Here is a 56,958-nt window from a genome sequence, read left to right on the forward strand (position 1 = left end):
GAAGTACCTCGGAAACATGGCCAATACCAGGAACGTCAGAGTGGTCAGCATCAAATACTTGTCTCCAAACAGCCCGTTTACGAGATTGATAAAGAAAGAAACGTCATCCCCGGAAGGAATGGCGGAGTCCAGGAATTCAGCAACTTTAAATGAAACAATCACCAGCAAAAAAGCTGTTCCGACGGATAACGCGATATCCTTTAAGGAGATGTCCTTTCGCTTCCAAAAGCTTTCCGCAAGTGTCTTCCCCTCTACTCCTATACTGCCGCTTTCCACCTGGTCTACATGCGGCGTTTTAAACCGGCGCCGGAAAAAGCCAATGGCCGGTACCATCATCAGAACGACGAAGTAAATGGCCATCATTAAATTATCGGCGACAACTGCGGCTGATACCATTTCTCCAGGCGTCTTGAACTTTGCCGCCATGGCCGCGAAGTTTACCCCGCCGCCAATATAGGACGCGCTGAGCATGGCTCCTAGTTTATCAAGGACAGGTATATGATCTTTCAGCAAGAAGAAGCTGATGATCACCCCTGCCACTGTCCCGATGGAGCTGATCAGAAAGATAATCAGCAGACGGCCGCTTTCCTGCCAGATTCTTTTAATCTTCACATGAAAAAGAAGCAATGGGATCGCAAGCGGAATGATAAAAGTCCAGACTGCATCGTATACAGGTGATGCTGTCGGAATAATGCCGGTATTGGATAGAATGATGGCGCCAATCAGGGCAACAATCGCCCCTGAAATTTTTGCTGCCCAGCTGTAACGCTGCTCCAGATAGATGCTTGCCGAGGCCCATACCACAATAATTCCCCATAGTGTTACATAATCATCAGCTTTAATAAGTGTCTGCTCCAATAACATTTCCTCCTTTTTTACAGTGTCACTACTACTCATAGTAGCTCTATCTCTTTTAAAATTCAAAATATTCAAACCGGACGGAATTGATTCAACAAAATTCGGGTGGTGCCTGTCACCAAAAATTATTTTATATTTTTTTGAAGCCGAAAGTGCCCTTTCGTACGTCTAGATTGCAGACACTTTTTTAGAAGGAAGGTTATTGCGTGATAGAAGTTAGAGAATTAAGCCATGCGTTTGAGATTGGCAAAAAAGAAAAGAAGACGGTAATTCCGGTATTGGAGGATGTTTCTTTTTCAGTGGAAAAAGGCGAGATTGTCACGATTGTGGGCAGGAGCGGATCCGGGAAGTCGACGCTCTTGAATATCATCAGCGGTTTTATTAAGCCAAAGCATGGGGAGGTCTGGATACAGGGTGAAAAGGTCAGTGACTATAACGAAGGCAAATTCGCTGATTTCCGCCTGGCGAATCTCGGATTCATTTTCCAGAGCTTTCAGCTGATTCCGAGCATGACGGCTTACCAAAATGTCGAGCTCCCTCTCATTCTCAAAGGGATGACTGAAAAGGAAAGACAGCAGAAGACGGAAGAGACGTTAAAGCGGGTAGGCCTTATCGAATATAAAGATCATTATCCAAGTGAGCTTTCCGGCGGACAGCAGCAGCGCGTCAGCATCGCCCGGGCGCTTGTGGTAAATCCTCCCCTCATTCTGGCTGATGAACCGACAGGCAGCCTGGACAGTGAAACAGAAAACGAGCTGCTGCAGTTCATTCAAGAGCTGAACCGGGATCTGGGCATCACGTTTCTGATTATTACGCACGACGAAAAAGTGGCAGCCATCGGCCATAAGACAATTGAAATCACAGATGGAAGGGTTATGGAGGGTGTATTGGCATGAATTTAAAAGATCAATTCAGATTTGTAAGGCAAAATATGAAAAAGAATAAAACAAGGCTGTTTATGACGATTTTAGCCACAGCGATTGGATGTACCTTTCTGATTGTGCTGGCATCGGTCGGATTCGGGCTTCATAAATCGATCATCCAGGATGTAATGGAAGACAGCCTTGTTACGGAAGTCCAGGTTCACGGCAAGGAAGCGGGCGAAGGAAATTTCCAGGGCATCAAAGATGAAGATATCAAACATTTTCAAGAAATCACCGGGGTAAAAGCAGTTACCCGCAGGCAATCTCTGCAGCAAAGCCCGATCTTTAAAACAGGGGATTATACCTCTCAATCAGAAGCTGTTTCGGCCTATTTCCCGGAAGAAGTGAAAGCAGGATTCGAGCTTTCTGAAGGAAGACTCCCGGAAAAAGGGAATGAAGTGGTGGTTGGCTCCTCCTTTGCGGATGGTCTGTCTCTGGAGCCGAAAGAAGGAGAGAATGCCTTTAATGAGGATGGAACGATAAAAGAAGAATACGCCTACAAGGGTGAGTTAGTCGGAAAGACGATTGAAATGGAAGTTATCAAAATGGAGGATGGCAAGGAAATCAAAAAGTCCATTCCCCTAACCATAACCGGGGTCACGAAAAAGCCTTCTAAAGAATGGATGCAGATCCGCACGGTCTTCATTTCCGAAGATATTTTTAAGGAAGTGGAAGCATTCACCGGTACACCTGCCGGCAGTCCGGAGCAAGTGGAGGGAGCTTCCGAGGATACTGGCCGAATATACGATACTGTCAGCCTTTACGCTAAAGATGTCGAGGCTGTCACAGGCATCAATGACCAATTGAAAGACGGCAATTATATGGTTTATTCCATCGTGAACGAGATGAAGCAGATTAATATGGTTTTTACGATTTTAAAAATCGGTCTTCTCTTCATCGGTACCATTGCTTTGATCATTGCCTCCATCGGCATTTATAATACGATGACGATGGCCGTTACGGAGCGCGCCCCCGATATCGGGATCATGAAAGCGATCGGCGCCCATCCGAAAACGATTAAGCGGATCTTTGTCCTTGAAAGCAGCTATATCGGCCTGCTTGGCGCCCTGTTTGGGACGATTGTTGCTTATGGAATCAGCTATGCGGTCAACCTGGCCCTTCCGCTCGTGCTGGAAAGAGTATTTGAGGAAGCCCCGCCTGAGGGCCTCATGCTTTCCTACATTCCGTGGTCCCTGACATTGATCAGTGTGGCGATTTGTCTGACAGTTACCATCTTCTCAGGCTGGCGTCCGGCCAAGCGCGCGACACAAGTGGATGTGCTGAAGGCAATGAGACGGGAAGTTTAATAGATAAAACATCGCTGGTATGAGCCGGCGGTGTTTTTTATTATAACTTGAATGCTTCTTCGCGAACCTTCTGCAAAAATTCTTCAACCACTTTCAGGTTGTTTTTATCGCCGCCAAGCTTCAGCATGGCCCTTCCTACGAAGTTAACCCCTTTATTTTCCCCTTCATAAATAAACCTGGTATGGGAGTCATCGATTTTGACCAGCGTAAATGAGAGGGTGATTTCAAAGGCCTTTCCCAATACAAAATGGATCTGCTTATGCTTTTTATCCTCTGCATTCTCATATGCCAGCGTTTCGACAATATAAGTTTCCTGGCGCTTGCCTTCTCTGTAGGTTTGCCTGTGCTTTGCCCCTGTTTCATGTTCCCTTTTTTCGATCAGGGTGTGCTCTTCGACCTTGGGCATGATTTTCTTTATGTGCTGGTCGGAAAACAACCTCCACACCTTTTCAATATTCCTTTCAATCATGATTTCTTCTTTCCATTGAATCACGATTCTTCCTCCTTCCCCGATTCCAAAAAGGCATCGATTTCATCTATTTGGCCTTGAAGCTCTTCCATTTGTTTCTCGATCAGTTTTCTTTTTTGCAGCAGCAATGCTTCCAGATTGGCGAATGATTCATCCTCCATCACGGAAATCATTTCCTGAATGGTGAAACCTAGTCTTCTTAGTTTTATTAACAGAATAGCCAAAAAATAGCTGCCGTCATCGTAATACCGGTAATTGTTTTTTGAGTCAATAAAAGCAGGCTCCAGCAGCTTCACTTCTGCGTAATATCGCAATGTTTCCTTCGTTAACCCGGTCATTTCCGAAAACTCGCTGATCTTGTACATCGCTTCCTCCCATTTATCTTAAACTGTGGGGTGCACCACACGGTCAATGCTTTTTTAAATAATATTTTGTATTATGTATATCACAATGCACATCCGATAGAAAGAGATAGAAGAAGCCTCAGGCGGCATGAACCGCTGAGGCTTTATTCCGTTATAGATTTCAACCAGGGAGCGAATCGCTTCCTCTTCCTATTCTTATTTTGCATACTCGCCAATATAGGATTAATCGATTGGAATGCCGCTATTATTTTCCTTTAGTTAATTCATTCACTATAAATTCCAGCTGATTTTCAAGGGAAATGGCATCGTTAAACCAAAATGATTCGGAATCAAATTCTATCACCTTGTTGTTTTGTACAGCAGGTATTTCCTGCCATACGCTTGTATCCATAAAGGATCCCTTCCCTGTTTCATCTCCTGTTCCAACAAACATAATGTCACCGGCGTATTCTGGGATTAACTCAGTCGATATGGATTTATAGCCGGGTCCAAACACATCCTTTTCTACCTTATCAGGTGCCTGAATTCCAAGGGCCTGATAAATGATTTCCGTTCCCCGTCCCCAATTCTTTCCGTAAATATATGTTTCTTTTCCCATTGTTTCGAGTACTGTTACAGTTACATCCTCACCAATGGCAGCTCTTACCTTTTCCTTTTCTTCTTTAGCTTTTTCAGTCCATTCTTCTACCCATTTTTCTGCTTCATTTTCTTTCCCTACAATTTTCCCAATTTCAATATGCTGCTGTAAATAATCGTACTCTGTATTTGTCAGGGCAACAGTTGGAGCAATTTCCGAGTATTTCTTTAGATTCTTATCAGACGAAAAAGCAATAATTAAATCTGGCTCCAATTCTATTAACTTTTCGATGGACCCTTCCGCAACAACTTCTGTATTTTCTAGTTTATCCCCGAAAAATTTGTTTCCTTTTACCCATTCATTCACGGCAACAGGGGTAATTCCAAGCTTCAATACATTCCCCACATAGATATGTGCCAATACCGCCACCCTTTTAGGCTTGGCAGGAACCTGGACATCTCCATCTTCTCCATGGTATGTCCTTGTGCCAGAGTCAGCGCTTGCCCCTGATGTTTTGCCTGAGCTTTCTCCGCAGGCAGATAAAGTACACGCTAACAACAGTGTGATGACAATTAATATAAACTTCGTTTTTTTCACTGGTTTTCATCTCCATCATATTTTTCTATCAACATCAAGTGTAAATGATTATCATTATCAATAAGAATAAAACAGTTCAGCTCGTTTTTCAATTCATTTTTATCATATATTTTATTTTTGATAGAATTTGAACCGCATCTATTCTCCATTTAAATATAAAAAACCTCAAAAGCAACAACCGTTAAGGTACTTGTACTTTTATGGTTTTAACACAAATCTCAAAGACCTGCTTAAAGCGGCAGGCACTACAGAGATATGGTTTTTTTCCCCCTCGGCGATATCCAGCATAATATCAAGCCGTGAATCCTTCAAGAGGGTTAAGCGCTCTGCCAATTCCTTTACATCCTCCACCATGAATCGTTTTTCCTGAGCTCCGGCTGAAAAATAGATTTTAAGATTGCCATCTCTCAATCGGTCTATGAATTCGGTTCCAGCTCCAAAATACATTGCTGATTCCACCAAATGGTTGGGCTGCTAATCATATAGCTATGAAAAGCTTCCGGCTTTGTAAAAAGCGCATACAGACCAAACAGTCACCCTAAGGAATGGCCAAAGAAGATGTGCCTCGCAGGATCAGCCTCAAACATTTCATTCACCTTCGGCTTCAGTTCCTGTTCAATAAATTGCAGGAATTTCCCGCTCCCCCGCTCCTTGGCCATGGCTTCCGGAGAATCTTCTGTGATTTCAAAAGTGAACTCCGGCGGGGAATCCAATATCCCTTATTCTCCTTAAACCGGAAGCGGTCCTTTTCGATCGTTAAATCTCCCGCTCCGTTCACAACGGCGAGCAATATATGCTGATTGGTAAACTGATCCTCCAGCTGCCACTGCATTTCTTCTTTTATATTTCTATTTTTCTCAGCCTGAATATGAGGTCTTCTAACGCAAAGCAATCAGTATTTATTTCTAACACTCCTGTTCTTTCTATCAATAATGATCATCAATATCACTTTATAAAACAAGAGCACAAAAAAACATCGCCCTCTAGTTGCGATGTTTTCTTGGCTTACCCATTTAAAAATAAGGTAGCTGTTACATATTTCTTTGTCAGCGACTTGTAGTAGGCCGATAAAACTGTCAGTGAAGCCGTTACAAGAATATTGGAAACGATGTCTTTCTGGTTTTCAGTAAAATCCTGGAAACTCTCCATTGTTTTCAATGCTTCTTTTTTGATGCACTGTTCTGTCTGATCGTATATGCTTTTTTCGGCACCATTGTGCTGATGGACTTTTTCAAAAATGGCCGCGTAAGCAGAATAAAAAGGGATCGGCCCAATCAGGTCGTCTGTGCGGTCATCCAGATCATTAAAAAGGAGGGCAAGAATTTTTCGGATCGAATCGAAATCAAGCGTCGCTTTCAGATCCTCCACGATAAAAAGCATGGCAGCCTGGTCGGCCGAATATTTCTTGCCGAGCTGCGGACTGCCTATCAGGTCCTTAACATCCCGCTTCACCCAGTTTTGCACAGCAGTCGAAGATAGATGGGTAAATTCAATCTGGTTTCCCAGTGCGACAATTTCATTGATGGAAAAGCCGATTTTCTGCAAATCTGCCCGCAGCAACTTTTCAAATATAGCCGGCATTTTGGTATCCAGAAAAGCTTCCGTTGATATTCCTTTCTTTTCATGAGCGGCCCCCCATGCCTGCTGGAGAATTTGTTTGGGTGAATGCCCCCCTTCCCCCTTCAGCGACAGAAGGAAATCAGCCATGCTTTTCCTCGATAGCTGGAATAATTCCAAGATAATCAGCCCCTGCGTTCTCTTTTCGATGCTTTCATCCTAATGGTTTACATGATAACAGTCAACGTCTATTTCCTTACCGCCTAGTTTTTACTTGTCATTTTAATCGAAAAATTGTATTATATAGTCAGATGACAAGTTCATATGAACTCAAAATAGATTAAAGGGTGAGGAAATGGGTAAACGTATTTTTTACTTTTTATTGACGAACGTGCTGGTTCTATTGACCATCAGTATTATTTTCTCGCTGATTGGCGGAGGTAATTACATCAATGCCCAGGGCGGCATTGATTTCGGCGCATTGCTTGTGGTCAGTGCCGTAATTGGTTTCACTGGCTCCTTCATTTCCCTGTGGATGTCCCGCTGGATGGCCAAGAGAATGATGAATGTTCAGGTGCTGGATCCGAATAGTTCCCTTTCAGCAGCTGAACGCGACATCGTGGAAAAAGTTCATCGCCTATCAAGAGCAGCAGGCTTAACACATATGCCTGAAGTGGGAATCTACCATTCCCCTGAAGTGAACGCTTTTGCAACAGGTCCTACGAAAAAACGCTCTCTTGTGGCGGTTTCAACTGGATTGCTCCAGGAAATGGATGACGATGCCATTGAAGGTGTCATCGCCCATGAGGTCGCACACATCGCGAACGGAGACATGGTCACCATGACCCTTCTCCAGGGGGTTGTCAACACATTCGTTGTCTTCCTTGCTCGAATCGCAGCCTGGGTGGCATCCCGTTTTGTCAGAGAAGAAATGGCGCCGATTGTACACTTTATAGCTGTAATCGTGTTCCAAATCGCCTTTTCAATCCTTGGAAGCCTTGTGGTCTTCGCCTACTCCCGCCACCGTGAGTTCCATGCGGACCGCGGGGGTGCTGACCTTGCCGGCAAAGACAAAATGACACATGCCCTGCAGATGCTGAAGGCCTACTCCAGCCGCATCAAGGGTGAAGAGCAGACAGCGATCTCCACTTTGAAAATTAATAACAGAAGCAAAGCTTCACTGTTCTCGACGCATCCGGATTTGGATGAGCGTATCAGACGTTTGAGTGCGAAGTAAGCAGAAAAGCGCACGCGCCTTGTCCACCCCGACACTCGAGGGGGAGGCTGCTTGTGTTAGACATATGAAAAGGGTGCCCTGGATGGGGCACCCTTTTCATATTCTTTCATCTCTAACTCTCTGAAAATTGTTTGTCCCCTCAATATCCGGGTAATCTCCTAATAGACAGCAGGAAAAGCATCGGGACTAAAGCTGTGACGGTTTGTCCCGATGCAGCACCCTGGAAAATTTTTTTTACACGAGGAGGCTATGAACATGAACGGTTTCCAGCGCATTGCACTTGTACTGACGATTATTGGAGCCATCAATTGGGGGCTGATTGGGTTTTTCCAATTTGATTTAGTTGCCAGCTTATTCGGAGGACAGGATGCAGTTTTATCAAGAATAATCTATGGTTTAGTGGGAATTGCCGGATTGATCAATCTGGGACTCCTCTTTAAACCGAGCCGTGAATATGAAAGAGAACCGGAATCAAGGCCTGTTCGATAAAAGAAATTCCCCCTCCAATATGGCTGGGGGGTTCAATCAAACGTTTGATTAAACCGATAGACCAAAAAACGCTCATTTTCATCGCCCTCGAGGACCACCTCTTTTATCAGCTCAAACGGGGTGCTGTTTTCCAGATAAAAAATATAATCTTCTGAAGGGTAGTATAAGATGATGTCCATTTTGCGCGGGTTCTCTTCGGCTGAGAGCAGGATGCTGTTGACGACTTTCATAAAGATCTTCACCGAAAACGGATTGAAAAAGTAAAAGTGGCTGTCCTGCGGTGTTATTTCATACTCCTGAGCCAGGATGCACTGAAAGCTGATTCTGGCTTTTTCTCCTTTGTAAGTCCGCAGGTTTTCCAGTGCCTCACGGTAAAAGTCCTCACTCATCTCCACGCCGGCAGCAGATGCCCGAAATGTATGGTGAATATAAAAAGGCAGCCTGCCTTTGCCGCAGCCGAAATCCACCAGGCGGTCGCTGCTTCTTAACCCGTATTCACTGAACAGTTTTTCCAGGCCTTGATATGGAGTTGGCTCGTAGCGGTGGTAGTGGAAAGATTTATGGAATCCTATTTGGTCACCGCTTGTATGGATGTTGATTATTTCATCAAAATTTTTCATGCTGGATTCCTCCGCTAAAAAATGCCTGCCGCCATCCCAATTGGACAGCACCAGGCATTGTGATATGTTGTATTTATTTCGATTCATTCCCTAGATATTCTTTTAAAGTCTGCTGCAATGTTCCCTTTGTTTCCGCCTGATTTTCGAATGAAACGCCGGCATGGATCATTTTTCGGACAAGTTCAGCACGAAGGCCTGTAAGAACCGCCTCGCATCCCATCATTTTGATGCCGCTGAGGATCTTTTTGAAGTGTACAATGACATCAATTTCCATATCGGCAATTCCGGAGAGATCCATGATTAAGGTCTGGATTTTAATGGATGAGATATCCATCAGAACTTTCTCTTCAATCGTCTGAATCCGGTAGGAATCAATCATGCCAATCAGCGGCAGAACAGCAACAGAAGTGCTGACTGGGATAATCGGCACTGACAAATGCTCAACCAGTTTGCGCTGTGATTTAAGCATCTCATCTTTATAATCAGAGTAGCTGATGAAGAAGTTATTTAAAAATTGGTCAACATGGTCATTTACATTCTTTTCCAGATTATAAAAGTCCTCTCCTACTCTATTCCTCCCTTTAATTTTGTCGTATTGGAATAAGAAGTGCCACAAAGTACGCCGGATCGCCTGTACCCATTCCAGCTTAAATGAAAGTGTCAGGGAATGCTCGGCCCAGGCAACACCTTCCTGCCTGGCAAAGGCAATCAGCTCTTCTTCTTCATTTTCGACAACATATAAAGCCAGCCTCTCGGCATTTTTTAAAAGATCGATATTGCCTCTTTGCAGAATTTCATTGATTTTAGAGGCAACATTTACAGCCTCGGACAGTAATTTCGCTTGAAAATTCTCACGATTCACAACAATAAATTCTGCTATATCCTTAGTTTCTTTGTAAGTTGCTTCCATTTTAAGCATACGCCCCTTTGTTTTATATACTATACACTTTCGTTTTAATCATGGAAAATCCTTCTTGAACTTAATATGGAAGATAATAGCACCCTTTTATCAGACCCCAAAATTTTAATACCCTTTCTAATTTGCCCATAAACCTTTAATTTGATTTTTTTTTAAAATTACTGAAAAAAAGCGCCAGGACTTGGCGCTTCTTTTTAAAAAATTCCGGATGTGCTGATAAACACAACAACAATAGTAGCAGGGACCAATACTTTCATAAGGATGTTCCACGCTGTGTACATGGCTGGAGAAATATCGCTGCCGAGCAGAAATTCCTCTTTTACTAGCTGTTTGTCCATTCTTAAAGAAATAAAGAGGGCAATCAGCAGGCAGCCGAGAGGAAGAAGGATGTTGCTGACAAGGTAGTCGGTTGCATCAAATATATTTTTCCCGAAAATGGTGAAGTCCCCAAGCAGGCTGAACGACAGCGCAGCAGGAATCCCGGCGGCGAACATGACAATGCCGGAGATCCAGGAGATTTTTTTCCGGGAATGCTTTCCGTTCTCGATGAATGCAGAGACGATGATTTCCAGCATGCTGAACGATGATGTCAAAGTGGCAAATAAGAAAAGCAGCAGAAAGATTGCCAGAAACATTTCCCCTAATGGGATCTGTGAAAAGACGGCCGGCAGGACCATGAAAAGAAGCCCCGGGCCTTCCGCCGGTTCAAAACCGAATGCAAACACAACCGGGAAAATCGCCAATCCTGCCAAAACAGAGATAATAATGTTCATGATGACAACAGAGCCCGCTGAATTTGGGATGCTTACTTTTTTATCCAGATACGAACTGTAAGTGACCATGCATGAGAAGCCGACTGCCAGTGCAAAGAACGACTGTCCCAATGCATAAAGAGCCGATTCCCCAGTGATTTTGCTGAAGTCCGGGTTCAGGAAGAACTTGACTCCTTCCATCGCACCATCCAGTGTCAGTGCGCGTACCACAAGCACGATAAAAAAGATGAATAATAGCGGCATCATATATTTGCTTGCAGCTTCAATCCCATTTTGGATTCCGAATGTGATGACCACAATGTTAATAAGCAGAAAAGCTGCCAGCCCCATTAGAGTCCAGCTTGGCGTGGATGTAATCATGCCAAACAGTTCCGGATAGGCTGCGCCCGGCGTAATGATTTGGCCGCCAATCGACAGGACTGTATAAATCAGCACCCAGCCCCCAACAACCGAATAAAAACTCAGCAGCAGGAAGCAGCCGACAACGCCAAGCTTGCCGGTAATGGTCCACGGACTGTTTGGAGCCAATTTATAATAGGCAGACACTGCTTCTTTCTGTGCCCCGCGTCCGATAATAAACTCTGAAATGAGCATCGGAAGACCAATCAAAATCGTAAACGCGATAAACATCAGCAAAAAGGCGCCTCCTCCGCTCGTTCCGGCTACATACGGGAACTTCCAGATCGCTCCCAGGCCAATCGCGGCACCGGCCGAGGACATGATAAAGCCGAATTTAGAAGACCATTGCTCTCGATTTGTACTCATAGTACCCCCCTGTTCTCTATTTTTATGCAAGGCCCGATTCAGGAAGACTTTCGGGCCCCGATTCCCCTTTAAATCCTAGATTATAACTCTGTGCGGATATCCCAAAGTTCAGGGAAGAAGCGCTGATCCAATACTTTTTTCAAATAACCGACACCGGATGAACCGCCTGTTCCCATCTTGAAGCCGATGATTCTTTCCACCGTTTTCATATGGCGGAAGCGCCACTGCTGAAGCCAATCTTCGATATCCACAAGTTTTTCCGCAAGCTCGTATAACTCCCAGTACTTTTCAGGATTTTTATACACCGTCATCCAGGCTGCGCGGACCGAATCATTTTCTTTATATGTTCTGGTTACGTCTCTGTTCAGAATGTCTTCATCAACTGGCAGGCCTGCTTTATGAAGCGCGCGGATGGCTACATCGTATAGGCCCGGCTTTTCGAACGCTTCCGTTAACTTTGCATGCAGATCCGGGTCTTTTTGATAGATTTTCAGAACATGCTCGGTTTTATAGCCTAACGCAAATTCTACCATACGATACTGGTAGGATTGGAAGCCAGATGCCTGGCCAAGTGAATCGCGGAACTCCATATACTCGGATGGCGTCAATGTGGACAGCACATCCCATGCCTGAATAATCTGCGATTGTGTCTTCGAAACGCGCGCCAATCGCTTCTGTGCTGTGGATAAATCATTGTTTTCAATCGATTCAATGGCTGCACCCATTTCATGAAGAATCAGCTTCATCCACAGCTCGCTCACCTGGTGGATGACGATAAACAGCATCTCATCATGATGTCCGGAAAGCCTGTTTTGCGCGGATAGGATTTTGTCGAGCTGCAGGTATTCACCGTATGTCATGTTGTTGGTGAAATCTGTATGGATGCTCTTTTCAGAGGTTGTCGCGTTTACGTCCTGGTGTGTTTCTTTCATGTTATGTCCTCCTTGAGATTTGTTCTTGTAGTTCCCGATTCGGGCCGTGCCTGTTATTTCAGCGACTGACCGATATATTGGGAAAGTGACCGATATATCTGATGCGGATTGCAGCCGGACTTCATTTGGCCGGTAAACCCGCATTTTGGCCGGTATTTTATCGAAATTGGCCGGTGATTGTACGTTTTTGGCCGGTATTTCCTTCAAATTGGCCGGTAAAGGCTATTTCTGCTGGCTGCTGCACTTCCAGCAAGGCAGAAGTTTAGCGTTTGGCCGATAAATTCGAGGTTTTGGCCGTTCCCCCGCTTAAATTGGCCGAATAACCGCCCGCACCGGGCTGCCATCTCCGTCTTTTATTGGGAGCGGCAAGGCAATTAGCTCGTAATTTCCTTCTTCTATCTCATCCAGCATGATATTTTCCAGAATATGAATGCCATTTCGATATAAAGCATGGTGTGTTTCCATCTCTTTGCTGTCGAGCGCATCGACGGATGGCACATCCACTCCGAGCAGGCGCACCCCTTTACTGCCGAGGTAGTCTGCCATATCCTCGGTCAGTTCAGGGATCTGATTCGGAAACACTTCCGAATGATTCGGAACCGAGGTCCTGAGCAGAACACGTTCCACACCTTCGAGATCAAATCCTTTCAGAACTTCCGAATCCACCGTTTCATAGGCTGATACATCTATCACACACGCCGGCCCGATATACAGCTCGATATCCAGGTCCAAGATCTTTTCGCCTTCGTCATTAAAATGGAACGGTGCATCGACATGGGTGCCGGTATGCAGGCTGGTCGTAATCCTGCCAATATTGACAGAGCCGGTTTGTTCTTTTGTAAAAGCTGTTTCATAGCTGAATGGCGTATCTCCGGGCCAGTGGGCAATGGCATTAGTCAGCGGCTGTGAAATATCGATCCATCCCTTTTTCATCATGCTACGACTCCCCGCTTATTTTCGAATTGCTTGTATTTTTCTTGATCCATAATACCTTTAAGGATCTGAACTGTTTTCCAGACATCTTCAAACGTATTGTACAGCGCTACCGGAGCCAGACGGATTCCGTTCGGGGCACGGAAATCCGGGATAACTCCCTCTGCCTTCAGCGCCTTGCAGATCCTTGCTGCTTCCGGGTGCTCCAGATAAATATGGCCGCCGCGCCTCTTTTCATCAAGCGGGTTGCGCAGGATAAATCCGTGTCCGTCAAGCTCATGCTGAATCAGCTTAATCATATAGCCAGTCAGTTTAAGTGATTTTTCGCGGATTCTTTCCATGCCAGCTTCATTAAACATGCTGAGTGATCCAATAATTGGCGCCATGCTAAAGATATTCGGAGTTCCAATCTGATATGCGCCTGCATCTTCAGCAGCAGTCAGCACATGTTCCATATCAAACTGCTTATCCTTGCGGGAGCTGAACCAGCCGGCAAGTCCCGGCACTTGGCCAAAATGGCGCTTGTTCACAAACAATCCGCCCGTCGAGCCAGGTCCGCCATTCAGATGCTTATAGTTGCACCAGAACGCGAAATCCACATCCCAATCACTTAGGGAATGCGGGACAGATCCAACCGAATGGCATAGGTCAAAGCCAATCTCAATCCCGCGCTTATGTGCTTCTGCAGTCAGATACTCCATATCCAGCACCTGGCCGCTTCGGTATAAAACACCCGGCAGGACAATCAGCGCGATTTCATCTGTCATCTCAGCGACAATGTCTTCTTCCTTCAGCGTATGGCCATCCGCGCTTTTTACCTGGACAAGATGCTCATCAGGATCATAGCCCTTCAGCTTTACCTGGCTTTGCAGCGCATAAATATCGCTCGGAAAATTCAATTCATCCGCCAGTATCTTCGTTCTTTTTCCTTGCGGCTTATAAAAAGTCGAGACAAGCTGATGCAGATTAACGGTTGTGGAACCGCTTACAATAACTTCCTCCGGATGTGCTCCCACGATTGGCGCCAATTCTTTTCCTAGTTTTTCAGATAAATAGAACCAGGGATTGTCCCCTTCTGTCCAGCCATCAATAGCATGGTGCTTCCAGGAATCCAGCAGGTCAAGGAGTGACTTTTCCGCACGCTTTGAAAGCAGTCCAAGTGAATTGCCATCCAGATAAATTCCGTCTTCTTTTATATAAAACTCTTCCCGGTAGGACAGCTCATTCCCAGCATCCAGTCCGATTGCATACTCTCTTGTAAAATCCATAGATTTCCAACCTTTCAGAATATTAATTATTTACGAAAATTATATGGTTTGATTGACACTATGTCAATGATATAATGTCAGTATAGTTGCCAGAAACTGAACGAAGGAATGAAATAAATGAAGAATCCGATCGATCAATTGCCGGCAAGGCAGCAGCAGGCCCTGAAAACACGCCATAAGCTTCTCGAGGCCGGAAAAGAAGTTTTTCTCGAAAATGGCTTCCAAAAAGCAACCATCTCCCAAGTGATCAAAAAAGCAAATACAGGCTACGGCACGGCGTACGTCTATTTTAAGAATAAAGATGAGCTTTTCATTACCTTAATGGAAGATCTCATGAACCAATTTTACGAAGTGGCAGAGATGCCCTTTAAGCCGCAGGCCAAAGAAGAGGCCTATGAAAATATTAAGAAGCAGGTCAGGCTGTTCCTGCGGCTGGCTTTGGATGAGCGGGACATGATGAAGGTCGTAAAAGAGGCAATCGGCGTCTCACCTGAGATAGAGGAAAAATGGTACGGAATCCGCGAACGCTTCATCGAGCGGATTTCAGTCGATATCCGCTACGCACAGGCGCAAAAGCTTGCCAAAAAGCAACTCGATCCGGCCCTTACCGCGAGAGGCTGGTTTTATTCAAATGAGATGTTCATGTGGGAGCTGGTGATGAATGAGGAAAAGTATCAGATGGATGACGTGATTGTGAATCTGACCAGAATGTATACGGGCGGGCTGTATGATTAAAGACTCATGTCCCACTTGTCATGATTTGTGTGCCCCTCTTCCATTTTACAATCAAATTTTGCTCATTAATGCGCCACTTCCCATTCCACCGTCTGTTTTAAAATTTAAAAAAGGTGCCTCCTCCCTCAGGAAAAGGCACCTTTTTCAATTCGAAACCAGCTCGGGGTCATTCGCTGTAACCGTAATACTCCCTTTTGAAAGCTTCACAACCACATCCGAATCTCTCGCAATGTCGGGATCATGCGTAACGACGATCACGCATTTCCCTTCTTCATGTGCCAGTGCCCGTAAAAGACCGACAATCTCCTGGGCCGTGTCTTCGTCCAGGTTGCCGGTCGGCTCGTCCGCGACAATCAGTTCGGCGTCACAGCACAAAGCCCGGGCAATGGACACACGCTGCTGCTGGCCGCCGCTTAAAGTAAGCACTTTTTGCCGGGCCTGGATTTCAGAAATCCCGACCCGCTTCAGCATCTCCACAGCAATCACCTTTTTATTTTTCGCAGAGGATCCGGTAATCTCCATTGCGGTCAATACATTCTGCAGAGCCGTCATATACGGAAGCAGATTATAAGATTGAAAGACAATGGAGACAAACTTATTTCGGAATCTCGTCAGCCCAATTTTCCGGATATCCTTTCCTTCGTACAGCACTTCTCCGTCCTTCGGAACATCCAGGGCACTGGCCAGAGCAAGGAATGTCGTTTTCCCGGATCCGGACGGCCCGATTATGCTGTAAAAATTCCCTTTTTCAAAACTCACATTAATATTATTCAAGATATCGTGTTTTTTATTTTCATGTTTATACCAGTAGCTGATATTTTTGAATTCCAGCAATGAACTCATTTTTCCATCTCCTTTTAATCCTGCTTGCTTAGAATGGCTTTTGGCTGAAGGCGCAATACGGTTAACGAAGGCAATAGTGCCGACAATGCCGCAATCAAGAGGCCAATTAGTGCAAGGAAGCCAAGATCTTCTCGTGTCACCTGAACATTCATTTCATCTACCGTCTCCACTGTTTCCTGAGTCTGCATCATACCCGGACCGAAGCCGCCCATGCCCCTTCCTCTGAAGGACTCCGGTGCATTCGTCTGTTCTGCTGATGCCAATTCCTGATTCAGGAGCTGGTCGCCAAGCTGGCCCGCCACCACATTGCCGCTTGCTGTGGCAATGCCGAGCGATAACACAGCCACTACTAAAATTTCCGCCATAAACTGGCCTGCAAGCTTCCACCTTGTTTCCCCGATCGCCAGCAGGACGCCCATTTCATACTTCCGCTCACGGATTAACATCATGACGATCAGACCCAATATGACTGCTCCGGCAATGGATACCAGGTACACAATATTTTTCGAAAATCCGGCTACATTCTCAATCGGGCCGACCATCTGCTGATAAAGCTGGTCATCGGCATCAAGCTTGAACGTTTCGAAATCGATGCTGCTCTCTGCTTTTGCCTGATCGATAAAGTCCTGCATATCGGCAGGATCCTCTATGTAGTAGATGGCGCTATCGATTGTATTTTCATAGTCAGACCCCTTTAGTGCTGCAGCAGCAGTGTATGGAACATACAGCTTGTTATAAGGATTCAGTGCTGTAAAATCCATTGCCTGATCAGATCCGGCAGAAGCTGTCTGATAGATTCCGATCACTTCAAGCTCCATTTCAGCCGTTTCATCACGCGGGTTGATGACGGTAATCTTATCGCCAACTCCCAGCTCGTTTTCTTCCGCCAATGTCTGTTCAATCAGCGTGACATTTTTACCGATATGCTCCTCTGTGATCCCGGTTCCTTCAACCATCGATGAGGTCCCATCCATAAACTCCGCAACCGCGTCTGTAAATGCAACCCCCTGCAGGCTCACATCCCCCTGCATCATTCCGCCCGGCATGCCTCTCCCAGGCTCCTGCCCTTCACCGCTTTCCTCAGATGTGTCAGAGGCAGCCGAGTCGCTTTCAATCGGATCAAAACCGAAGGCCAGCCCAGTGGTGGATGAGTAGAAATTATAGCCTTTAATCTGGTCATAAGAAGCCAGTTCCTCTGCGGCATCAAGCGGGACAGGAACTGACTGGAAACGCATCCGCTCCCCTCTGCTCTGCTGCCGGGACATCGCCTGCTCTCTCAGTTTTTCCATATCAGCCTGCAGGGTGACATCTGCCCCCAGCTTTTGGCGGGCGAGATCTCCCGACTTTTCGGCAGCTGTCTGGATCGATAAACCTGCCAGCACTAATACACAAATCACGGTAAATACGAAGATCTGCAGAATGCTTTTCCCTTTTCTGGCCTTCACGCTTAAAAACGCTCGTTTTAAAAAATTCATCTCAAGTTTCCCCTCAGCCCTCTAAATAGTTCTTAATCTCATATTCTTCAAATTTTTCTTCCAGCCAAGCCGTATATTCTGTTTGCATCTCTGTTTCAAATAATGTATTTTTAACCTCTTCTTTCACATCTTCATAGGCTGCTTCTTTGGCTTCCTGCTTTTCTGCCACTTTGATTACGTGATAGCCATATTCGGTTTTAACAGGATCGCTGATTTTTCCCGGTTCCAGCGAGAAGGCGACCTCTTCAAATTCCTCGACCATATCTCCCTTTCCGAAAAAGCCGAGGTCCCCGCCAGCATCTTTGTTGCTTTCATCGGTCGAGTATTCAGCCGCAAGCTTCGCAAAATCACCGCCATCATTCAGTTTTCCGATGACTTCCTTTGCCGTTTCCTCATCCTCTACTAAAATATGGCTCGCTGATACCTGTTCCTCCTGGGCAAAACTTTCTTTGTTTTCGTCAAAATAGGTTTTCATAGCTTCTTCTGAAATCTCAATCCTTGGTTCCAGCAGCTTCTTGGTTGCCAGGTAGGATTCGATATCCTCCTCAAAATCAGCCATTGAGAGGCCGCTTGATTCGAGCGTCTGCTTTAAAGCATCCTCACCGCCGTATGACTCCGCATATACAGCCTTTTCCTCATCAATTTCTTCCTGTGTCACTTTCACATTTTCTTTCTTCGCTTCCTGATCAATCACTTTCTCGGTGATCAGCGAATCCAGAAGCTCCTGCCCATACTGGGCAACGAGACGCTCATGCAGCTCATCCCTGCTGATTTCTTCCCCGTTTACGGTCGCAGCAGCATCATCCTCCTTTATTGTAAAAAAGATGGCTGCCGCTGCCCCGATCGTTACTACACTGCCTAAAATCCAATAGATAACTTTCTTATTCTTCATCCTGTTCCCCTCTCCTAATTCGCTTTCTGGTTGCTTGTCAGCGTGACTTCCGCCGTTTTCAATTCGCCGCCGCGGTAAAATTCGATTTTCACCTTATCGCCAATCGAAAAACCGCTGTATAAATGCTTGCGCAAATCTCCGGAATTCGTGATTTGCTTTCCGCCAATGCTGACGAGAATATCCTCTACCTTAAGTCCGGCTTTGGCAGCGGCCGAATCCGGATCAACATTCGCCACTATTGCCCCGCTAGTCACGCCATCAGGGAGATTTCTTAAATATTGAGGCGGCACTTCTTCAAAGCTCGCCAGGCCAACACCAAGATACGGGCGGACCACTTGTCCATTTTCAATCAGCTGATCAATCAGTGTTTTCACTTCATTGCTTGGGATGGCAAATCCAAGGCCTTCCACCCCGCTATCCGCGATCTTCAGGCTGTTGATCCCGACCAGCTGGCCGGATGTATTCATCAATGCGCCGCCGCTGTTGCCCGGGTTGATCGCTGCATCTGTCTGAATGACATTTAAGTTCCATTCCCCTGCAGACGTGCTGACTTGAATCGAGCGGTCGACCGCACTCACGATTCCCTGAGTCACTGTTCTGGATAAATCCAGGCCAAGCGGATTGCCGATCGCCAGCACCTGATCACCAGCTCTCAGCTTGGAAGAATCGCCAAACGTCATGGCTTGAGCGTCTACATCCCCTTTGATTTTCAGCACCGCAATATCTGTCAGCGCATCGGTTCCAATCAATTCTGCCGTTGCCTTCTCACCATCATGCAATGTCACCTGAATCTCACTCGCATTTTCAATCACATGGTTATTGGTCACAATGTATGCCGCATCATCTGTCTTTTTAAAAATTACACCCGAGCCCGTACCGCTTTCTGAAGCTTCACTCGACTGGCTGAACGGATTATTGTTTTGCTGCTGCATATTCACAACGCCAACAATCGCTTTCGATGCCTGCTCAATTGTATCCGCCAGGGATTTGGATGAAGAAGATACTGGCTTCACATCGAGATTGGATGAGCTTTCAGCTTGTCCAGTTTCTTCCGGAACGCTTGCCTGCGGCGTATCCTCCTGGAAATAAGGAACGGCTGTCAGCGTAAGCGCCGAACCCAGCACACCAGCCGCCACGGTTGACAGGAACCCTTTCCAGACCGGTTTTTTGGCCGCCCGATTTTCCGTTCTGCTTTCTTCGTTAAACTCTGTCATGATTAAACACTTCCTTCTTATCTATTTTGAATTTGAATAGTTTTCGTTTGCCTTACAAGTCATACTTTAAAGGCCCAATGTGTCAGGAAAATGTCAAAGGAACTTTTTTCGAAAAAAACTTGTCCCACTCTTGATAAATAGGGATTGGGCTCTACAAGACGCTTCTGAGAATTTCCGCTCCCATCAAATAAATGACGAGCCGGAATGGCAGATGCCAGGATCAGGATTTTTATCCAGATCCCCTTTCTTATTGCACAAAAAAACACATGGCGCTGAGGCTCGCACATGTGTATATAATGCTTAGATAATCGTTACTTTTTTTCCGTCAAATTTGGTTAGCGTAAAACCGTTAAAATGCTCATTAAAGGATGAGCTGTAATCCCGCAGGAGCCCAATGGCCACTGCTTCACCAAGCTTTAGCCCTTCTATGCCATCAGAGCGCCAATGAACACCTGCTGTGTCTCTGCCCAGGGAAATATTCACACCAAGCTTATTAAGCTCCCCTCCTGCTGTCAGAGGTTTGCCCGGATAAGGAAGCAGTGAGAGTCCATCCAAACTTGCTTCCACCGGATCCGGAATCACAAAAGATTCGTTGAAAAATGCTTTAAGGATCGTAACCCCTGCACCGGCTATGCACGCATGACCTGCAGGATAGGCAGGATGGGTCGGGCATCCTTCCGGATAGGCCATAGGCAGAAGATAAGAGCCATATTTGCTGAATACTTTAGAAAGGGCTTCAGATTCAAGAAGCTCTGAGTGGATCGGGTATTTAGCCGCTCCATTCATATGGTTATGAACACGCCCGCCAAATTCTTCTGGACGGAGCCTGCGGTGGACGAGAAACTTTTGGAACCAGGAAGCTTCCAGTGCCATCCTCCCTGCTTTTGTGACCATGTCCAATATATGAGCAGCCCCGAAGGTAATGAAACCTCCCTGGGTAGCCGACTTAAGATAAGGGTTGTTCCGATCGAGAGCCTCAGGCCCATAACTAAGCAAAATTAAGCAGGCCGATAACGGACATTGAAATGAAAAATCATAATGTACATACTCACCTAAGTCACGCCCGTTGCGGATATAACGGGGCACCGGATCTTTTATCGATTCTCGGGGTAATGAACCATTTTGGATGTCCAGCCATTCTTCATAAGAAGTCATATAATCAGACCCAGCCAAAGCGGTGCGGTATTTCTGGGGAATGACTGCAGAACCAAATGGAATGTCCTTCCAGAGGAACTGTGAAAGATAGGGACCTGTAAGATTACCTGGAAACTCACTGCGGAACAAGGTTTCAGGAGTGACCTTTCCGTTATCTTTCGGTCCCCGAAAATCAGAAAATCCTGATAGGTCACCAGCAGCCTCGGCAATCAGGGGATCACTTTCATAAGCCCGGAAAGGAATATCCCTGGTAAGCGCCTGCCAGTATAACTCTGCCATTTCTCCCGCCTCCAAGGCGCTGCTGAAAGCTGGAGGCTTGGACAGATTCAATTGATGGCAATCAGGACCTATTAAATCATACACATAGGAAGCCTGGGGATTTGAAAGCTTCACCTTCCCACCCATTGGGATCGATTCAAAATCTTCTGGATTTCCGGACTTTAAAGCTTCCATATACTGTTCATACGCCTCGGATACAACTTCTCCAAGAGAATTATGGGGAAGCCCCTTAGAGTAGCTGCCTATTTTCCCGGGAAGCTGTTCATCTCCATTGCATGAATGTTCTTTTGGCGGCACAAGCAGGTGAGAAGCAGCAGACATAAGACGGATGCAAAAGGCTGCCTTCATTCGCTTCCACCCTGTTTTAGGTGCTATTAAGCAGCCCTTTTCCTTATGATAGTAAATTTTCTTTTCTTCCATATTAGCTCCTCTGTAACTTCTATTTGTTATTTCATGATGATTATTTCATTATATTCACAGGCTAGTTGTAAGCTTGGGCATCAAACTAGTAACTCCTAACCATTTTATTCGTCCTCCTCCTAACTAGCCGGAAAAAAAGAGTTTGGGAATGCTATGCCGGATGAAGGAGAGAATGGGAATCTCTTTCCATAAAAAAATGCGCAGAGAAACTTTCTCTGCGCATGACATTTTTTCAATCCCAAATCGTACTATAAATATAACTAACTAAAAGTGAGGTGTGAAAATGTTTATTAGACTTTTTCATAAATCAGACCGCACAGGCAAAATCGCCATTCTATCAAGTACCATTCTTTTATTAATAGGCGGATTGACTGCGCTTTTCCTTTAGCTGAATCATGACGGTTTGTGTCGGTTTTATGCTACTAGGATGGACTCCCCCCTATTTTCAAGTTTTTCAGGATGGATTTAGGCGCCGTCCGCAAATAAGCTTCTTTTATCAAGCCTTCAACCTCAACCCACTCTAGTTCATGATCACCTAAAATCGAGGTCCAGCCATGCTGTCCAATATAGGGTGTCTTGAAAAAACGGCTGCCTTCCTGCACTAAAAATTCCTGTGTTTCTTTCGATGTTTTCATGGCAATGGACGGAATGCCCTCTTCGTTCTCTCCCAAAATAACAAAAGGCTTATCTTTTACTCTAAATGAAGTATGTCCAAATTTATCAGCCTGTTCGGCGGTTTCAGGAAAACCAATGGCAATCTCCCTTACCTTTGTCAGAATCTCTATGCTTTTTTGTGATTTTAATTGTTTATGGATCATCTTAACACTCCCTTGCCAGTTCTTTCATGATAATATTCAACACTATATTTAGAAACCCTTGTCTAAAAAAGAGAGTTTCTGGCTGTTATGACAGCTTTTTGCCAAAAAACTTTTTTCAAAACTTCATTCATTTCTCACATTCCCCTTTTAAGATATGAAAAGAAGATTAACGAAGAGGAGTTTTTGATGACATGGAAACGGTTAAAGAAACGGCTGATATACAGAAACCACCGCAGACTAACACCTCTCTATACAGAACGGTTTGGAGATGGCACTTTTATGCGGGCATAATTTTTGCGCCATTTCTTTTTATTCTGGCGGTAACCGGAGCAATCTATTTGTTTAAGCCGCAAATCGAGGGTGTCCTCTATCAGGATTATTATGAAGTCACCCCTCAGGATGAAAAAATTTCAGCTTCACAGCAGATTGAAGAAGTGAAGAAGCAATATCCGGTTGCAGCAGTGACGGTGTACCGTCCCGGGGAAAGCGCCGATCGTTCAAGTGAAGTCGGCATTGTGAATAACGATGAATCGCTTACTGTTTTTATCAATCCTTATACAGGTGAGTCCCTCGGGGCCTTAAACAGCGAGGACCGGATTATGGATAAGATAGAAGAGTTTCACGGGGAACTGATGGCCGGCACGCTGGGAGACCGGATCGTAGAGCTGGCGGCCTGCTGGGCAGTTGTGCTCATTGTAACAGGACTGTATTTATGGTTTCCGAAGAAAAGGCCTGGCATGGGCGGCGTCCTTTTTCCCCGGCTGAATAGAGGGAAAAAGACTTTCAGAAGAGATTTGCATGCAGTGCCTGCCTTCTGGGTCACTGCTGGGATGCTCTTTTTAATCATGACAGGATTGCCTTGGTCCGGATTCTGGGGCACAAACTTTCAATCGATGGCAACCAATACCGGGGAAGGATATCCCCCTAGTGTCTGGGTTGGAAGCGGACCCCAGTCAACCATCCAGACGAAAGACATTGCCGATGTTCCATGGGCTGCCGAAAATCTGGACGTGCCTGTGTCAGACCTTCAGGGATTTATTCCGCTTTCGATTGATGATGTGGTTTCTGCTGCAGAACGTGAAGGCGTCTATCCCAGCTATTCCATTTATATTCCACAGGATAAAACGGGAGTGTATACAATTTCAGCTTTCCCGCCAAAAGCGCAGGATGAAATTACGATGCATGTCGATCAATATACAGGTGCGGTTTTAACAGATTACCGCTATGACCATTACGGGTGGATCGGGAAACTAGTCGCATGGGGAATTACGCTTCATAAAGGGACACAATTTGGCCTGATTAACCAATTAATCAGTTTATTCATCTGCCTTGGCATCATCCTTGTGGTGGTAAGCGGCTATTATTTGTGGCTCAAACGCAAGCCGAAAAAAGACATGGGCGCACCAAAAACAGCTGGGTTTAACAACACAAAGGGATTCTTCCTTCTGTTAATTGCCATGGGAGTCCTCTTCCCATTAGTCGGCTTAACGATCATCGCTGTTTTGATAATTGACTTTTTCTTAATCCGGAGAATACCAGCGTTGAAGAGGTTTTTGAATGCGTAAGTTTATGATAGGGGAGTCTAATGCCGTGAAAAAATATGTCTTTATGATCCTGCTGCTGTCTTTTCTGAGTGCATGTTCACTTAATGAGAATGCAGCAGAGCTTTACAAACAGGAAACTCCGCTGAAACTGGAAATACAAACACCGGACACTTTTACAGCCGGAGAACAGGAAACAGTTAAAGCCACTCTCACACAGGACGGCAAACCGGCTGATCATACTGATTTTGTTCATTTCGAAATTTGGAAGCAGGACGGCACTGTCCACTATGGGATGGAGGAAGCAGGCAATGAGGGCGGGGGCGTCTACAGCATCAGCAAGGATTTTGACAAGGATGGCCTTTACTTTGTAAAAGTGCACGCCCAGCAAGGCGGCAGCCTGATCATGCCGCAAAAGCAGTTTATTGTGGGAGAGCTGTCGAAAAGCGACGTGGAATTCCTGCAAAAAGGAACAGGCAAGCAGGAAGCGGGGCAGGGTCATCATCATTAATTTAGAACAAAAAGGATAGAGTTTGTCAGGAGAGGTTACCTGCTATCTATCCTTTTTCTTCTCTCCTGCTTCTTTTTATTTCCCTGAATTTCATCTTCAGCCAGGATTTCTTGTTCTTCGTGAAACTCCACTTCAGATTGACCTGTAATTTCATCAAATGGGGTATAGAAAGGCTGAACACTTTTCTTTTTTACAAACACTTTATAAAACCCTATAAGCACTAGTATGACTATGGCTGCTGGGAAACCGGCTGCCATTAAATCAATCAGGTTCATTTGCCCTCCCCTTTTCATATGGATATCTGGTATATGTTTATAGGTTTCGTTTGCAGCTAACCTGCCCTGTTAACTTCAATAAAGAAGGCGTTTATTCCTGCTTGAGCTCGAAGCACTAATGACTGCTGCTCTCCAACAATTATGGCCACCACTGATAAATAAAGAAAAGGGACTTCAGCAGTCCCTTTTCAAATATTTTTTAATATAAGCGCTCAATCCTGAAGACATCCTCAATCTACAACCGGAAACCACCCAGGAGTGTTTACAATTGCCTGCCAGAGCGGATCAGGGATGACCAGCTTTTCCTGATCCTTCTTGGATAAAGTGGTGGCAATTTCAGACTCTTTTCCTTCCTGCACCTTCTGCACCCAATCCGGCTCCATAATCAGTTCCCGGCCAAGGGCGACCATGGCCACTCCCGTTTCCAGTGCTTTTACAGCTTCATCAGGAGTATGAATGGACCCTACTCCGATAAGCGGCAGGCGGTTATTCATTTTTTCTAACAGATGCTGAATTCTTGGCTTAGCATCATCAGCCCCGCGTCTCGGTTTGGACCAGAAGTCCATCAGGGAGACATGAAGATAGTCCAGCCCTTTATCTGACAGTACATCGACCAATTGAAGAGTATCTTCCATGGTGATTCCTGGCTCAGTAGGCTCTTCCGGTGAAAAACGGTACCCCACAATGAATGGCTCTTTCGCATGTTCTTTTACCGCTTCTTGGACTGCGTCCACCACAGCAAGAGGGAACGTCATGCGCTTTTCAAGGCTTCCTCCGAATCGGTCCTCACGGCGATTTGAATGCGGAGAAAAGAACTGCTGAATTAAATAGCCATTGGCTCCATGGATTTCAACGCCATCATAGCCTGCCTGGATGGCCCGGCGGGTTGTTTCGCCGAAAGCGGCAATGATGTCCTCCACTTCCTTTTCCGTCAGTGCTCTTGGAGTGTTCCCGCTTCCTTCAGATGCAACCGCACTGGCACTGACTGTTTCGCCATTTGGAACGAGCTCTGGAGGGCATTCCCTTCCGCCATGAAAGATCTGGAGTATTGCTTTGGCACCCTGCTCTTTAATGCTGGCTGCCAGCCTCGAAAGACTTGGAATCATCCCATCGTGATCGCCGCCAAATTCACCATGGAATCCTTTTCCGTTTGCTGTCACATTTGTACAAGCCGTAATCACCATTCCTACCCCTTTGGAGCGGTGTACGTAATAATCAATCTCGGCATCTGACACGGTTCCATCCGCATGGGATGAGAAATTGGTCATTGGAGCCAGAACCACTCTGTTTTTTAACTCCACATTATTCTTTATCTTAAGAGATTCTAATAGCGGTTTATAGCTTGGATTCACAAAAAAACACTCCTTTTTATAACCTTTCAAACCTAGTTTGTTATTTATTTCTTCTGTTTACGCATAGTAAACTGCGCAAATTGAGAATTACCCTGCAAGAAGGCAGCGAAAGATTACTGTAATGTTATATGTTACAGTTTAAGAAGTCAATTATTTGAATCGGAAGCTCTCTCCGCCTGGGACAAAGGGACAAATTTGTCCCTCCGCTCCAAATAATATCCGTTAACCTGTCTCCTTGTCCCAGTATGATATTTTTTCGATAACTACATCCAGCTGGCCGCTTGGGATAATCAGGGATGTTTGTTCACCCATATTTTTTAACAGAAGCTGCCTGCCAACCGGGGATAAGAATGAAATGCAGCCATTATCAGGGTCAGACTGATCGGGCAGACAGATATGATAATCCTCCCGGTCATCCTCCCCGTCGAATAACACAGTTACCTTTGTTCCAATCAATACTTTTCGCAAAGGGGGTTCTGCTGGAGCTTGATTACAAAGTGTAATGTATTTCTCCACTTCACTTACATAATTACTAAGGAAGTCCTTTTTCCTCTCCTTGAGCGGAGTGGAAGATAAATAAAGGCTATTCAGATCCTGATAGTTATCATCAATAAACGTCAGCTGCTTAATAAAGTACTCTTTTTCAGTGAGGGCGGGGATACTATGGTTCATAGTAGATAACCCCCCTGCTGGGATCAAACACCTTGCAAAACTTCATTTCTACTGTCATTTCCATGCACCATCCTTCTTTTGAATATATAAAAAGCAGACCTTTCCCGTTTATAAAGAAAGGTCTACTATATATTTACAACATAGCATATATGTACCTGAAAAGCCAGCTAACTTGTGGGTCATTGGCAGGCTTTCGGAGGATTATCTTGAAATCTTTTTATGCTAATTACCTTCTGACAAACTCCAATAAATCTCCGTATCTTCTTTACAATAAAACCCTTCTAACCGACAAGAATCAACCAAAGATTCTACAGTGACTTTGTCAGAACACAATAAAGAAAAATGGCTATCCCAATGTGTTGTTATCAATATTTTATTATCGTGAGTAAATAGGCTGATACGGCCGTCGATTAGATTGTTGTCGCTAATTAAATCATCGATATTTTCCAGTTTTCTTTCTGTGCAAAATTCATCTCCAAGCCAAATCCAGCTGTGTCCAATTGCTTTTATACCTCTAAGTAAATGGTTCATTATAAATTCTGGCAATACCCCTTCAGCTGGCTCTGCAATTCTATTTTTCAAACATGTCTCTTGAATGATATTAGCTGTTTTGACATCCTGGCGCTCATCTATTAGCCCCAAAATGCTTGTCCTTAGGCCAATATCCAACTGTTTATAACTTTTTATCCCTGATAATGACAAAAATTGTTTCCAAGAAACCATTTCGCAATGTTCTCTTATCTCATTCCTGCCCTGATATGTTTCTGGGTTAAATAGATCGAAATCCATCATTTTTGGTCTGATAAAGGGATGAAAAAAAACAAAAATTTCTTCAAATACTCCTTTATAAAAATCCTTAATAGGAATATCTTCTGCAGCACAGACTGCATATCTATGTGGTTCAGGCAGTATTCTCACATCGGACATAAATCTTCCCATTCCTTTCCCTGTGTACGATGAAGATTCTTTTACTTACATAATCGCATTCAGCCGCTTGATTGCCGAATGAACCGTCAGTCTATGAAAGGTAATAAGCTTCTTTTTATAAACAACGGAAAACACACCATAAGGAGTAGGGGATATTGTCATTAATTCTTCCCTGTTCTTAAAATCAATTATTTTGACAGGAATGCCTAATTTAGCCGCTTCCGTGTTTATGTTTTCTGCAGCAATGTCAACGTATGGGTTCGGACTCCTTTACTCGGATTTGTCCTTCTTGTGTCCGAAGGTCCACTAACTTCAGACTCCATCCATTTGGTTTTCCATCTATCTTGTCCGAAGGTCCGCCAACTTCGGACTCTTCCCCTAGGATTTCTACCTAATCCGTCCGAAGGAAAACCCGCTTCGGACTCCTCCAACCGGATTCCCTCCGGTCTTGTCCGAACAGTAAAAAGAGGGACAGATGTCCGGTCCCTCTTATCAAATATCGCTCCAGCTACACTTCTCCTCATCCCACTTGAATAGTTTCACAATTATTAAGCAATCTAAACTGTGTATGGGAGGTGAAGATATTGTCACATCAGAACGGCAAGTCAGAGAAGCAAGCAGCGAAACCCTCAGTTGAAAATCGTCAAGGTTCAGGTTCAGAATACGAAAGAGAGCGTGCTGGGAAAGTAGAAGGGTACGGTCAGCCATACCCGGATAATGGTGCTAAAAGTTAATGATAGGCTAAGAGTGAATTAGACGTTAATTCACTCTTTTTGCTTTAAGCATGCAAGCCTCCCAATCATTACGCCTGGTACAGTCGATAACAGAATCGAAATCTTATTAATGGATTAAAGCTGCTCTCAAATCACTAATGCCATGTTCCAAATAGCCCTTAAGGCAAGTCAGCATGTAGATCCAGCCTTCTTTTTGCCCCAGCATTTTGCTTACGGCTTCAGGGTCATTTTCGTCAAGACCGGATTCGTTCACCTCAATGATGGTACTCAAATGATTCGTCTCATTCAGTGTAATGGCAACAACTGTTTCTTCATTCGTTTCTCCGCCCCATGAAAACACGATTTTCTTATTTTCCTCAAAATCTAATACATTTAAAATGCCTTCTGCGCCATATTCATCATATTTCACAGTAATGGACTTGCCTTGTGCCCATCTTTCGGAACTCGATGAGAACCAGAAATGACCGATTTTAACTGGGTCAACGATGGCATCAAACACCTCGCTGGCTGGCTTATTTATTTTTAATTTCGCAGTTATTTGAGTATCCACAATAAATCAACTCACTTTCAGGTAATTAATATTCTTTTATTATATCCTGAACTCTTTTATTTTTGTGGAATGAGTATGTTAATTAGCTGCTATACTGCTTTCACCACTTTGGATGCCTTCTCTGCAGGCTTTTTCCAGAGCAGGGTCAGCCCAATCCCCAATGCCATTATGACCGTCGCAAAATAGTATGGGTAGTTAATATCGATATCAAACAGCATCCCTCCTATAATAGGTCCGCTGATATTCGCCAGACTTGTAAACATCGAGTTCATGCCGCCCACGAAGCCTTGTTCATTGCCGGCGATATTGGAAAGATAGGAAGTGACAGCCGGACGGAATAAGTCGAATCCTACAAACACAATGAATGTTACAAGTAAAATCGCGAAGTAGGAATGCACTACAGTCATTAAAAACACAAGCAGTCCGGATAGTATTAGGCTGTAGCGGATCAGTTTGATTTCTCCCCAAATACGGGTCAGGCGGTCAAACAGCAGAATTTGCGATACAGCTCCGAAAATGGCTCCGCCTGTAATCACAATGGCGATATCTGATGGTTTGAAAGCAAACTTGTGATCCACAAATAAGCTAAAGAATGACTCAAACGCAGCCAGCCCAAATGAGGCAATGAAAATCAGAATAAAGGCCAGGAAATATTTTGGCTCCATTACGCGTCTGAAGCCGCTTCTGCCCTCTGCAGCCCCTTCTTGATTTTCTTCTTCACTTCGTTCAGGCTCAGATAATAAAATCATCGAAAGCGCAGCTGCCAGTGCACCCATTGCTCCTGCAAAGAAGAATGGCACACGCGTTCCAAATTCCGCTAAAAATCCGCCGATGCCGGGACCGATAATAAATCCCGTACTAATGGCCGCTGACATATACCCGAGTGCCTTTGGACGGGTATCCGTCGTCGTGATATCCGCGATAAAGGCTGTCACGGCCGGCATAATAAAGGCCGCACTAATTCCGCCCAAGATCCGGGAAACGAATAGCACCTCGATCTCTTGGCCGATCCCGAATAAAAACTCCGATAAACCGAAAATAAATAGGCCCGTGACAATCATGATTTTCCTGCCCCATTTATCGGCTGCTCTCCCTGCAAACGGGGAAACAATAAGCTGAGCCAATGCAAATGCGGCTGTTAAATACCCGATCGTTGTGCCCGTTATGCCCAATTCATTCATCAATGTAGGCAGAACAGGAATGACCAGGCCAATTCCCAGAAAGGCTATGAATAAATTCGTCAATAATAAACCTAAAGTGATTTTTTGTGTCTTCATCTATATCATGCTCCTTACAAAACAGTCAAACTTGATTTATTTATACGTTTTATCCTAGTGTATATAGTAACTATATAGTCAAGGGCGGTGATGTAAAAAATGAGTAAAAAAGATGGCAAATATTTAACGACTGGCGAATTCGCAAAGCTTTGCAAGGTTAACAAGCAGACAATCTTTTATTACGATCAAATCGGGATTTTGTCCCCTGTAAAGAAAAGTGAAAAAGGCTATCGCTATTATTCCATTCATCAATTAGAGTTATTTTTTGTGATTGATTTATTAAAGGATCTTGGCATGTCGCTTAACGATATTCAGCAGTATATGCAAAACAAATCGCCCGAAAGCTTTTTATCCATCATGTACCGGAAAAAAGAAGAGATTATAAAAAAACGGCAGGAGATCGAAATGAAGGAGAAAATGATCGAGGCCAAAATCGGATTAATGGAAGAAGCTTCCAAGCTTGATTTTAATCGAATTGCGCTTCAGCCATTGCCGGAAGCAACCCTCTATCTAAGCAGGAACATCCAAAATATATCTGATGAAGAATTTGGGGAGGTCATCTCGGATTTCATTAATGAATTGCAGATCTCACAGCTTGATTCAGGGTATCCGATTGGAACTATAACGAAGCGGGAACAGGTGCTGAAAGGGGAATTCTCCAATTACAGTTACTTGTATATCGAGCAGCCAAATCCAAAGGAAGGACATCCGTATTTTCGGGCTGTAAAAGGTGATTTTCTCATCGGCTATCATGTTGGGAGCGAAAAAACCATCAGCCATACATATAAGCGGTTTTTCTCAGAGATGGAGCGGCTGCATTTAACCTTAGGGGAGCATGTTTTTGAAGAGTACATTTATGATACCGTTGTACAGAATAATAAGGAGCAGTTTGTCACTAAAATTATGATGCAGGTTATCAGGGGATAGGATTTCCGTCCATCTTTATCAAAGGTGTTAGGAAAATTCACAATAATATGATACACTTTGTTTACCATTTGATTTACTGTGTACATGTGCCCTGCTCATTCGTGAGCGGGGTTCCTTATTAGAAAAGCGTAACGCCTTGTCCACCAGCTGGAGCTAGACAGTTATCAACGTTCAAAATTAATACTTCCTTATTTTCACATACAAAAAAACAGGCCCATAAAGAGCCTGCCCTGAGTTTTGGTTTTAATTAAGCTTTACGCACGTTAGCTGCTTGAGCTCCACGCTGACCTTGCTCAACATCGAAAGTCACTTCTTGACCTTCTTCTAAAGATTTATAACCTTCGCCTTGGATAGCTGAGAAATGAACGAATACGTCTTCTCCACCTTCGCGTTCGATGAATCCGAAGCCTTTTTCACTGTTAAACCATTTTACTTTACCATTTTCCATTTTTGTTGCCTCCTTGTGCGTATAAACACACATTGTGTTACTATCCTTGCTCTCAGTGATCATCAAGACGTAAAGTTTTACTCAAACTATCCTTTACACCGAACAAAAATAATTCTTATTTAGTTTAACACTTTTCTGAATTATATGCAAGAAAACATAAAAAGGAAAACATTATTTCTCCATGCGGGCATGCAAAAGCTTCGAAATTAACCATAAAAAAGACTGCTATTTCATAGCAGTCATGGATAGTGCCTTAAGAAGTAATAGAATATCCTGATGAATGCTGTTGCGTACTTGATCATCGCTACAGTTCTCAAAATCAGCCTGTAAACGTCCAAGTTCTCTAATGAATAGTAAGTTTTCTTCCTTACTAAGCATAGTGTATTCGCTCCTTTTTACATAGGGAAAAACACTATGTCGTTTCAGGGTAACACTATTGCATTTGATTTACAATCAATCAACAGGGCTCTTAATAAGCAGAGTTTCTCCTTTCGCTGGTGAACCCTTTCAATATCAAAGTATGATAAACTAAATTTGCAGGCATAAAATGACAAAATTCAATGGGGTGCAAATTTGGAAAGTTTACATTTAAAAGAAGTCCATGAAATTCAAGACCTTACTAAGGGACATGTATTATATTTTTTCAAGAATCCGGACCACTATATTTCAAATGTCATTGAATTTGTTCTTTCGGGCTTAGAACGAAATGAATACTGCATCATTATAGAAAATGACCGAATGACTCCATTGATTAAGAAAAGTCTCACAGAGAAATTGAATAATAACTGTCTGAAAAAAGTAATGTTCGTCAATAATTATGACTTCTATTATGCCAAGGGGGACTTTAGAGTTAATTCTATTTTCGATTATCTTCCGAACTTAATTGAAGGTTATTCAGAACAGGATTTAGCTGTCAGAAGCTGGGCTCATGTCGAATGGCGTGAAGAACCGGAAGTCTGTAAAAAATTATCGGTATCTGAAAAAGAAGCGGATCTAATCGTTGCCAAAACAAAACTTCTATCCGTTTGTGCCTACGATTCAGAAAGGGTTAGTAATGAATTAAAAGAAAGTCTCCTATCTTGCCACAATTTTCTTGTAAATGAATGATAAAATTAGTCTCACCTTTAATAAGTGAGACTAATTTAGCTCCCCTGTGAACCTTCTCCTAAGAACCTGCTCTACTGGCAGTTCACTTTCTCTATTTAGTAAAAACGAGGTATTTTTGTCCGATATAGTTAGTTAATGTGTAAATGCCAGCTCCTAAAAGAACCGCAAGCTCTTCAGGTGAAACATCATGCCTGAGAATCGTAACAGTCTGCATAAATTCTGCAGCCATGCCGCTTATGGAATAAGAAAGAATATAGCACAGAAACAAAATAAGAATGAAGCGCACCGCACTGCTTTGAAGGCTGTCCCTGCTCCTGAAGGTGAACGTTCTGTTAAGGAAATAACTGACCGCTGCCCCCATACTGTTCCCCAGAAATGTTGCAGTCCAATACGTCAGCCCCGCTAAATCCAGCAGCATAAATATCATGGATAGCCCGACAATTGTATTGACTGTTCCCACAAGCAAAAATCGAATAAAGGTATTAGTTCGTTTCAGATAATGTTCCAAAATGAATGTCCGCGTGCTCATCATCATGGTCTCCGTCCGTAATCAAATGGCGGGAAATCGGCAGATTAAACGCATCTACTTCAATAGAGAATTTAGGTCTGCGTTTCGTTTCTTTATAGATCTTCCCTATATATTCCCCCACCAGGCCAATGGCTGTCAGCTGAAGTCCCCCCAGCATCCAAATCGAGGTGATTAACGAGGTCCAGCCGGTTTCGGTTTCACCATAATAACGCAATCCAAGAAAGTAGAGGCCAAAAAGAAAGCTTATACAAAAAGAGCCGATGCCCAATGCCAATACCATTCGAATCGGTGTAACGGAAAAAGAAGTAATGCCTTCAAAGGAAAAGGCCAGCATCTTTTTCAGCGGATACTTTGTTTCCCCGGCAAGACGCTCTTTGCGGTCATAATAAACATTGGCCGTTTTAAAGCCCAGCAAAGGCACAATTCCGCGCAAAAAAAGATTGGTTTCCTCATAGCGCTGCAGTTCTTCCAACGCACGCTTGCTCATCAGGCGGAAATCAGCATGATTATAGATAAGATCGACACCCATTTTCTTCATTATTTTATAAAATCCCTGTGCCGTGTTTCTTTTAAAAAACGTATCACGGTCCCTCTTTTTTCTTACTCCATAGACAATGTCATATCCTTCGCGGAATTTCAGGATAAACTCCCGGATCACGGTAATATCATCCTGAAGATCGGCATCGATGGACACCGTGCAATCCGAAGCCTTCCCTGCAGCTGTTAAGCCCGCAAGCAGAGCATTCTGATGTCCCGCATTTCTGGCAAGCTTCAGCCCTCGCACTCTGGGGTTATTCAGGCTCTGCTTATAAATGATCTGCCAGGTCCGGTCCCTGCTGCCATCATCTACAAACAAAATTTTGCTTTTATCAGAAACAAGTTCATCATCCAGCAATTCTTCAAGCAGCCCATTCAGCTGATTAATTGTATCCGGCAGTACCTCCTCTTCGTTATAGCAAGGAACTACGATGGTGAGTACTGGGTTGGTCATTCTTAATTCCTCCTGCTTATATGGCTTTATAAAGGTAGATTTTCCACACAGAGCTTTTTGATTCAAAAACCTTCTCCAGCCGAAGCAGATTCTCTTCCGCATTATCGATCGGTACAGATGAAAAAAGATAGGAACCGCCCATGGCCTTAAAGGCTTCTGTATTTAACTCAAGATTCTTCAGCCTTTTTTTCGTCCGCTTTTTAAACATATAATGCTTGCCAAGCTCGTCCGTGAAGAGATAGCATCTTCCGCCCCATTCATCAAAATAAATTCGGAGTGTTTTATTTTTTTTCAGCTCTTTCTCAATGATTTTCCTAAACTGATATTTGTATGTTAAGGGGTAGAAATTATTATACGAATCCAGCGTGTAAAAGCCATTATACTGGGCAATGGCCGGATGAAGCCCAATGCTTGCCACCCGGTAATCCTCCTGCGGAAGCCCAATGTATTCTTTAATAGCCGAGAATTGTTCTTCTGCGTAAAATTGCCTGACCGTTGGCTTATCCTGAAAAAGAATTTCCTCGTTGAAAAAGGAAACGGTCATGATCTGTGCAAGCACAAAAACCGGAACAAGGCGCCTCCAGAACGGTCCATGAGACCAAATGATTTTCAGGGTCAGCGCGAAAAGCAAATAGATAACCAGCGGCCTCAAAAAGTGATACCTGGCAAAGTTGAAGGTATCAAGAACATGAAAACGCTCTGTCAGAGGCAGCCAGCCTTTATAAAACCAGAAGGCATACCATGCTGATAGGGCAAAGTTAAGAAGAAACAGGAACAAAAACACCTTGTCCTTCTTCCCCTTTTTCTGCCTTAGCGTCATAAAAAGAGCTACAAACATCAGCGGAAGAATGACCAGAGTATGCATCGAGGCAGCATGGTGGTGCCCCAAAGCAAAGTTCTTGAATGTCAGCCTGACGCAATGCCAGAAAGTGAGCCTCGCATGGAAGTACTCATCCCGGCTGTTTGGCTCATCGTCAAAAAGAAAGGAATAAACCAGCCTGTATTCCACGATGAAAAAAATTCCGGTCATATAAACAATCGATAAAAGAAATGGCCAATTCCATGCTTTTTTCCTGATGACGTCCGTCAGCCAGAAGATCCCCATCGCGCTCAAAAAAAAGAAAAACCCAAGGACAATGCTCGCATAAAAAGGCAATAGGGTTAATACAAGGACATTTTTCCACGACCTTTCCCCCTGCCTGATATTTAAGAAGGCCCACAGAGCAAGCGGCATCCCAAGCGTGCTCAGCATACCGGAGGGCCAGAATGGCGTGAAGGCAAAAGCAAGGGCTGTCCCAATCGTAATGGGCGCCCACTTTTCTTCTTTAAGAAAGTGCTTTTTCAAAAGCAAATACATACCGATAAAAGCAAACACCCTTGTGATCGTCTGGCTGAGTGCATAAGCAATCATCGGCGGAAAAAGGGCATACAGCCAAACAATTAATGTAAATTCCGAGCCAAACGCATTGCGGGACAAATTTCCGTTCATAACTTGTGGAATGACAGCGTCAATCGGTCCTCTCAGCTGTCCGCTTTCAGCAAGGACTTTATACCATGCCAGATTGCTGTCAAGATTATCATGAACGCGGATATGCGCGTCTTCACCTAATATGTATAGGGGGGATACGAACAGGACCAGGGCAATCATGGCCAGAATAAGGAGATTTTTCTCGGCTTTATTTTTTTTCAAAAGCAATCTCTACACCTCTGGGTTCAAGATTATTTACAATTTTAGGGTTCACGAACAGGGGCAAAATATTCAGGAAGGGATAATACAACCCTCCACCTACATAAAAATAGATTGGAAAGGGGGATTTTTATGATTAAAAAAGCGGTCATTCCCGCCGCAGGCCTCGGAACCCGTTTCCTGCCTGCCACAAAGGCACAGCCAAAGGAAATGCTCCCTATTGTCGATAAGCCCGCCATTCAATATATTGTGGAGGAAGCTATTGCTTCAGGAATTGAGGATATTATCATCATAACGGGGAGAAACAAACGGGCCATTGAAGACCATTTTGATAAATCGGTTGAAATGGAGCTGCTCCTACAGAAAAGCGGAAAGCTTGAAATGCTTGAGCAAGTGCGCCAAATAACCAATCTGGCTGATATCCATTATGTCAGGCAAAAGGAGCCGCTCGGATTGGGGCATGCCATTTTATGCGCGAGAAAGTTCATTGGCAGGGAGCCGTTTGCCGTCCTCCTTGGCGATGATATTATTGATGGGGAACCTCCTGCCATGCTGCAAATGATTGAGCAGTATAACCAAACGGGGGCAAGCATCCTCGGATGCAGTGAGGTCCCCCTGTCTGAAGTCAATAAGTATGGAATTGTCGGCTATTCAGAACAGAGGGGCCCATTATATAAAGTGGATAGCCTCGTTGAAAAACCTCCTGCTGAAAAGGCACCTTCTGCGCATGCCATAATTGGCCGGTATATCTTAACACCCGCAATCTTTGACATGCTTGAAAACGGAAGCCCGGACAGCAAAGGCGAGCTGCAGCTGACAGATGCCCTCGATGCTTTGCTTCGCCGGGAAAGAATTTATTCGTATCTAATCCAGGGAAAGCGTTATGATATTGGAGATAAATTCGGCTTTCTTAAAGCTTCGATTGATTATGCCCTGCAAAGACCTGAACTGAAGGAAAAGCTTTCACTATACTTAAGGCAAGCTCGCTTATGATTTGGGATATCCGTCAGGGTGGGACCTGTGCCAGCTCCAGGCATCCTCGACGATCTGGCGGATACTTGTTTTTTTCGGCTGCCAGTTCAGCAGTGACCTTGCTTTTTCTGATGAAGCAACCAGTTCTGCCGGGTCTCCAGACCGGCGGGGAGCAATCGTCACTTTAAAGCATCTGTTTGTTACCTCTGCAGCGGTTTCAATCACTTCTTTTACAGAGATCCCTTTGCTGCCTCCAAGATTAAAGACATTGCTTTCCCCTCCAGCTTCCAGGTAGCGGAGTGCCAGCAGATGGGCTTCAGCCAAATCCTCTACATGAATATAGTCCCTTATGCAGGTACCATCCTTTGTTGGATAGTCATCTCCAAAAATGGAGACAGATTCTCTTTTTCCAAGTGCCGCCTGCAGGATAATCGGGATCAGGTGGGTCTCGTTCTGATGGTCTTCGCCAATTCCCCCTGAAGCTTTTGCCCCTGCAGCATTAAAATAACGGAGCGACACGAACCTTGCCCCTGATGCCTGCGCCCACCAATGGAGCATTCGTTCAATGGCAAGCTTCGTCTCGCCATACGGGCTTGCCGGTTTGAGGGGCGCGTCTTCCTGTATAGGCTGGCTTTTTGCCTCACCATATACGGCTGCAGTTGACGAAAACACGAGCTGTTTCACCTTATGCGTGTCCAAAGCCTTTAGAAGGTTAAGAGAACCAAGTACATTATTATCATAGTAATGTAACGGATTTTTCATCGATTCCCCTACCAGGGATGAGGCCGCAAAATGAAAGACTGCCTCTATTCGCTCGCCTGAAAGGACACTATTCAGAAAATCCTGCGATCTGATATCCCCCTCATAGAAAGCTGCCTTTGGATGGACCGCCTGCCTGTGGCCCGCAGCCAAATGATCAACTACCACTGTTTCATACCCTTTTCGAATGAGAAGATCTACTATATGTGAACCAATATAACCTGCTCCTCCTGTAACCAAGATTGCCATTCCATCACTCCTGCATAGATTTACTTTCCCTTTTCTATATGCAGGTGTGAGGTTGAGTATGATAAAACTGCGGAGTCCCTCCTTCCCCGAATGAGTATCAGGTTCGGCTCTTCTGTTCGGATTCTCCTTCTCCTGTCCGAAGTGGGTCTAGGTTCGGACTGCACCGCGCGGGTTTCTCCTTCTCTTATCCGAAGTTGCATCAGGTTCAGACTGCTCCGACCGGCTTTCCTCTTCTCCTGTCCGAAGTTGCTCTAGGTTCGGACTGCTCTGAACGGGTTTCCTCTTCTCCTGTCCGAAGTTGCATCAGGTTCGGACTGCTCTGAACGGATTTCTCCTTCTCCTGTCCGAAGTTGCATCAGGTTCGGACTGCTCTGAACGGGTTTCCTCTCCTCCTGTCCGAAGTTGCTCTAGGTTCGGACTGCTCTGACCGGATTTCTCCTTTTCTTGTCCGAAGTTACATCAGGTTCGAACTACACTGACCGGGTTTTCTCTTCTCCTGTCCGAATCAGCACCAGGTTTATTCAACTCCCCTCTCCCCTGTCATTAAAAAAGGGCCAGATTCATCTGGCCCCCACAATTCTAATTAAATTTAAATCGATGCCTTTATCTGCTTCGTATAGAAAAAGCGCACTATAAAGAAGTAAACAACCTGGATGGCCAGGAAAACACTCAGAACAGCAACTGATTCCTTAAACAGGTTAAAGTAGAACAGGTTCGATAACGCTGTCAGGGCTACAGCACCATGGATAAGAGCGACGAGGATCGGTGCGAAAAACAGAATCATGGTCTGTCTGTTTAAAACCTTTTTCAGCTCTTTCTCGGTTAACCCCATCTTGGAAATCGATCTGAATTTTTGTTTATCTTCATCCAGGTCCATGTAGAGCCTGAAGTACAGGAAGCTGCCGGCTGATACAAAAAAGACAATCCCGATAAACAGACCGACAAATAAAATGGGCCCGTAGCCTTTCATAATCTCATATATTTCGTAGTCTACTGATGTAATTTCATATCTTGGCAGTTCCTTGTACAGCTTTTCAGAGGCAGCCATTACCCTTTCCTCTCCATCAGTTGCCTGCCAGGCGTAATAGCTTTCCTGAAACTCTGGTTCAGGAAGCTTTTGATAGTCTTCAGCTGACACGATAAAATAGGAATCTGTTGCCGGCAGTGCTTTCGAATGAATGACTTCCTTTGGCTTTAAAACAGTGCCGGACTTCAGTGTAATCGTTTCATTCAGGAGTTCCTTCGTTTGCCCGAAGTTGGTCCCTTCAAACTCAACTGTCATTACTTGCCCGTCTTTTAAGTCAATCGGATCTTCGTCAATGAGCGCGGCAAAGCGGTTAAAATCGGATTGACCCGCAATCAGAATGGAATCCTCGCCAACTTCAAAGTAGCGTAAAATAGTATGCTCCGAATCCGCTTCAATCTTTTCTTCCTTTAACGTTTGATTGATAAACTCAACATTCTTCACTTCATTTTCTTCAGAAGTTTTATAGGAAAACGTTGTGGAATTGACATTTTTTATGTTTGAGGTCAGCACGGTTTGAAAACCGAATAAAGAACCAATTGCACTGAACGCAACTGTTGAAACCATCGCAACCATGAAGAAGGTTCGCGCATTATCCTTCATGCGAAAGGCCAGATCTGAAAACAGCAGCATATTGGTCTTAAACCAAAAAACACGTTCATTCTTCTTTAATCTTCTAATAATATAAACACTTAATTGCGTAAATAACAGGTAGGTGCCAATGCAGACAACGATGATCACCGGCACCATTGCCGCTACAACGACTAACCCTTTTGCGATTAGTGCAACAGCATACCCCGCACCTAATAATAGGACAGCCAGCATCGTTAAGAAAAGATTTGCTTTTGGCTCACCCTTTGACATTTTATTTCCCTTTATTAATTCAATCAGCTTTTTGCTGCGCAGTACATACGTCACAAATAAGGAGATAAAGAAAAATAAAATAATAAAAGAAATGAAGGTGATCAGGATGGCCTTCACTGGAAAATAAAAAGACAGTGCCCGCTCAATAATCAGCACATTTTCAGCCAGCAGCAAAATCGCCTTTGCAAATACAACACCGAGGAGGATTCCGCTTAGGGTTGCCAGAAAGCCAATCAGCATATTTTCCAAAAACACCATGAGACGAATCTGTTTCATGGACATGCCCTGCATCATTAATAACCCAAACTCTTTTTTCCGGGACTGCAGAAAAGAACTCATAGAATATAAAACAAAAAAGAACGAAAACACATAGATAATGCCTGCTGCTGCATTCATTCCCTTCGTTACAGTTGAGTTCATGCCATCCCCGCTTAATGCTGGATGATTCGCAAAAATCGAGAAGGTAAAGAAGACCATAACTGTAAATAAACTGCTGAGGAAGTAGGCTGCATATAAGCGTTTGTTCCGTATGACGTTATTAAACGCGAACTGACGAAAGGTCATGTGCATCCCCTCCAAGCAAAGAAAGTGTATCGATGATCTTCTGGAAAAAGGCCTGGCGGTTATCACCGCGGTGAATCTCCGAATAGAATTTTCCGTCGCGGATAAAAATGACCCTGTTGCAATAGCTCGCGGCCTGCGCATCATGTGTGACGAGCATCATGGTTGTCTTCTCAGTCTTATTAATCGACTCAAGCATTTCCATTACATCTTTGGAAGACTTGGAATCCAAATTCCCTGTAGGTTCATCCGCCAGCAGCAGCTTCGGCGTATGAATCATCGCTCTAGCCACAGCGGCTCTTTGCGCCTGTCCGCCTGATATTTCATACGTCCGCTTTTTCATAATGCCTGTAATTCCCAGTTTTTCAGCGATTTCGTATGCCTTGTCTTTCATTTCCTTCACTTTTTTCCCGTCCAATGTTAGCGGCAGGACTATATTTTCTTCAACCGTCAAGGTATGAAGAAGGTTGAAGTCCTGGAAGACAAATCCTAATTCACGGCGGCGGAATTGGGCCAATGCCTCTTTTTTTAAGACATGGGGATTTCTTTCATTGATCAGGATTTCCCCTGTTGTCGGTTCATCAATGGTGGCAATCATGTTCAGCAGTGTCGTTTTTCCGCTTCCCGAAGGACCCATGATTCCGACGAACTCACCTTCATCAATGGTTAAGTTAATATCTGTTAACGCACGATAGGCGATCTTTCCTTCATAAATCTTGCTTACTTGCTTCACTTTTAGCATCACAAGTTCTCCTTTCACATTCAGTTGACTTGTGATCAGTATATCTACTATACCCATTTCAAAAAATCGATTTCTCTTTCACTTACCTTACAAGGCTGTAAGGTTCTGTGTTTTTCCAAAGATCAGCCGGAAAAGAGACCCTTCCCCCATCTTGGATTCCAGCTCAATGCGATGGCCAAGATGATCGGCTGCCTCCTTCGTCAAGTACAGCCCCATACCTGTGGATTCTCTGAATTTCCGTCCATTTTCACCCGTATAAAAGGGTTCAAACACACGGCGCTTGTCTGCTTCCGGGATCCCGGCGCCAAAGTCCTTCACTTCTAAAACAGCTTCTCCGTTTTTTTCAAAAATGGAAATATCAATTCGATTGCTCTTCCCTCTGGAATACTTGACCGCATTATTGATCAGCTGAGAAAGCATAAAGAAAAGCCATTTCTCATCTGTCTCCACGATCATGTCCTGCTTCTCCTGCAGGAGATTTGGATACACCCCGTTCCGGATATAAAGCCGTTTGTTTTCTCCATTCACTTCATGAATGATTTGGGATAAGTGTACAGGTTTGATATGAAAATCCTGTTCGATCGTCCGGAGTCTCGCCATATAGAGGATGGTGTTCAAGCCCGTTTTCATCCGGTCCGTCTCTTCTCGAATACTGGAGGAATCAGGTTCATCCAAGTTTTGCGCAATCAGTTCAATGACAGAAAGCGGGGTTTTCATCTGGTGGACCCATTGATCCATAAACTTAAGATGCTCCTCCTGCCTGGATTCCAGCTCTTTAATTCTCGTCTGGTAATGTCTGTACTGTTCCTTCAGCAGATGATCCAGCGCCTGTGAAATCGGTGAGTTCTCTGTTGTTTGAAAGGAATCGTCAAGGGAAGCAACTTCCTCCGTCAGCCTCTTATAAAACTTGCGGCGGCTAAAATAGTGGTATGTCAGATAGGCCGTGAGAAAGAATAACCCGAGAAAGATGCCATAGAGGGCTGGCAATAGATGACGATAGCCATCCAGCCAGTAAATGGCCAGAATTATAAAAAATTGAACGACCTGTACAGCGATTAGTAACGCATGCTCTTTAAGGAATAATTTCATGTTTCTCCAGCCTTTCACCAGGTTACGATCAAACGGTAGCCTGCGCCTCTCACTGTTTCGACCGCTCCTGAAAGCCCGATTGCCTCAAATTTTTTTCTTACCCTCGCCATATTCACATTCAGCGTATTTTCATCCACATAGACCTGTTCATCCCACAGCTTTTCCAGCAAGTCTTCACGACCGGCCACACGCGGGTACCGCTCCAGTAAATTCTCAATAATATCAGCTTCTTTTTTGGACAGCGGAACGGTTTTATCACGGAAACACAATTCCAGCCTTTCCGGAAACAGCTTCAATCCCTCTGCCTCGAGAACTCGTTCCTGGGCCTGCGTGGCATATTCCCCGTAAGCCCGCCGAAGCTGGCTGCGGATTTTCGCCATCACAATTTCCGGATGGAACGGCTTGGTGATGAAGTCATCGCCGCCATTCTCAAGCGCCATCACCTGGTCCATCTCCCCTACCCGTGCGGAAATGAAGATAACCGGACAAATCGACTCCTTCCGGATTTGCCTGCACCAGTAATAGCCGTCAAAGCTCGGGAGATTAATATCCAGGAGCACAAGATCCGGTTTATGCTTATGAAATTCCCCCATCACATTATCGAACTGTTTCGCAGCCGCAGCTTCATAGCCATATTTCACTAAGTGTGACTGCAGGTGCTCCGCGATTTTCGGATCATCCTCAATAATGAATACTTTCTGCATCCTCTCACTCCTTTGTCTTAGAAAATTATGCCATAAGGAGAATAGGAAAAAAAGTGCTGCCTCAGCAGCCCTTTTTAGACACAAGCTTTCTTTTCTAATGCACTAATCCATTTGTAATACCCTATTAGTATCGTTAATAAAATCGGATTAACAATGGCAGAATGCCATATACTCCACCATCCATAATGAAAGAAACCAAATGGATGAGGCAGCATGGCAGCAGCTTCATAGCTCAGGAAAAAGATTTCCCAAATAATAAAGTAACGTATCTTTTTCATGAAAGAACCCGTAAAAGGATACCAATTGATAAACATCAAATTTACTGGCGGGACTAAGATTGTGTAAGCAGGAAATGCTACCCAATCTATCTCTTGTGTAAAGTACCAGTATCCTTTGTATTTCAAATCGATAAAAATATCAAATAATAATTGGAATGCAATAGTAAAAATCCAAATATGGACAATTTTATTGGCTGATATCCCCTTAATGGTCTTATATATAATAAAATTAAACAGAACAACTGAGGTAATTTGTAAGATCATTTTCCACTCCGGAAAGTTTTTTAGATATTATTTGCATTTATTGGGAATTTAATCCTTCTAAATCACTCTCTGACCTTTTATTCATAATTTTTTTGTCAGTTAGAGACTAGTTTTGTCGAAATGATTCAATGTTTTTCCTTTGTTTGCAATAATAGTTCCTGGACTTTTTTTATTTAAAGGAGTAAATCAATGTGTCATTTTTGCAGTGAACTTAGAAAAAAGATTCAACTTTTTAGAAAAACACTTATTGAAACTGGAATAAAGAAAGGATTAGAGCATCCTGAGACTATAAAAAACAGTCAGATATTGGATCAACTTATCTTTAGGTTCCAGTCCAAATGTAAATAGGACTCATTATCGTAAAAGATATACCTTTAATAGAAGCTCACTTCACCGCCAAATAAGCAGATAAAATTCTAAAAGAGGGCAAGATAGATAAGACATAAATATATAAAAACCCGGAGAATCTGTATGGTCTATATCTATACAATTACAACACTTGCTATCAACTCCATATTGCTGTTCATTATTCCGTTAAAATTAACCCGGCAGGAGCTTTACACAACCTGGCTGGCTGTCACTGTAAATGTGCTTCTTGCAGATTTAATTTTTGGCCACGTTTTAGACCTATACGACTTAATGGATTCAGGCCCCCAGCCATTTGATTTGTTTATTGAAATCACCTTGCCAGCAACATTTGGAATCCTATATGTAAACTTCATGCCTAAACCCAGGAAGAAATTTTTGCTTTACCTTTTGTTTTGGGTCGGTTTTTCTGTATGTTACGAAGTCCTCTCCAGTTACTTTGGCTACGTAGTTTATAAGGGCTGGCATGTATGGTGGTCAGCCCTCTATTATATTGGTGCCTGCCTTTATATGCGCTGGCATTTTCGTTTTATGAGGAAAGAAAAAAAGCCACTATAAACAAGGAGTGGTACACAGTCAAAGTTACGCAGAGAAACAGTATCTCAAAAAAATGCATATAAAGATCAATGCAAAAACAAGCAGTACACACTAATGTGAACCGCTTGTTTTTCTTCATTTTAGGCTGTTTCGCAAGATGTGTTACATTTTGTATATTATATGCTGAGTTGATTGTAGCGAAAGGTACGAGATCCTCGAAATGCTATCGCATACTCCTCGTGCGGTGTTTTTCCGAGGAAGCTTATTCAATGTCCTGCGGGAGTAGCGGGGACAAGTGAGACCCCGCGGAAAGCGGGCAGCCTAGAGGAAATCAACGGACAACATTGATAGGCGCAAAATACCATTATGTAAGCAAAGAGCCTTATTTTATATTGGACACGTTTATGCCGATTCTTCCCCCAACATGACAAAATTGTCACTTTAGATCCTGTTACATCGATGGTTCGCGGGAAAAATAGCCGATATAGTATGGTAGTGAAGGAGGTCGAAACCATGACTAAAATGATACAAACCAAAAACTTATCGAAATCTTATGGAAAAACACAGGTCTTAAAAAATATTGATTTGACTGTTGAACGAGGGGAATTCACTGCCATTATGGGTCCCTCCGGCTCTGGAAAAACGACGTTAATGAATACCCTATCAACCATTGATGCCTTTAGCGGGGGGAATGTTTGGATTGAGGGAAATTCCCTTTTAGATATGAAAAAGAAAGCCCTGCGGGAGTTCCGCCAAAAAAGAATGGGATTTATTTTTCAAGACTATAACTTACTGGATACCTTAACGGTGAAGGAGAAAATCCTCCTCCCGCTCTCGCTGCAAAAAACACCTGTTGCAGAAATGGAAAAGCGATTAGCGAAATTGATTGATGCCTTAAATATTGAATCAATTTTACATCAATATCCTTCTGAAATTTCCGGCGGACAGAAACAGCGCACGGCTGCCGCGCGGGCGATTATTACCAGCCCCGCAATTGTATTTGCTGATGAACCAACGGGTGCACTCGATTCCCGATCTGCTACTCAGCTGCTGGAACAAATTCAATTGCTCAATGAAACCTTCAAGACAACCGTTCTGATGATTACGCATGATCCGTATGCAGCCAGCTACTGTCAGCGCGTAGTTTTTCTCCGTGACGGAAAAATCGTCAATGAGATGTTTAAAGGCGAGCAGACGGAAAAGGAATTCTTTGACCGCATCCTGACGATCCAAAGTGCTATAGGAAGTGACTGGCGATGAACTTAGTAGATTTATCATGGAGGAACATGAAGCGGAACTTCCGGCTGTATACCATTTATTTCATTTCCATGTTTGTCGGGGTTGTCATTTACTTTACTTTTTCTGGTCTAATGTTTAACAAAGATGTAGTCGCAGCCATTCAAAATAAAGAAAACTACAAAATGGTCATTTCCCTTGCTTCGGTAATTGTCTTTTTGTTTATAGTATTTTTTATTTTGTACGCGAACTCCTTTTTCATGAAGCAGCGAAAAAAAGAATTCGGCATGTATTTACTTTACGGAATGAAGGAAAGACAAGTTGCTGCAATGGTCTTCTTTGAAACATTATTCTTGAGCGCCATTTCGGTCTTCAGCGGTATATTAATCGGTGGCTTGCTATCGAAATTTTTCGGTGCGGTATTAATGAACTTAATGCGCTACAATGAGGACATTTCTTTTGCTTTTCCACTGGAAGCCATTGTATCAACAGTTCTGTTATTCGCCTTATTAATCATCATTATTACAATTCAAAGTTATTTTAACGTCCGGCGTGTCCAGTTAGTGGAATTGTTTCATGCAAAGGAAAAAAGGGATAAACCGTTTACATTTTCTTTTGGCCTGGCGTTATTGTCCATTATATTGATTGCCGGGTCTTACTATATGATTACCATAGGAGATACGGACATCTGGAAAGATCATTTTAAAGAAACATTAGCAGCTGTAACAGTGGCTCTGATTGCCGGGACGTATTTATTTTTCCGCCAGTTTTCCGGCTGGATGTTACAAAAGCTGAGTCAAAGGAAAAACTATTTTATTGGCAGTAAGATGTTATGGATCTCCTCTCTCCGTTTTTCTATTCGAGGAAATACAGTCAATTTTACATTCAATTCACTGATTAGTGCGATTGTCATCTTTACAGTCGGATTTATTGCTGTAGATTACGCTGTGAAAGGCGAGGTTGTGAAAAAAGAATTTCCAAATCATATTGCCTTTTCGACCCAGGATGATGCAACTCAAAGACAAATTGAACAGCTGATGAATGACTCACATCCAATCATTGATCATGAAACCATTACAGGGATTCAAACAGAAAAAATCCAGAATAGAAACGCATTTTTTAGCCATCCCGAATATTACACCGAAGAGTTTTACCTTTTTCCGGAGTCCCAATTAAATGCAATTGTTGATTTGCGCAAAGCTGGTGAAAAAGCAGATTTAGAAGGTGAAGAGGCAATTGTATTAACAAGAGGAATTGATGAACCGGAAAAATATAAAAGTTCTCAGCCTGAAATGACCGTTTTGGAAGACAATACATTTCGTGTAGTCGAAAAAATACGATACCCGCTGTTAAGCATCCCAACGAGCCCTGGCGGAAATACCCAGCCCCAGCCTTCTGTACTCATTATTTCAAACGAAGCTTTTGAGAACTTAAGAGAACATCACACCCTTTCTTCATTTGAAATTTATCAAATCGAAGATCCTAAAACATCCAATGATGTATCACGGGAAATATACGGCCTCGTTATGAAAACAGAAGGAGCCTATTATTCGGCCTATATTGATATGTATTCCCTTGATACGGAGTCTTCTTCTTTAATCTTGTTCTCCGTTGCCTTTTTTGCCGTTATTGCATTGTTTGCATTAGGGAGTGTCATTTACTTTAAACAGCTGCGAGAAGCTACAGAAGAGCGGGAGCACTACGCCATTTTACGAAAAATCGGTGTGGACGACAAAGAAATGAAAAAGATTATCCGAAAACAATTGCTGTTCGTATTTTTGCCGCCGCTCCTGCTGGGGTTGCTGCACAGCTGGTTCCTTTTATATTACACAGTCATCCTGGTGATAAAAGATTTGCCTTCTTTAACGGCGATTATTTTTTCAGTCATGGGACTATATGTGTTAACGTATCTAATCTTTTACATTTCATCCGTATCTATTTACTACAAAATTGTCAGCGAAAAAAACACACGATGAGTTACATTACTCATCGTGTGTTTTTTGCATTATCAAAAACGGATCGCTATCGAGCGGGAAGTGAACGATAAATTGGGTGTACTCTCTCACATTCGACGTACAGCTAATGTAATGCCCTAACTTGTTGCTTAACTGCTGGGCTAAATATAATCCCATTCCGGTCGACTTCGAATACAATCGCCCCGTTTCTCCGGTAAAACCGCGATTAAATACCCTCGGAAGATCTTTCTGGCTGATGCCAATCCCATTATCCCGAATCAAGAGCTGTTTTTCTTGTGGGGTTTCCGATATGGAAATGGTGATCTCTCCGCCAGGTTCTGTATATTTCAAACTGTTTGTCAGAAGCTGATTGACGATGAACTGGAGCCATTTAGGATCACTTTGAACCTCCAGCATATCTGCCTGAATGTGGATGCGGATATTTTTTGAAATAAAGGTTTTGGAGTGAGACTTTACAATATCCTTAAGAATCTTGATAATATCACATTTCTGGATATCGTAATCCTGATTAAAGCTGTCTAGTTTAGCGTAATAGAGTGCTTGATCAACATAATTCTCAATTTTTGTGATTTCTTCTCTTAAACTGCCTGCGTCCATATCGGTTTGCTGCAGCAGGCGAAGAACAGCAATCGGTGTTTTTATTTCATGGAACCAGGAGACGATAAAATCGTAATGTTCCTTCTGCCTGTCCTGAATCCGATTCATTTCACGTATATGTTCACGCTTCAGCTCATCGATGTGGGTTTTAGCGAACTCTCCTTCCAGAGACAGGCTGTCATAATCCGCCCTTTCCAATTGCCTAATCACGCGCAGGTTTTGCTGGTACCGATATAATAAAAACCCGATCAATACAATCGAAGATAAGGCGAAGGCATAAAGGAATGTCCCCCATGCCAGGCTGCCATTGATATCAGTAAAAAAGATCGCTGCTGAAATCAGGAAACTGATCAGATAGAGGACTATATAAGGTTTTTCATAGGATAGAAAACTAAGGAAGTTCATTCAATTAAATACCCTAACCCTTTCCGAGTGACAATGAAGTCCTCTAGTCCAATTGCTGCAATTTTCCTGCGCATCCGATTCACATTCACGGTAAGTGTATTATCATCGACAAACTGTTCCTCATTCCATAGTGCCTGCATTAAGTCATCCCTCGAGACAATTTTCCCGATATTCCGCATCATCAATTGCAAAAGGATGAATTCATTCCGGCTTAGCTCATTGCTTTGTCCATTAAATTCAATCGTTGAATTGGTCACATTTAATTTCAGGCCGCGATGGATAAAACGGATATTCTCATCTTCCTGATAAGTATACTTCCTGCGGATGAGCGCACTGATCTTCGCGAGAAGGATATCCAAATCAAAGGGCTTCTGGATAAAATCATCCCCGCCCATATTAATGGCCATTATTATATCCATATTTTGATTTCTGGAGGAAAGGAAAATGATCGGCACTTTTGAAACAGAGCGTATTTGCTGGCACCAGTAGTATCCATCAAAAACGGGAAGATTGATATCTAATAAAATGAGGTGTGGACTTGTCTGCTCAAATTCCGTCAGCACCTGGTCAAATTGGGTTACCTCCACCACATCATATTGCCATTTTTTTAGCGTATCAGCGACAATCCGTCTTATTTTAAGATCGTCTTCTATCATCATGATTCTATACATAAATATCCCTCTTTACTGGAATAATGGTCACGTCATTCATTCTGGCACAATTTTTTTAAGTCTTAGGCTAGGGCAGTCTCTATTATTCCACAAGCAGTATATTTGAAATGATCTTTTTTCCATTAGTGATTAAACTCATCAATGGTCTTAAAAATTCTCGAATACACATCATGAATAGATTCATCAGTCATTTCGTCATTATACAACCCATACCCCCAACTATGAAATGAATCATTTTCTTTGGATTTAAGAACTCCCACAGCATAGCTTTTACCGGCTTCCCATTTCCATGAATCATTATATTCTGGGTCTTTAACAGTAAACGGGATATAACTGCTGGCTGATATAAAAAAGAATGGAATGGATGAATCTGAATATGTATCTGCATATTTGGCTTCAGCTGCTTTAGGAAGATTTTCTTCCGTCATTATAACTGCATCATAAGAGCTCAATTCCTCATTTGTAAGTTCATCAAAAGAAATTTCATGAAACTTCACTTGTTCTTCATTTTCTTCTGGCGGTTCTCCAACTACCGCAATCCTTAATGCCCTTCCATCATACGGCTCGAAGTCAGGGGTTTGAGTACAAGCTGTTAGTAACATGGGTAGAATTAGCAATATATAAGAAATCTCTCTCGTCATTCTTGTCATACTCATCACCTCTGCCTAGATACTATAAACAATTGTGCCAATTATCCCAACAATCATTAAGGCCAGGCCCTTTATAACCTTCCTCTGTCTGAAAGCAGCCATACATCCTGAAACAAAGCCGATGAACACTAAGCCTGCACCTATATGCTGAATGATTTTGATTTCTGAAATGCTGCCGGTAATAAAGACTTGAAAACCAATGCAGCCGCCTACAAAAATCAGGAGAAATGAAGGGTTTTTCAACTCGTCTCTAGCATCCTGCTGTTCTTCTTTTTCCATTTTTTTATAAGTTTTTATAAAAAGGAAAATCGGAATCGCCCATATTAAAATGATTATAATAGCCTGAAAGATCATCATATGAACCCCTCCGGTAAGATATAAATCTATTACTTCAAAATCATACCATATTCTAACAAAAACAAAAAAGAGCACCATCCATTGGATAGGCGCCCTATAAAAATACTTATGATAAATGCCTTATTTTCCTTTCAATCGGTGTACGCTCCTTCGCTTCAGGTACCTCCTCAGGAAAGCCTACTCCTAAAATACCAACTACATCATAATCATCCGGGACATTTAAAGCAGTTCTTGCTGCAGCTGAAACCCCCAGGGAAGACCAGAATGTCCCCACTCCTGATTCCCACGCCATCAGCATGAAGTTCTGAATAAAGCAGGATACTGCAGCCATATTCTCAGTTCGTTCCAGGTCGGTTGCTCCATGCCTGGACAGGATGGCCAGCACGACTGGCGCCTGGCAAAAATCGGTTTTGTGATTCAGCTTTGCCCTTGTTTCCGGACCAACAAATAATATCTCCCATGGCTCCGTCATTTTATGGTTGGGTGCCATGCTCGCAGCCTCTAGCCAGGAGGTGATTAAACTATGCTCCACTTTATCAGATTTGAACTTTTTTATGTTGCGGCGAGTCGTGATTATTTTCTGTATATCCACTGTTAATTTCCCCTTTCATTTATAACTCATTTTACTAGATTAATAGGTTATTTACATGGCAGCTTTCTCATTATCAATGGATTTCCCACTGGGCCGGGCTGCCAGGAACATATAGGACAGTACAGCCCCGGTACTTGCACATGCTATGACAATCCCCATCGATATCGCCGGTCTGTCTCCTAAGCCAACAAGGGGAGCCACACCTCCTCCAAAGATTAAGGATAGTACTCCCAGTAATGCGGAGGCACTCCCTGCCGACTTGCCCTGATTTTGCATGGCAAGCGAGAAGCCTGAAGTACTCACCACCCCAATACTTGCAACCACAAAGAATAACGGCGGCAAAATAGCGTACAAGCCTGCATCTAAAAGAAGCATGATTAATAGAGCAATAGCTCCAATGAAAGAGATGCATATGCCAGCCGTAAAAAGCTTCCTTTCGCTGATCCGCCCCGCCAGCCTTCCCGTGATTTGACTGGAAATGATGATTCCTAGACCGTTGATGGCAAATATCAGGCTGAACATCTGCGGGGAGGCCCCATACATGTTCTGAAGGACGAAAGGTGAGCCGGATATATACGCAAACATGGCAGCAAACACCAGTCCTTGAGACAATGCATACCCTATGAAACTTCGATCAGATAAGAGCTGCTGAAAGGTGGTTAATGTGTTTTTTATACCGCCCTGTGAACGGGAATCTTCAGACAGCGTCTCTGGCAGACCGAATAGTACGACAAGAAACATCACCAAGCCGATTACACTCAAAACGATAAACACTCCCTGCCAGGGAGCAATCCGCAATAACTGGCCGCCAAGTATAGGAGCAAGGATGGGGGCCACACCATTCACTAAAGCCAGCAGAGAGAAAAATTTAGTCAGCTCAGTGCCTGAGTAAAGATCCCGGACAATCGCACGGGAGATGACAATTCCTGCTGCCCCGGCCAGACCCTGAATAAACCTCAGCCCAATCAAGCCCCAGATGGACTGGCTAAAGGCGCACAAGAGAGAAACAGCAAAATAAATCAATAGCCCTATAAGAAGCGGCTTCCGGCGTCCGCGCACATCACTGAGCGGCCCTGCAAGCAGCTGGCCTAGGGATAGACCGAGCAGGAAAAAGGTTAAACTAAGCTGGACCAGGGACGGCTTGGTATGCAAATCATTAGCTATATCAGGCAGAGCCGGCAAATACATGTCGATGGATAACGGGGCAAACGCAGCTAAAGTACCAAGTACGATCGCCATCCATAATCGCCTTGACTTTGAAGGTGCACCCGGGGCATTTCTTATATTTCCTAAAGAATCATTCATTGATTGTCCTGCCTTTTCTTATGATTTTTGGACTTTAAGCTCAAAGGTTATGGATAAGAATCCGTATGGCTTCTGAAACATCCACCTTTTTTTCCTGGCAGAAATGATTCAGCTTTTTGAACATTTCTTCATCCAGCCGGACATGGATGGAATGCTTAAGCTTTTGGCCTTCAGGCTTCTTGGGCCGGCCCCTTCCAATTTTCCGCTGCCCTGTTTCGTCCCTCCAGACGGCTATGGTCACATACCCGTCTTTTTCCAGCCATTTCTGAAGATCGTTTTCCTTCCAAATACGCGCTGCATCATTCTCATGTTTTTTCAGATATTCTGCAAGACCCTCACCTTCCAGACCTTTCCTTTTTGCTTTATAAATCATCTTATTTCTAAGATACTCTTCATATTGTTCGAATGATGTAAAGGTTTGTTCTTTCATAAACCCTCCGGATTATTTTTTGTTCTACAAAAAATAATAAAGAATATTAATTCACAATGCAATCTTTTTTGTAGAACAAAAAATACTATGGAGAAATAAGCATAAAAAAAGCCTAACTCTCTCCGGCACATCAGGAAGAAATTAGGCTTTCATTATATTTTTATACATCCATCCGCGGTGCTTCCTCAAGCCACCCATTGGAAATCATGATCTTTACACCTTCACGTATATACTCAAAAACCTCAATTCCAAATTTACCAAAATTCATATTTAGATCATTGCGAAGGCTGAAGCCGATGCCAAATCCCTGTCCGCCAATACTAAACCCGCATAAAAGATAGGTGCAAAATATCATTAGCTTATCCGAAAATGGAGCCTCTGTTGAATTTGTCACTGTTCCCCCTGAAGTGGCAGGCGGCTGGATATCGTTTTGAAGGAGCTTTTCCCCAAACTCTTTAATAATTTCTTTCGAAAGCTCTTTCCCTTTTAAAAAATATTTTCTAACTTCTTCTCCTTCTGCACATTGAGCAAATCCAGCCATCAGCTGCATGCCGGTGATGTTTGTTTCAATCCCGTGATACAGCAGCCCAAATTCCACCGTATTAATGGGGCGCTTCTGACCAAGAATATTAGTTCCTTTTAAATAGTTATTACTGGTTACAAAATCAGCTGATTTAGGGAAGTTTATAAAGGTGGGACTTGGAAGCAGCCCTTCATCCAAAAGAAATTGGGTAAATTTACCATAATATTCCTGAGTTAAATCGGTCATGTCCCTATAAAGCTTAATAATATCCTTTCGATAAGCCATGGTTAAATGGAGGACATACATGCCCATGCTAATTTCCTTTAAGATCCGGCAAAACATTATATCAAATCCGTTCTCAAACAATATAGGAGCATTTAAATTAACGTCCTGATCCGTAAAGCCGTTAGGGACAGCCGCCCCCTCATTTTGCAGCAGTTTTTTTATTTCAACAACTTTAGGATGAAGTTTTTCCCTCAATCCTGACATCAAATTTTTCGCTTTTGGGTTTTTCGATTTCTCAATAAAATATTCTAATATACGAAGAATCATCGTTTTTTTTTGATACGTCATCCATAATGCACCCAGTTCGGATGAACTGATTTTAGATTTTTCAGGCATAAGAACACCTCCATTTTGACTAAATAATAGTATGTGTTCTTTTGGAGTTTTTATACGATGAATGGTTTCCATTAAGACTCTGCTGCTCTTATTTTGCGGCCCGAATTTTGAGATGAACCGATTAATACCCCTATCCCCATCATTATGAGGAATATCCCTAGCCAGGAAACTGCGGTTAACGATTCTCCCAATAGGAAAACTCCTAATAATGCTGCAGTTAAAGGCTCCGCCAGCGCAAGTGTGACAGCCGTTGAAGAGGAAACATGGACAAGCCCTTTTGAAAAAAGAAAATAGGCAATTCCCGTAGCCAGAATCCCCAGGTGCAGGCTGACAGTCAAACCCCGAACACTCCCAAGCCAGGACATGTCAAAAATAAATAAGAATGGCGAAAGAAAGATGGCACTTAAGGTGAAAACAACGGCCACTACTGACAAGGATGAATAGTTTTCAACCAGGTCCCTGCTGACAAGCGTATAGCCTGCAAATGTTAAACCAGCCCCCAATGCCAGTAATAGGCCAGCCGGGTCCATATGAACCGAGTTTTTGTTCATGAATAGCAGGACACAGCCCAAAATGGACAGGAAGGTAGAACACCACCAAATGGCAGAGGGGCGTTTTTTCAAATAGAGCCATTCAAGAAGACCCGATAAGACCGGTGCACTCCCGATCGCTGTCACAGTCCCAATGGCTACCCCTGTAAGAGTGACCGCTGAAAAAAACAATGGCTGGTACAGGGCCATACAAAGTGATGCCATCAAGGTGTTCTTAATAGGCCAATTTTTCAGGTCCAGTTTCCCCGCCAGAAAAACCATGCATAATAAAAATAAACCGCCTGCCGCCAGACGGGCAGCCCCAATGGCAATCGGGTGTGCGCTTTCCGGCGCAAATGCCTGCGTGGTACCCGTAGTCCCCCAGAGCACTCCGGCAAGCAATATGAAAAATGGAGCCGTTTTCCCGTTCATGTTATCACCTCAATAAAAAAAGATAAAAGGAATCATTAAACTTATCTTAGAAAATTCCCTGAGAATTTTCTTTACCAAGTTTAATATCCCTTTTATCCATTCTTAAGGATTCTGTATTTTTGTGGTGCTATTCCTTCACAGCGGGTAAACCACCGTGTAAAGGAGGAAGAATTTTCGAAGCCTAATTCCCCGCTGATCACCGACATAGACCAGGAGGTTGACATTAATAAATGCTTCGCCTCTTTCAAGCGCAGATCAGATATATAGCCTTTTGGGCTTTTCCCGGTTTTCTTCTTAAACCATGCGGAATAATAGGCAGGATGATAATGTTCGATTTTCGCTAGACCCTCCAATCGGATCGACTCCTTATAATGCTTATGAATATAATCAATCGACGGAGGCTTGGCGATTTGCAGTTTGCCGGCCACAAACCTGGTCAAATCAGCCAGGGAGGATGCATTCCCCTGATTCCCCGCCTCTTCCAGCAGCAAATAACGGATCGAAGACCATTGCTGATCCAGCTGAATGTACATACTGCTGGACTCCTCCGGCAAATAGGCCGTCGGGATATCCAGGATCAAAAACTCATTCCGGTCCATCGACCGATAGTTATGATCAGACCCTGGCGGAAGATAAAAACAATAGTCGGGGTCAAGCTTGATATCCTGCCACTTCGTCTTGATATCCAGGGAGCCCTGCAAGGGGAAAAGAAACTGGCCAAACTCATGCTGGTGCGAATGAAACTCTCTGGAATAGGATCTTTTTTCGCAGGTGATGCTTTGCATTTTACTCCCCCCTCATCATGCTTTGAGTATATTATCATTCTAATGAAATAAAGGTGAAAGATGAAGCTAAATGATAAAAATAACTCCCATTAAGATGTTTATTTTAGCCTGGGATTTCCAGCGAAAAAAAGGTTATTTCCACATTCTTGCCTCTCGCACCCCTGTCGGCAACTGCTCCGAATCAGACATTAATTTTCATTCTTTCACGGTCACTATGACTCCATCCATATTGTTTCCTGAAATTTCAACATGACTATGAGCCGGTACGTTAATCGTCTTGCTTTGAGAAATTGGATAATAGGCAATATTGTATTTTTCGCCATTCATACTCATGGAAATGTGTGTTTCTTTCTTTAGGTAATCCAAATATTCTTCTAAAGCAAAATTCTTTTCCTTCATAATTGCACTATGCGGAAAACCAACATAGCGAATATGCCAAGGTTCATATTGAATTCCTGTTACATCCGTTTTATCCTTTGGATAGCGTAAAATAAACCCGTATTTCCAGGCGTTTTGTTCGATCCACTTTCCTTCGGGTGCTTCAGCCATTCTCATTTGAGTGGAGCCTACGTCAAGCGATAGACCCAGATTATGTTCGCTATAGCCGGCTGGCAAGGCATAGTCAGAACCCATTTCCTGATAAAGTGCATTCTGCTCGTCAAAGTCCCGAAATCCACTCGTAATAGAGAAATTGCGAACTTCTTCTTCTTCTGCAGCAGCCATCATCTCTGAAAATCTGTGTGCTATATCCTCTGATAAATAAATTTCACTGCCCAGCAATCCGTAACCCTGTGTCAATTCACCGTGAGCAGACAGATTGATGATATCCGATTTAACACTTTCCGGCTGTACCGGATAGCTGCTGTTGACCAAAAGCAGATTTCCCAAATAGATTTGATCTTCTGTTATCTCTTTTTTTGAGCTGTTACTTTCAGTCCTCTCATCTTCTTCCTGATCAGGTTCATATTGATTATATTGTTGTATCTCTATTTTTGGCTCAAAAAGAGAATCCATATTTATATAAGATAATCCCAAGCACAAAACTAGCAGCAATAAAAATCCCCACTTCTTCATTTTCAGTTTCCTCCTAAATCTTATTTGATTAAAAGAATAGGAAAAACTATTAAAATAAAGAGTAGGGAAAAGATTAAATTTTTCTTAAATCATGTAATGGAAGTTACTAGTTCTTTCGTATCCAGTTCATTGTCTTTTGGTAAACGGACTTCAAAAACGGTCTGAATGACGCTGCTCTCAGCCGCAATCGATCCATCATGCTGTTCCACAATATTTTTCGCAATGAACAATCCAAGACCTGTGCTATCTTCTTGATGAGTTCGCGCTTTGTCACCGGTATAGAACATATCAAATAGATAAGGCAGTTCATTCGAAGGAATGCTATCTCCATAATTCACAATTTGGACGACTACTTCCTCCGCCTCTATATACCCGTTAATATCAACATACTGTCCTTCATACCCATAGCGGATTGCA

At 43.5% G+C, this 56,958-nt stretch carries 62 protein-coding genes (1 of these 62 only partly in view); 15 read left to right on the top strand and 47 right to left on the bottom strand.

Annotated elements, in window-relative coordinates; translation table 11 throughout:
• Positions 1-858, bottom strand: an 858-nt coding sequence (locus MKY20_RS27565) for a DUF819 family protein (RefSeq protein WP_341004437.1), incomplete at its 3' end; no start/stop codon positions are given.
• A gap of 206 nt (positions 859-1,064) precedes the next feature.
• Between MKY20_RS27565 and MKY20_RS27570 the strand changes: the two genes are divergently transcribed.
• Together MKY20_RS27570 and MKY20_RS27575 are read left to right on the top strand one after the other, a co-directional pair.
• Positions 1,065-1,754, top strand: coding sequence for an ABC transporter ATP-binding protein (locus MKY20_RS27570; RefSeq protein WP_019379362.1), 690 nt, complete (start codon positions 1,065-1,067; stop codon positions 1,752-1,754).
• Entirely contained in the window at positions 1,751-3,088 is a 1,338-nt protein-coding gene (locus MKY20_RS27575; protein WP_009335104.1) for an ABC transporter permease, read from the top strand. Before MKY20_RS27570 ends, MKY20_RS27575 begins: the two co-directional genes overlap by 4 nt.
• 40 nt (positions 3,089-3,128) lie before the next feature.
• Here MKY20_RS27575 and MKY20_RS27580 read toward each other — a convergent pair whose 3' ends face one another.
• From MKY20_RS27580 to MKY20_RS27605, 6 genes are all read right to left on the bottom strand, one after another.
• Positions 3,129-3,581, bottom strand: a complete 453-nt coding sequence (locus MKY20_RS27580; RefSeq protein ID WP_341004438.1) for an SRPBCC family protein — start codon at positions 3,579-3,581, stop codon at positions 3,129-3,131.
• Positions 3,578-3,922, bottom strand: coding sequence for a MerR family transcriptional regulator (locus MKY20_RS27585; RefSeq protein ID WP_019379364.1), 345 nt, complete (start codon positions 3,920-3,922; stop codon positions 3,578-3,580). Before MKY20_RS27585 ends, MKY20_RS27580 begins: the two co-directional genes overlap by 4 nt.
• Positions 3,923-4,166: 244 nt before the next feature.
• Positions 4,167-5,096 carry an iron-hydroxamate ABC transporter substrate-binding protein gene (locus MKY20_RS27590; protein WP_019379365.1) on the bottom strand — a complete coding sequence of 310 codons (930 nt, stop codon included), beginning with the start codon at positions 5,094-5,096 and terminating at the stop codon, positions 4,167-4,169.
• A 198-nt stretch (positions 5,097-5,294) separates the two neighbouring features.
• Complete coding sequence (locus tag MKY20_RS27595; protein WP_019379367.1) at positions 5,295-5,543, bottom strand: hypothetical protein; 249 nt, start codon at positions 5,541-5,543, stop codon at positions 5,295-5,297.
• A gap of 86 nt (positions 5,544-5,629) precedes the next feature.
• Entirely contained in the window at positions 5,630-5,809 is a 180-nt protein-coding gene (locus MKY20_RS27600) for a hypothetical protein (RefSeq protein ID WP_019379368.1), read from the bottom strand.
• A 292-nt stretch (positions 5,810-6,101) separates the two neighbouring features.
• Positions 6,102-6,833 carry a DUF1836 domain-containing protein gene (locus MKY20_RS27605; RefSeq protein ID WP_019379369.1) on the bottom strand — a complete coding sequence of 244 codons (732 nt, stop codon included), beginning with the start codon at positions 6,831-6,833 and terminating at the stop codon, positions 6,102-6,104.
• Positions 6,834-7,008: 175 nt separating this feature from the next.
• Between MKY20_RS27605 and htpX the strand changes: the two genes are divergently transcribed.
• Together htpX and MKY20_RS27615 are read left to right on the top strand one after the other, a co-directional pair.
• Complete coding sequence (htpX, locus tag MKY20_RS27610) at positions 7,009-7,890, top strand: protease HtpX (RefSeq protein WP_009335112.1); 882 nt, start codon at positions 7,009-7,011, stop codon at positions 7,888-7,890.
• Positions 7,891-8,145: 255 nt separating this feature from the next.
• Positions 8,146-8,379: a DUF378 domain-containing protein gene (locus tag MKY20_RS27615; protein WP_009335113.1), complete on the top strand. Its 234-nt coding sequence runs from the start codon at positions 8,146-8,148 to the stop codon at positions 8,377-8,379.
• A 32-nt stretch (positions 8,380-8,411) separates the two neighbouring features.
• Here the strand turns inward: MKY20_RS27615 and MKY20_RS27620 are convergent, their stop codons facing one another.
• From MKY20_RS27620 to kynU, 6 genes are all read right to left on the bottom strand, one after another.
• Entirely contained in the window at positions 8,412-8,999 is a 588-nt protein-coding gene (locus tag MKY20_RS27620; RefSeq protein ID WP_251174035.1) for a class I SAM-dependent methyltransferase, read from the bottom strand.
• 73 nt (positions 9,000-9,072) lie between these two features.
• The gene (locus MKY20_RS27625; protein ID WP_009335115.1) at positions 9,073-9,909 is read right to left on the bottom strand and encodes an STAS domain-containing protein; all 837 of its coding nucleotides are present in this window, start codon (positions 9,907-9,909) and stop codon (positions 9,073-9,075) included.
• A gap of 203 nt (positions 9,910-10,112) precedes the next feature.
• Positions 10,113-11,456, bottom strand: coding sequence for a sodium-dependent transporter (locus MKY20_RS27630; RefSeq protein WP_019379371.1), 1,344 nt, complete (start codon positions 11,454-11,456; stop codon positions 10,113-10,115).
• Between the two features lie 80 nt (positions 11,457-11,536).
• Positions 11,537-12,388, bottom strand: a complete 852-nt coding sequence (kynA, locus tag MKY20_RS27635) for a tryptophan 2,3-dioxygenase (RefSeq protein ID WP_019379372.1) — start codon at positions 12,386-12,388, stop codon at positions 11,537-11,539.
• 306 nt (positions 12,389-12,694) lie between these two features.
• On the bottom strand, positions 12,695-13,324 hold the full coding sequence (kynB, locus tag MKY20_RS27640; protein WP_019379373.1) for an arylformamidase: 630 nt from the start codon (positions 13,322-13,324) through the stop codon (positions 12,695-12,697).
• Complete coding sequence (gene kynU / locus MKY20_RS27645; RefSeq protein ID WP_019379374.1) at positions 13,321-14,589, bottom strand: kynureninase; 1,269 nt, start codon at positions 14,587-14,589, stop codon at positions 13,321-13,323. The genes kynB and kynU overlap by 4 nt, the downstream gene beginning before the upstream one ends.
• Positions 14,590-14,706: 117 nt before the next feature.
• Here kynU and MKY20_RS27650 point away from each other — a divergent pair, with 117 nt between their 5' ends.
• Complete coding sequence (locus MKY20_RS27650) at positions 14,707-15,324, top strand: TetR/AcrR family transcriptional regulator (RefSeq protein WP_019379375.1); 618 nt, start codon at positions 14,707-14,709, stop codon at positions 15,322-15,324.
• 144 nt (positions 15,325-15,468) lie between these two features.
• On the opposite strand, the gene MKY20_RS27655 is transcribed toward MKY20_RS27650, so the two are convergent.
• The 6 genes from MKY20_RS27655 to MKY20_RS27680 all read right to left on the bottom strand — a co-directional run bounded on the left by MKY20_RS27655 (position 15,469) and on the right by MKY20_RS27680 (position 22,420).
• Positions 15,469-16,167 (bottom strand): ABC transporter ATP-binding protein, encoded by a 699-nt coding sequence (locus MKY20_RS27655; protein ID WP_019379376.1) that lies wholly within the window; start codon positions 16,165-16,167, stop codon positions 15,469-15,471.
• A 14-nt stretch (positions 16,168-16,181) separates the two neighbouring features.
• Positions 16,182-17,642: an ABC transporter permease gene (locus MKY20_RS27660; RefSeq protein WP_019379377.1), complete on the bottom strand. Its 1,461-nt coding sequence runs from the start codon at positions 17,640-17,642 to the stop codon at positions 16,182-16,184.
• 13 nt (positions 17,643-17,655) lie between these two features.
• Positions 17,656-18,534 carry a peptidylprolyl isomerase gene (locus MKY20_RS27665; RefSeq protein ID WP_009335123.1) on the bottom strand — a complete coding sequence of 293 codons (879 nt, stop codon included), beginning with the start codon at positions 18,532-18,534 and terminating at the stop codon, positions 17,656-17,658.
• 14 nt (positions 18,535-18,548) lie between these two features.
• On the bottom strand, positions 18,549-19,748 hold the full coding sequence (locus MKY20_RS27670; RefSeq protein WP_019379378.1) for a S1C family serine protease: 1,200 nt from the start codon (positions 19,746-19,748) through the stop codon (positions 18,549-18,551).
• A gap of 300 nt (positions 19,749-20,048) precedes the next feature.
• Complete coding sequence (locus tag MKY20_RS27675; protein WP_019379380.1) at positions 20,049-21,602, bottom strand: vanadium-dependent haloperoxidase; 1,554 nt, start codon at positions 21,600-21,602, stop codon at positions 20,049-20,051.
• Positions 21,603-22,024: 422 nt separating this feature from the next.
• Positions 22,025-22,420 (bottom strand): MmcQ/YjbR family DNA-binding protein, encoded by a 396-nt coding sequence (locus MKY20_RS27680; RefSeq protein WP_019379381.1) that lies wholly within the window; start codon positions 22,418-22,420, stop codon positions 22,025-22,027.
• A gap of 191 nt (positions 22,421-22,611) precedes the next feature.
• Between MKY20_RS27680 and MKY20_RS27685 the strand changes: the two genes are divergently transcribed.
• Positions 22,612-23,985, top strand: a complete 1,374-nt coding sequence (locus tag MKY20_RS27685) for a PepSY-associated TM helix domain-containing protein (RefSeq protein WP_341004439.1) — start codon at positions 22,612-22,614, stop codon at positions 23,983-23,985.
• The gene (locus MKY20_RS27690) at positions 23,978-24,472 is read left to right on the top strand and encodes a FixH family protein (RefSeq protein WP_226280685.1); all 495 of its coding nucleotides are present in this window, start codon (positions 23,978-23,980) and stop codon (positions 24,470-24,472) included. Before MKY20_RS27685 ends, MKY20_RS27690 begins: the two co-directional genes overlap by 8 nt.
• 35 nt (positions 24,473-24,507) lie before the next feature.
• Here MKY20_RS27690 and MKY20_RS27695 read toward each other — a convergent pair whose 3' ends face one another.
• The 4 genes from MKY20_RS27695 to MKY20_RS27710 form a co-directional block, all read right to left on the bottom strand.
• Entirely contained in the window at positions 24,508-24,747 is a 240-nt protein-coding gene (locus MKY20_RS27695) for a DUF3951 domain-containing protein (protein WP_009335129.1), read from the bottom strand.
• 230 nt (positions 24,748-24,977) lie between these two features.
• The gene (locus MKY20_RS27700) at positions 24,978-26,099 is read right to left on the bottom strand and encodes an NADH-dependent flavin oxidoreductase (protein ID WP_019379384.1); all 1,122 of its coding nucleotides are present in this window, start codon (positions 26,097-26,099) and stop codon (positions 24,978-24,980) included.
• Positions 26,100-26,321: 222 nt separating this feature from the next.
• Positions 26,322-26,771: a GreA/GreB family elongation factor gene (locus tag MKY20_RS27705; protein ID WP_009335131.1), complete on the bottom strand. Its 450-nt coding sequence runs from the start codon at positions 26,769-26,771 to the stop codon at positions 26,322-26,324.
• Positions 26,772-26,993: 222 nt separating this feature from the next.
• The gene (locus tag MKY20_RS27710) at positions 26,994-27,710 is read right to left on the bottom strand and encodes a DUF2711 family protein (RefSeq protein ID WP_341004440.1); all 717 of its coding nucleotides are present in this window, start codon (positions 27,708-27,710) and stop codon (positions 26,994-26,996) included.
• A 572-nt stretch (positions 27,711-28,282) separates the two neighbouring features.
• Here MKY20_RS27710 and MKY20_RS27715 point away from each other — a divergent pair.
• On the top strand, positions 28,283-28,432 hold the full coding sequence (locus MKY20_RS27715) for a hypothetical protein (protein WP_157380255.1): 150 nt from the start codon (positions 28,283-28,285) through the stop codon (positions 28,430-28,432).
• A 106-nt stretch (positions 28,433-28,538) separates the two neighbouring features.
• Here MKY20_RS27715 and MKY20_RS27720 read toward each other — a convergent pair whose 3' ends face one another.
• Together MKY20_RS27720 and norA are read right to left on the bottom strand one after the other, a co-directional pair.
• Positions 28,539-28,982, bottom strand: coding sequence for an SRPBCC family protein (locus MKY20_RS27720; protein ID WP_217025850.1), 444 nt, complete (start codon positions 28,980-28,982; stop codon positions 28,539-28,541).
• A gap of 89 nt (positions 28,983-29,071) precedes the next feature.
• On the bottom strand, positions 29,072-30,259 hold the full coding sequence (norA, locus tag MKY20_RS27725) for a multidrug efflux MFS transporter NorA (protein ID WP_251174043.1): 1,188 nt from the start codon (positions 30,257-30,259) through the stop codon (positions 29,072-29,074).
• Positions 30,260-30,358: 99 nt separating this feature from the next.
• On the opposite strand from norA, the gene MKY20_RS27730 reads away from it, so the two are divergent.
• Entirely contained in the window at positions 30,359-31,186 is an 828-nt protein-coding gene (locus MKY20_RS27730; protein ID WP_019379390.1) for a MerR family transcriptional regulator, read from the top strand.
• Positions 31,187-31,433: 247 nt separating this feature from the next.
• On the opposite strand, the gene MKY20_RS27735 is transcribed toward MKY20_RS27730, so the two are convergent.
• Entirely contained in the window at positions 31,434-31,634 is a 201-nt protein-coding gene (locus MKY20_RS27735; protein ID WP_009335135.1) for a cold-shock protein, read from the bottom strand.
• Positions 31,635-32,207: 573 nt separating this feature from the next.
• Here MKY20_RS27735 and MKY20_RS27740 point away from each other — a divergent pair.
• Complete coding sequence (locus MKY20_RS27740) at positions 32,208-32,741, top strand: MEDS domain-containing protein (RefSeq protein WP_009335137.1); 534 nt, start codon at positions 32,208-32,210, stop codon at positions 32,739-32,741.
• A 91-nt stretch (positions 32,742-32,832) separates the two neighbouring features.
• Here MKY20_RS27740 and MKY20_RS27745 read toward each other — a convergent pair whose 3' ends face one another.
• The 3 genes from MKY20_RS27745 to MKY20_RS27755 are packed head-to-tail and all read right to left on the bottom strand — an operon-like array spanning position 32,833 to position 35,909.
• Positions 32,833-33,249 carry a GtrA family protein gene (locus tag MKY20_RS27745; protein ID WP_251263894.1) on the bottom strand — a complete coding sequence of 139 codons (417 nt, stop codon included), beginning with the start codon at positions 33,247-33,249 and terminating at the stop codon, positions 32,833-32,835.
• Positions 33,224-34,261 (bottom strand): glycosyltransferase family 2 protein, encoded by a 1,038-nt coding sequence (locus MKY20_RS27750; RefSeq protein ID WP_071158020.1) that lies wholly within the window; start codon positions 34,259-34,261, stop codon positions 33,224-33,226. Before MKY20_RS27750 ends, MKY20_RS27745 begins: the two co-directional genes overlap by 26 nt.
• A 16-nt stretch (positions 34,262-34,277) precedes the next feature.
• Entirely contained in the window at positions 34,278-35,909 is a 1,632-nt protein-coding gene (locus MKY20_RS27755) for a DUF6044 family protein (RefSeq protein ID WP_251174144.1), read from the bottom strand.
• Between the two features lie 171 nt (positions 35,910-36,080).
• Between MKY20_RS27755 and galU the strand changes: the two genes are divergently transcribed.
• Positions 36,081-36,941 carry a UTP--glucose-1-phosphate uridylyltransferase GalU gene (galU, locus tag MKY20_RS27760; protein WP_071158022.1) on the top strand — a complete coding sequence of 287 codons (861 nt, stop codon included), beginning with the start codon at positions 36,081-36,083 and terminating at the stop codon, positions 36,939-36,941.
• Here the strand turns inward: galU and galE are convergent.
• From galE to MKY20_RS27790, 6 genes are all read right to left on the bottom strand, one after another.
• Positions 36,936-37,928: a UDP-glucose 4-epimerase GalE gene (gene galE, locus MKY20_RS27765; RefSeq protein WP_251263895.1), complete on the bottom strand. Its 993-nt coding sequence runs from the start codon at positions 37,926-37,928 to the stop codon at positions 36,936-36,938. The two genes, galU and galE, sit on opposite strands and share 6 nt — an antisense overlap.
• A 589-nt stretch (positions 37,929-38,517) precedes the next feature.
• Entirely contained in the window at positions 38,518-40,380 is a 1,863-nt protein-coding gene (locus tag MKY20_RS27770) for an ABC transporter permease (RefSeq protein WP_341004441.1), read from the bottom strand.
• Positions 40,355-41,119, bottom strand: a complete 765-nt coding sequence (locus MKY20_RS27775) for an ABC transporter ATP-binding protein (protein WP_009335144.1) — start codon at positions 41,117-41,119, stop codon at positions 40,355-40,357. The genes MKY20_RS27770 and MKY20_RS27775 overlap by 26 nt, the downstream gene beginning before the upstream one ends.
• 87 nt (positions 41,120-41,206) lie before the next feature.
• Complete coding sequence (locus tag MKY20_RS27780) at positions 41,207-42,208, bottom strand: sensor histidine kinase (RefSeq protein ID WP_071158088.1); 1,002 nt, start codon at positions 42,206-42,208, stop codon at positions 41,207-41,209.
• A 14-nt stretch (positions 42,209-42,222) separates the two neighbouring features.
• Positions 42,223-42,912 carry a response regulator transcription factor gene (locus MKY20_RS27785; RefSeq protein WP_009335146.1) on the bottom strand — a complete coding sequence of 230 codons (690 nt, stop codon included), beginning with the start codon at positions 42,910-42,912 and terminating at the stop codon, positions 42,223-42,225.
• A gap of 74 nt (positions 42,913-42,986) precedes the next feature.
• Entirely contained in the window at positions 42,987-43,454 is a 468-nt protein-coding gene (locus MKY20_RS27790; RefSeq protein ID WP_071158027.1) for a hypothetical protein, read from the bottom strand.
• A 189-nt stretch (positions 43,455-43,643) separates the two neighbouring features.
• Here MKY20_RS27790 and MKY20_RS27795 point away from each other — a divergent pair, with 189 nt between their 5' ends.
• The 4 genes from MKY20_RS27795 to MKY20_RS27810 all read left to right on the top strand — a co-directional run bounded on the left by MKY20_RS27795 (position 43,644) and on the right by MKY20_RS27810 (position 47,569).
• Positions 43,644-43,802: an aspartyl-phosphate phosphatase Spo0E family protein gene (locus MKY20_RS27795; protein WP_019379400.1), complete on the top strand. Its 159-nt coding sequence runs from the start codon at positions 43,644-43,646 to the stop codon at positions 43,800-43,802.
• A 123-nt stretch (positions 43,803-43,925) separates the two neighbouring features.
• Positions 43,926-44,378, top strand: a complete 453-nt coding sequence (locus tag MKY20_RS27800; protein WP_019379401.1) for a hypothetical protein — start codon at positions 43,926-43,928, stop codon at positions 44,376-44,378.
• 492 nt (positions 44,379-44,870) lie between these two features.
• Positions 44,871-45,617, top strand: coding sequence for an ABC transporter ATP-binding protein (locus MKY20_RS27805; RefSeq protein ID WP_341004442.1), 747 nt, complete (start codon positions 44,871-44,873; stop codon positions 45,615-45,617).
• The gene (locus MKY20_RS27810; RefSeq protein ID WP_019379403.1) at positions 45,614-47,569 is read left to right on the top strand and encodes an ABC transporter permease; all 1,956 of its coding nucleotides are present in this window, start codon (positions 45,614-45,616) and stop codon (positions 47,567-47,569) included. The genes MKY20_RS27805 and MKY20_RS27810 overlap by 4 nt, the downstream gene beginning before the upstream one ends.
• Positions 47,570-47,575: 6 nt before the next feature.
• Here MKY20_RS27810 and MKY20_RS27815 read toward each other — a convergent pair whose 3' ends face one another.
• The 12 genes from MKY20_RS27815 to MKY20_RS27870 form a co-directional block, all read right to left on the bottom strand.
• The gene (locus MKY20_RS27815; RefSeq protein ID WP_009335151.1) at positions 47,576-48,571 is read right to left on the bottom strand and encodes a sensor histidine kinase; all 996 of its coding nucleotides are present in this window, start codon (positions 48,569-48,571) and stop codon (positions 47,576-47,578) included.
• Positions 48,568-49,242, bottom strand: a complete 675-nt coding sequence (locus tag MKY20_RS27820; RefSeq protein ID WP_009335152.1) for a response regulator transcription factor — start codon at positions 49,240-49,242, stop codon at positions 48,568-48,570. The genes MKY20_RS27815 and MKY20_RS27820 overlap by 4 nt, the downstream gene beginning before the upstream one ends.
• A gap of 122 nt (positions 49,243-49,364) precedes the next feature.
• A complete protein-coding gene (locus tag MKY20_RS27825) occupies positions 49,365-49,883 on the bottom strand; it encodes a hypothetical protein (protein WP_341004443.1) in 519 nt (172 codons plus the stop codon).
• 24 nt (positions 49,884-49,907) lie between these two features.
• Positions 49,908-50,249: a hypothetical protein gene (locus MKY20_RS27830; protein WP_019379405.1), complete on the bottom strand. Its 342-nt coding sequence runs from the start codon at positions 50,247-50,249 to the stop codon at positions 49,908-49,910.
• A 106-nt stretch (positions 50,250-50,355) separates the two neighbouring features.
• Positions 50,356-50,841: a nitroreductase family protein gene (locus MKY20_RS27835; protein WP_009335155.1), complete on the bottom strand. Its 486-nt coding sequence runs from the start codon at positions 50,839-50,841 to the stop codon at positions 50,356-50,358.
• A gap of 51 nt (positions 50,842-50,892) precedes the next feature.
• On the bottom strand, positions 50,893-52,146 hold the full coding sequence (locus MKY20_RS27840) for a multidrug effflux MFS transporter (RefSeq protein ID WP_019379407.1): 1,254 nt from the start codon (positions 52,144-52,146) through the stop codon (positions 50,893-50,895).
• Between the two features lie 40 nt (positions 52,147-52,186).
• Entirely contained in the window at positions 52,187-52,576 is a 390-nt protein-coding gene (locus MKY20_RS27845; protein WP_009335157.1) for a hypothetical protein, read from the bottom strand.
• A gap of 160 nt (positions 52,577-52,736) precedes the next feature.
• Positions 52,737-53,720: a DUF3231 family protein gene (locus MKY20_RS27850; RefSeq protein ID WP_251156652.1), complete on the bottom strand. Its 984-nt coding sequence runs from the start codon at positions 53,718-53,720 to the stop codon at positions 52,737-52,739.
• Positions 53,721-53,791: 71 nt separating this feature from the next.
• The gene (locus MKY20_RS27855) at positions 53,792-54,682 is read right to left on the bottom strand and encodes an EamA family transporter (RefSeq protein WP_009335159.1); all 891 of its coding nucleotides are present in this window, start codon (positions 54,680-54,682) and stop codon (positions 53,792-53,794) included.
• Between the two features lie 92 nt (positions 54,683-54,774).
• Complete coding sequence (locus MKY20_RS27860; RefSeq protein WP_009335160.1) at positions 54,775-55,467, bottom strand: AraC family transcriptional regulator; 693 nt, start codon at positions 55,465-55,467, stop codon at positions 54,775-54,777.
• A gap of 195 nt (positions 55,468-55,662) precedes the next feature.
• Positions 55,663-56,541: a VanY-A/VanY-F/VanY-M family D-Ala-D-Ala carboxypeptidase gene (gene vanY / locus MKY20_RS27865; protein WP_019379408.1), complete on the bottom strand. Its 879-nt coding sequence runs from the start codon at positions 56,539-56,541 to the stop codon at positions 55,663-55,665.
• An 89-nt stretch (positions 56,542-56,630) separates the two neighbouring features.
• Positions 56,631-56,958, bottom strand: the 3' portion of a protein-coding gene (locus MKY20_RS27870) for a sensor histidine kinase (protein WP_192908222.1). Its footprint extends 803 nt past the window's final position; the window shows 328 of its 1,131 coding nt (coding positions 804-1,131); the start codon falls outside the window, past its right edge; its stop codon occupies positions 56,631-56,633.

The organism is Cytobacillus sp. FSL W8-0315 (genome assembly GCF_038002905.1).
GTDB classification, from domain to species: domain Bacteria; phylum Bacillota; class Bacilli; order Bacillales; family Cytobacillaceae; genus Cytobacillus; species Cytobacillus pseudoceanisediminis.

What these genes read in the sequence shown, in the direction of transcription:
- MKY20_RS27775 (WP_009335144.1), bottom strand. Translation starts at nt 41,119, where the DNA reads ATGCTAAAAGTGAAGCAAGTAAGCAAGATTTATGAAGGAAAGATCGCC.
- MKY20_RS27615 (WP_009335113.1), top strand. Translation starts at nt 8,146, where the DNA reads ATGAACGGTTTCCAGCGCATTGCACTTGTACTGACGATTATTGGAGCC.
- MKY20_RS27855 (WP_009335159.1), bottom strand. Translation starts at nt 54,682, where the DNA reads ATGAACGGGAAAACGGCTCCATTTTTCATATTGCTTGCCGGAGTGCTC.
- MKY20_RS27575 (WP_009335104.1), top strand. Translation starts at nt 1,751, where the DNA reads ATGAATTTAAAAGATCAATTCAGATTTGTAAGGCAAAATATGAAAAAG.
- MKY20_RS27685 (WP_341004439.1), top strand. Translation starts at nt 22,612, where the DNA reads ATGGAAACGGTTAAAGAAACGGCTGATATACAGAAACCACCGCAGACT.
- MKY20_RS27655 (WP_019379376.1), bottom strand. Translation starts at nt 16,167, where the DNA reads ATGAGTTCATTGCTGGAATTCAAAAATATCAGCTACTGGTATAAACAT.
- galE (WP_251263895.1), bottom strand. Translation starts at nt 37,928, where the DNA reads ATGGCAATCTTGGTTACAGGAGGAGCAGGTTATATTGGTTCACATATA.
- MKY20_RS27780 (WP_071158088.1), bottom strand. Translation starts at nt 42,208, where the DNA reads ATGAAATTATTCCTTAAAGAGCATGCGTTACTAATCGCTGTACAGGTC.
- MKY20_RS27730 (WP_019379390.1), top strand. Translation starts at nt 30,359, where the DNA reads ATGAGTAAAAAAGATGGCAAATATTTAACGACTGGCGAATTCGCAAAG.
- MKY20_RS27650 (WP_019379375.1), top strand. Translation starts at nt 14,707, where the DNA reads ATGAAGAATCCGATCGATCAATTGCCGGCAAGGCAGCAGCAGGCCCTG.
- MKY20_RS27860 (WP_009335160.1), bottom strand. Translation starts at nt 55,467, where the DNA reads ATGCAAAGCATCACCTGCGAAAAAAGATCCTATTCCAGAGAGTTTCAT.
- MKY20_RS27795 (WP_019379400.1), top strand. Translation starts at nt 43,644, where the DNA reads ATGTGTCATTTTTGCAGTGAACTTAGAAAAAAGATTCAACTTTTTAGA.
- htpX (WP_009335112.1), top strand. Translation starts at nt 7,009, where the DNA reads ATGGGTAAACGTATTTTTTACTTTTTATTGACGAACGTGCTGGTTCTA.
- vanY (WP_019379408.1), bottom strand. Translation starts at nt 56,541, where the DNA reads ATGAAGAAGTGGGGATTTTTATTGCTGCTAGTTTTGTGCTTGGGATTA.
- MKY20_RS27820 (WP_009335152.1), bottom strand. Translation starts at nt 49,242, where the DNA reads ATGTATAGAATCATGATGATAGAAGACGATCTTAAAATAAGACGGATT.
- MKY20_RS27710 (WP_341004440.1), bottom strand. Translation starts at nt 27,710, where the DNA reads ATGGGAAGATTTATGTCCGATGTGAGAATACTGCCTGAACCACATAGA.
- MKY20_RS27670 (WP_019379378.1), bottom strand. Translation starts at nt 19,748, where the DNA reads ATGACAGAGTTTAACGAAGAAAGCAGAACGGAAAATCGGGCGGCCAAA.
- norA (WP_251174043.1), bottom strand. Translation starts at nt 30,259, where the DNA reads ATGAAGACACAAAAAATCACTTTAGGTTTATTATTGACGAATTTATTC.
- MKY20_RS27750 (WP_071158020.1), bottom strand. Translation starts at nt 34,261, where the DNA reads ATGACCAACCCAGTACTCACCATCGTAGTTCCTTGCTATAACGAAGAG.
- MKY20_RS27770 (WP_341004441.1), bottom strand. Translation starts at nt 40,380, where the DNA reads ATGACCTTTCGTCAGTTCGCGTTTAATAACGTCATACGGAACAAACGC.
- MKY20_RS27830 (WP_019379405.1), bottom strand. Translation starts at nt 50,249, where the DNA reads ATGATGATCTTTCAGGCTATTATAATCATTTTAATATGGGCGATTCCG.
- MKY20_RS27680 (WP_019379381.1), bottom strand. Translation starts at nt 22,420, where the DNA reads ATGATCCATAAACAATTAAAATCACAAAAAAGCATAGAGATTCTGACA.
- MKY20_RS27620 (WP_251174035.1), bottom strand. Translation starts at nt 8,999, where the DNA reads ATGAAAAATTTTGATGAAATAATCAACATCCATACAAGCGGTGACCAA.
- MKY20_RS27705 (WP_009335131.1), bottom strand. Translation starts at nt 26,771, where the DNA reads ATGAACCATAGTATCCCCGCCCTCACTGAAAAAGAGTACTTTATTAAG.
- MKY20_RS27665 (WP_009335123.1), bottom strand. Translation starts at nt 18,534, where the DNA reads ATGAAGAATAAGAAAGTTATCTATTGGATTTTAGGCAGTGTAGTAACG.
- MKY20_RS27695 (WP_009335129.1), bottom strand. Translation starts at nt 24,747, where the DNA reads ATGAACCTGATTGATTTAATGGCAGCCGGTTTCCCAGCAGCCATAGTC.
- kynA (WP_019379372.1), bottom strand. Translation starts at nt 12,388, where the DNA reads ATGAAAGAAACACACCAGGACGTAAACGCGACAACCTCTGAAAAGAGC.
- MKY20_RS27675 (WP_019379380.1), bottom strand. Translation starts at nt 21,602, where the DNA reads ATGGAAGAAAAGAAAATTTACTATCATAAGGAAAAGGGCTGCTTAATA.
- MKY20_RS27735 (WP_009335135.1), bottom strand. Translation starts at nt 31,634, where the DNA reads ATGGAAAATGGTAAAGTAAAATGGTTTAACAGTGAAAAAGGCTTCGGA.
- MKY20_RS27785 (WP_009335146.1), bottom strand. Translation starts at nt 42,912, where the DNA reads ATGCAGAAAGTATTCATTATTGAGGATGATCCGAAAATCGCGGAGCAC.
- MKY20_RS27825 (WP_341004443.1), bottom strand. Translation starts at nt 49,883, where the DNA reads ATGACGAGAGAGATTTCTTATATATTGCTAATTCTACCCATGTTACTA.
- MKY20_RS27755 (WP_251174144.1), bottom strand. Translation starts at nt 35,909, where the DNA reads ATGATTGCCCTGGTCCTGTTCGTATCCCCCCTATACATATTAGGTGAA.
- galU (WP_071158022.1), top strand. Translation starts at nt 36,081, where the DNA reads ATGATTAAAAAAGCGGTCATTCCCGCCGCAGGCCTCGGAACCCGTTTC.
- MKY20_RS27850 (WP_251156652.1), bottom strand. Translation starts at nt 53,720, where the DNA reads ATGCCTGAAAAATCTAAAATCAGTTCATCCGAACTGGGTGCATTATGG.
- MKY20_RS27660 (WP_019379377.1), bottom strand. Translation starts at nt 17,642, where the DNA reads ATGAATTTTTTAAAACGAGCGTTTTTAAGCGTGAAGGCCAGAAAAGGG.
- MKY20_RS27585 (WP_019379364.1), bottom strand. Translation starts at nt 3,922, where the DNA reads ATGTACAAGATCAGCGAGTTTTCGGAAATGACCGGGTTAACGAAGGAA.
- MKY20_RS27790 (WP_071158027.1), bottom strand. Translation starts at nt 43,454, where the DNA reads ATGATCTTACAAATTACCTCAGTTGTTCTGTTTAATTTTATTATATAT.
- MKY20_RS27630 (WP_019379371.1), bottom strand. Translation starts at nt 11,456, where the DNA reads ATGAGTACAAATCGAGAGCAATGGTCTTCTAAATTCGGCTTTATCATG.
- MKY20_RS27625 (WP_009335115.1), bottom strand. Translation starts at nt 9,909, where the DNA reads ATGGAAGCAACTTACAAAGAAACTAAGGATATAGCAGAATTTATTGTT.
- kynB (WP_019379373.1), bottom strand. Translation starts at nt 13,324, where the DNA reads ATGATGAAAAAGGGATGGATCGATATTTCACAGCCGCTGACTAATGCC.
- MKY20_RS27690 (WP_226280685.1), top strand. Translation starts at nt 23,978, where the DNA reads ATGCGTAAGTTTATGATAGGGGAGTCTAATGCCGTGAAAAAATATGTC.
- MKY20_RS27810 (WP_019379403.1), top strand. Translation starts at nt 45,614, where the DNA reads ATGAACTTAGTAGATTTATCATGGAGGAACATGAAGCGGAACTTCCGG.
- MKY20_RS27595 (WP_019379367.1), bottom strand. Translation starts at nt 5,543, where the DNA reads ATGTATTTTGGAGCTGGAACCGAATTCATAGACCGATTGAGAGATGGC.
- MKY20_RS27845 (WP_009335157.1), bottom strand. Translation starts at nt 52,576, where the DNA reads ATGAAAGAACAAACCTTTACATCATTCGAACAATATGAAGAGTATCTT.
- MKY20_RS27805 (WP_341004442.1), top strand. Translation starts at nt 44,871, where the DNA reads ATGACTAAAATGATACAAACCAAAAACTTATCGAAATCTTATGGAAAA.
- MKY20_RS27815 (WP_009335151.1), bottom strand. Translation starts at nt 48,571, where the DNA reads ATGAACTTCCTTAGTTTTCTATCCTATGAAAAACCTTATATAGTCCTC.
- MKY20_RS27800 (WP_019379401.1), top strand. Translation starts at nt 43,926, where the DNA reads ATGGTCTATATCTATACAATTACAACACTTGCTATCAACTCCATATTG.
- MKY20_RS27840 (WP_019379407.1), bottom strand. Translation starts at nt 52,146, where the DNA reads ATGAATGATTCTTTAGGAAATATAAGAAATGCCCCGGGTGCACCTTCA.
- kynU (WP_019379374.1), bottom strand. Translation starts at nt 14,589, where the DNA reads ATGGATTTTACAAGAGAGTATGCAATCGGACTGGATGCTGGGAATGAG.